Source organism: Spirochaetota bacterium (genome assembly GCA_026415295.1).
Lineage (GTDB): Bacteria > Spirochaetota > JAAYUW01 > JAAYUW01 > JAOAHJ01 > JAOAHJ01.
Genome location: JAOAHJ010000005.1, coordinates 1 through 49,506, shown reverse-complemented (window position 1 = coordinate 49,506; position 49,506 = coordinate 1). Strand labels below are relative to the sequence as shown.

Sequence of the window (49,506 nt, the reverse complement as noted above, 5' to 3'; positions counted from 1 at the left end):
ACCTAATTCTTTCCATTGATTAACCTGTTGTTCGATATTGATGTCCTTTAATATTTTTTCAATAACTCCAAAACCATTGTCTTTGCTGGCAATCCTATCGAATGTTATAACATAGTTACTATTCTTTACAAACTTTGGTTTATTCCAAATTTTCACAAGCTCATCTTCAAACTGAGAAACAAAATCAATTATTTTAAATGCAATATTTTTAAGAATTTGTAATTCATTTACTCTATCGGTTGTCCATTCATTAACCTCATCCCAAAAATATTGATAACTCCAAAGCTTAAACTGTTCTTGTAAAAAAGCTTTAGCGTTTTTGTTTATGAAAAAATCAACTTCACTTTGTTTTTCAAAAATCCTGAAAGCTCTTTCAAGGTCTTCTTCGGTAATTTGAATATGTTTTTTCTTGATTTCTTTGAGAATATCGTCGGTTTTTGTGACTCTACCTTTTTCGGAATAAATAACATTAAAAACAATTGTTTTGTCGTCTGTTATTTCTTTTAGTTCATAAATTAAACTTCGTTTTTCGTTTGCTTTTTTATTTTCTATAGTAGAAGCATCGAAGTCAAATTTTTTGCCATCAAACTCTACAGGCATACTGCGAAATATTCTGTCTGTCTTGACATAATAAAGCATTTGCGTTTTCCAAAACAACACAACATCTTTGTCGTTGGTATAAACTTTTTCGTAAATGTTGTTATGAAATGGGGTAGAGTTAAAATATATACTTCCACTTTCTGTAAAATAACGACTAAAAAAGTTGTATAGTTTGTCAAATAATTCTTCACGAAAATCAGGATATTTCTTTAACGCATCATCAACATCTTTTTTCAAAAGTTCTTCTATTTTTTCATAATATTTTGACTTAATACGCATCAGGTTAATAAAACCACCTGTACCCTCAATTTTTGCACCGATGAAAATATCTTGTAATGCTTTATAAAATTTTTGTTCTTTTGTCATAACTCAAAACCCTTTTCTTAGTAAAAAACAAATTTTTAAATTTTTCAAATTTTATTTATCTATATTTATCATAAATTGTATCAATGATAAAATAAAAAATATCTTATATCTTTTTTACTATAAAATTATAATAAATAAAAAAAATTTGAAAAATAAAATTTTTGCTCTTTAATATTCAAATTAATACAAATACTAATTTATTTAATCTATTCTTTTCTTGATTTTAATTAATTTTTAATTATTTTTTTCTTATGAAATATTTAATTTTTAACAATAGAGCTTTGATCTCTTCAAATTATAAAGACTCAATTGTTAAATATTTTCTAAAAAGAGATATAAAAAATTTGTATTTTACAAATTACTATAATTACAAAATTGCAATAAATTTTCTTAATATCAAAGATAAACTATCTCCTTATGAAAAGATTTACTATTTATTTGAAAATTTAAAAACAAAAGATTATCTTGATTATCCTGTATATCTCTTTTTTTATGGTGATGCACTTTATAATAAAGATTATCTTGCTAAATTGATTTTGAAAAATGAAGACCAATACTGCATAAATTTTATTAAGAATAAGATTCTACACTTTCTAAATTTAACTAAATTTTCCAAAATAAAAAAACCAATCTTAATAACTTTTGATAACTATCATGTTATACCTATAAATTCTCCAAGGATTGAATTAATTTATAAAAATCAAGTTGAGAATATTTATGGTCTTAAAGGTAAAATAATATGGCTTAATTTATCAAAAAATGATGAATTTAAATTTATTGATTTTTCAAGATTAAAAATTTATGGCAAAATATGGGACCCTTTTATGAATTGGAAACCAAACTTTTTAATAAACCATGATTTTGAAATAATTTAATTTATTAGGAGATAAAATGGAAATAATAAATCATGTTTTAAATAAACCTATTGATTTTAATAATAAAAATATCCTTGTAATGGGACTTGGATTAAATGGTGGAGGAGTTGGTGTTTGTAAATTTCTTTCTAGCTATAACTGCCAAATTACAGTAACTGATTTGAAAACTGAAGATGAGCTCAAAGATTCTATCAAAAAAATAGAAAATATTAAAAATATTAGGTTTGTTTTAGGAGAACATAGAGAAGAAGATTTTCTTAAAGCTGATATCATAATTAAAGCAGCTGGTATTAAATGGGACAACAAATATATAAAACTTGCAATAGAAAATGGTAAAAAAGTAGATACTGATATTGGAATATTTTTTGAATTAAGCAAAAACAAAAAGGTTGGAATAACAGGCTCAAAAGGTAAATCAACAACAACTACCCTCATACACAAAATATATAAAGATTACTATCCAAATACTAAAATTGGAGGCAATATTACTGTTTCTGTTCTTGAAGATTTTGATCCCCAAAATATTGACTCCATATATATCTTAGAACTTTCTTCATGGCAACTTGATGATATGAGCAAACATAAAGTTTCTCCACAAATTTCAGTTTTTTTAAATCTTTTACCTGATCACTTAAATTATTATGGCACAATGGAAAATTATCTTAATGATAAAAAGAAAATATATCTTTATCAAAAAGAAGAAGATTATATAATATTAAACATTGACAATCATTATATTTATAACTCAATATTAGAAGATAATATAAAATCAAATATTATATGTATTTCTTCAGATGAAAAAAGATTTAATCAATTATATGAAGATAATCAAAATAAGGGATTAAAAAATAATATTGTAGGACTTATGCTTATAAACAAAGATCAACCATTAAACTATATTTTAAAAACTAAAGAGAATAATTATTTTTATAATACCATCTCGGAAATAGAAGATTTTATATTCATAAAAAAAGGAAATAACATAGAATCTCTAATAAAAATCCCTCAAAATGAGAATTTGCAAGGTGAACACAACCAATATAATATTGCTTCATCTATTATTTCTGCTTTAATTTCAAAAATTCCAGTTAAATCTATAATTAATTCTATTAAAAACTTTGAAGGATTAAAATTCAGGAACCAGAAAATAAGAACATTCAAAGGTATAAACTTTATAAACGATACAACAGCTACAATACCAGCAGCTGTTGCTTCTACACTATCTGCATACAAAGAACAAACAGTAATTTTAATTGCAGGTGGGGTTGATAAAAAAGTTCCTTTAGAAGATATGGTTGAGGCAATTCACAAAAAATGTAAAGCTGTTATTCTACTTGAAGGTGATGGATCTCAAAAATTGTTATCCCAATTACTAGACTCTGGATTTAAAAATATCTTTTACTATTTTAATAATCTTAAAGATGCTATTTATAAAGCTATTGAAATTGCTAAAAAAGAGGACAATATTCTACTTTCTCCAGGATTTGCCTCTTTCAATCTTTTCAAAAATGAGTTTGAAAGAGGTGAAATATTCAACAAGATTGTTAATGAATTAGAGCTATAAAATTTATAATTATCAAATTCTATAATTATTTTATTTACAAATAAAAACATTAAAAATCTTCTTTTTTAATATTATCTTTGATATTTTTTATAAACATTTTTTCTATTAATTTAATCTTATTTTCTATTTAAGTTGATTTTTATCAATAATGAATTATTAATATTAAAAAATATCATTTTGGAGGAAAAATGATGAATAAAATTAAAATAATTTTTGTTTTAATCTTATCTTTTTTATTGTTTTTTTCTTGTACTCCTGTTAAAAATGAAGTAAAACAACAAACACCACCTCAACCTGCACAACCTGAATACCCAAAAATAACAGTGCTTGATACAATGCCAGGGCCTGTTCCTAATTTTATAAGCAAACCTCAATTGTATGTTGAAAAAGACACAAATACAAATGAAATGTTTCTTTATATATGGGTTAATTCAAGAGGACAAAGCCTTGATGGAACTAAAGCTGTTCTTAGAGCTCAAGCTTATCAGAGAATAGCTGAAGGAATAAAACTTTTAATTACATCTCAATTATCCTATGCTATGAGAGGAGATAAAAATGTTAGTGATGAATATGTAGAATCTGCTGTTGCTGCTGTTGCTAAAAATGTTAAAGTTACTGGTTTCATTCAAGTTATGGAATGGTGGAGATGGGTTGCTTATCAGGAAACTAAAGATTCAAGCATTCAAAAGTTTTTTGATGTTTATATGCTATTTAGAATGCCTTATGAAGAATACAAAAAAGCAAGAGATGAAGCACTAAAAGCTTTCTATCAGCAAAATAAACCAAAAGATCCAGCACTAGTTGATAAAGCACAATCATTATTACAGAAACTTGATGATGAAGCAACAATGATGGAGTGGAACAACAATTTTTAATTTATCATTACAATTAAATTAACTAATAAAATTAAATAAAAAAAAGAACTATTAAAACTATTTTATATATTAAAATTATAAAATAAAAGTAAAAAATCACCCTTATTTAAGGGTGATTTTTTTTAAAAAATTTTTATTAAATTCTCTTTACTTTTTTTTATTTAATAGTTAATTTTTTATTAATTTAGAAAATATTACTATTTTAGTGATTTATTAGTAAATTATTTTATTTTGAATAATACAGAATAAAGTAAGAGTATTTTAATTAATTGAAAAAATATATTTTAATTATATGTTATAAAAAAAATAATTTTTAAAAAAAAATACAAAAATAAACAGAGGTGGTCTATGAATAAAAAAACATTATTTTTTTTATTAATTATTATTTTACTATTTTCACTAATTACTTTAGGTCAATCTACTACTCCTTCTACTACTAAGAAAACTATTATTTATGCTCCAGCTACACCTTCATCAATACCATACATAATAGCTTCAACTTATTTAAAAGATACAGAACTTGTTATTTTTACAAATCATTCACAAGCTAATGCTTTATTTCTAAAAGATGATATTCAAATTTTAACTACTGGTTTATCTGTAGGAATTAACTTTTTTAATCAAAATATCCCTGTAAAAATCATTAATTCATATGTTGCTGGATTAACAAGTTTAGTTACATATGGGAAAAAAATTTCAAGTTTGAATGAACTCAAAGGTCAAAAAGTTGCAATACCTTTTGCTGGGTCTCCAATAGAAGAAATTTTTGAATTTTTCTGTAAAAAAGAAAATATAAAAATGAAAGAAGAAATTCAAATAATTTACCTCCCTTTTGCATCATCTGTAGAACTTCTTAAAAAAGGAGAAATATTTGCAGTAGCTCTACCAGAACCTGATGTTTCAAACATAAAAAATCTTCCAAATATCTTTGTATCTCTTTCTTTTTATGATTTATGGGTAAAGTACACAGGTATTACTACTGGTTATCCACAAGTTGGAACATTTGTTAAATCATCTTTTGCTTCTTCAAATTTAGAATATATAAAAAAATTAAATCAAGAAATAGAAAGAGCAATAGAGGTAATTAATAAAAACCCAAATTTAGCTATTACTATTTCTAAAACATATTTTCAAAATATTTCAGAACAAGTACTATTAGAAGCATTAAAAAATACAAAATTTTATTTTGAATATGGAAATAATTTAGAGAAATCTATTTTTAACTATTACAAAATTATAGAGAAACCACTTGATGAAAAGTTTAAAGAGTTTTTTTTCAAATATTAAAAATAATATTTTTGCATTTTTAATATTTATTTTTGTTTGGTTTATTTTATCCCTATTTTTTGAAGATTATATTATTCCATCCCCTTTTACTATTTTACAAAATTTCAACAAACTTTTAACTAAAGAAGTATTAATTAATATAAATGTTACAATTAAAAGAACTTTAATAGGTTTTTTTATAAGTATTATTAGTGGTGCATTTATTGGCATTTTTTCCTATCTTTTTAAAATTAATGAAATAGTAGGCACAACCTTGCTTATTTTTCAAGTTATCCCGGGAACTATATTAGGAATAATATTTTTATTGATTTTTGGAATAAGCGATAGTGCCCCAATCGCATTAATAGTAGTATTAACAACTCCAACTATTGCAATAAATACTTCAGCTTCACTCTTAAAAAGAAATCAACCACTTGAAAATCTTATAAAAACATATTCAGATAAAAAATATTTTTTAATAAAAGACTCCTTTCTTCCTTCATTGATCCCTACTTTTGCAGCAAATATACCTTTAGGATTTGGTCTTGCTTTTAAGGTAGTAATTTTAGGTGAATTTATTGCTACTCAAAATGGATTGGGGCATCTCTTAAATGTTGCTAGAATCTATTTTAATATGAAAGAAGTATTTTTTTATCTATTTATTTTTGTTTTATTTATAACCAGTTCACAAATTATTTTTAACCTTCTTTTTTTTACATTTTTTAAAAAATACCTAAATCCATCATAATTTTAATTTATTGGATCTTTTTATTTTTTGAAAATAAAAATTAATATTTTATAATGCAAAGTTAAAAATTAAAAAATTTAAATAAAAAATAAAATAATTAAAATAAAAATAAGCTAAATTAAAATAGATTAAATAGAAATTTATAAAAACAAAATGAATAATAATAATAATAAAATATTATCAATAAAAATTGAAGAAAAAAAATTTAATAATTTTAAAGTAATAGAGAACTTAGATATTGAATTATATAGAAATGATAAAATTTCTATTTTTGCACCTTCTGGGTCTGGTAAATCAACTCTTATAAAGATAATTAACAATATCGATAAAAATTATAAAGGGAAAATAGATAAATACTATTCTAACTCTTCTGTTTTATTGCAAGAAGCTCCACTTTTCTGGTATAAAAATGTTAAAGAAAATATTTTTTATCCTTATCAATTTTATAAGATAGATGAAAAATTAAAAGAAATTTTAACTATAAATTATAATGAGTGGATTGAAATAACAGAGTTAAAAAATTTTGAAAAATATTATCCTTTTGAACTTTCAGGTGGAATGAAACAAAAAGTCTCTTTGATAAGAACATTTTTATTTAATCCTGAAATAGTTTTTCTTGACGAACCATTCACTTTTCTTGATATTAAATCAAAAAGTAAAATAATGGAATATATAAAATATAAATATAAATCAATTACAATTTTTATGGTAAGTCATAATATTGATGAGTTACCTGATTTTCTTGATAAAATTTACTTATTTAAAGAAACAAAACTTTCAAATTATGAATTAATTAATATAAAAGATTACAAATCAAAAATTGATCTATTTAAAAAAATTTTAAACATAGAAAATTAACTTGAAATAAAAAATTATTTTTTTATACTTTGACCAAATGACTTTTTTTATTAATAATTTTTGGAGGAATTATGGCTGACTTCGTTAATATATCAGTTGATGGTATAAAAATTAAAGTTCCATCTAACATTACTATAATAAAAGCTGCTGCACAAGCAGGTGTTAATATACCAAAACTTTGTTATCATCAAGATCTTCCAGAAACAGGGAACTGTGGAATATGTGTTGTTGAAGTTAAAGGACAGAAAGGACTTAAGAGAGCTTGCGTAACTCCAGTTGCAGAAGGTATGGAAATTATTACATATTCTAAAGAGATAGATAATGCTAGAAAAACAGTTTTAGAGCTTATTCTTTCAAACCACCCAAATGATTGTCTCAATTGTATCAAAAATCAAAAATGTGAACTTCAAGAACTTGCAAATAAAATGAATGTTACAACCCCTATGTATGAAAAGATTATTAAAACTTATGAAAAAGATGAATCATCTTTTTCAGTTCATAGAGATCCTGATAAATGTATCCTATGTGGTAGATGTTTAAGTGTTTGTCAACAAGTGCAAACAGTTTATGCTATAGAAGTTACAAATAGAGGCTTTGAAAGCATCATAGAACCACCTTCAGGGAAAATGGCTGAATCTGTTTGTATTAATTGTGGACAATGTATAGCTTATTGCCCTGTAGGTGCTCTTTATGAAAGACAAGAAATTGATTATGTATGGGATGCATTGAACGATCCAGAAAAAGTTGTAATTGTTCAAGAAGCTCCAGCTATAAGAGTATCTTTAGCTGAAGAATTTGGACTTCCCGCCGGAACAAATCTTGTTGGCAAAATGTATTCTGCTTTAAAAATGCTTGGATTTGATTATATTTTTGATACAAATTTTACAGCTGATTTAACTATTATGGAAGAAGGATCGGAATTTTTAGATAGATTATCAAAAAATAAAAATCTTCCCCTTATCACTTCTTGTTCTCCAGGTTGGATAAAATTTATTGAAACATTTTATCCAGAATTATTAGAAAATGTTTCATCATGTAAATCTCCTCAGCAAATGTTTGGTGCTTTAGCAAAAACTTATTTTGCTAAAAAATATAACCTTGATCCAGCAAAAATTGTCTCCGTATCAATTATGCCATGTACAGCAAAAAAATTTGAAGCAAGAAGACCAGAAATGAGATCTTCAGGTTATCAAGATGTTGATTACGTTTTAACAACAAGAGAATTTGTAAGAATGTTAAATCAAGCTGGAATTGATATAAAAAGTCTACCAGATTCTGAACCTACGGACTTAATGGGTAAATATACCGGAGCTGCTACTATTTTTGGAGCTACTGGTGGTGTTATGGAAGCTGCTTTAAGAACAGCTTATGAACTTGCAACAGGAACTCCTCTTGAAAATGTTGACCTTGAGCCTTGTAGAGGTTTAGAAGGGGTTAAAGAGTTTTCAGTAAATGTAAAAGGAACTCAGATTAATACAGCTGTTGCTCATGGACTTGGAAATGCAAGAAAAGTACTTGATAGAGTTAAAGAAGCTAAATTAACAGGTAAACCAATGCCTTATCATTTCATAGAAATAATGGCATGTCCTGGTGGTTGTGTTGGAGGTGGTGGACAACCTTATGGGTCAACTTTACAAAGAAGACTTGAAAGAGCTTGCGGACTATATAATGAAGATAAAAATATGTCATTGAGAAAATCACACCAAAACCCAGCAATAGAAATTATATATAAAGAATTTCTTGAGAAACCTCTATCTCATAAATCTCACGAATTACTTCATACACATTATACAAAGAGGGATGCTTATTTATAATTAATAATTTTAATTATACAATTTATTTTAATTATAAAAAAGTTTTATATAGATTAATTCTCATAATTTAAGGAGAAAATTATGAATAACATTTTAAATATACTCCAAAAATATGAAAAAGATAAAGAGAATATACTTTTTGCATTACATGATATTCAAGATTCAAAAAAAGAAAAATATTTAAGTTTTGAAGATTTACAGGAAGTTGCAAAGTATTTTAACATTCCTCTTTCAAAAGTTAAAGGTGTTGTTACATTTTATTCTATGTTTTCCTTAGAAAAAAGAGGGAAATATATAATAAGAGTTTGTGAATCAGCACCTTGTCATGTAAGAGGAACAATAAATGTTTTAAAATCATTTAAAAAATATTTAGGTATTGACATTGGTGAAACAACATCAGATGGTTTATTCACTTTGGAGACTACCTCATGTTTAGGGGTATGTGGTGTTGCACCAGCTTGTATGATAAATGAAACTGTTTATGGAAATCTCGAAGATAATAAAATTAAAGAAATAATTGAAAATTATAAAAAGAATAAATAAAAATTTTTATTATATACAATTTTAGGGGGTTATTTTATGTATAGAATAAATGTATTAATTCCCATAGATGAGTATACTATAGAGGCTGGTGCTTATGAAATAAAAGAAACATTAGAAAAAAAAGTTAGAGATAATAAGCTTGATAAGGAGATCCATATTTCAGAAACTGGTTCAGTTAATTTAATAGGCAAAGGTGTTATTCTATTAATTTATCCAGACAATATAATTTATATAAATGTTAAAACTTCAGATATAGATACAATTGTTAATGAACATTTTCTTAAAGGAAGACCAGTAAAAAATTTAATTTTAACTGAAAAATTTGAAATGCCAAATATAATTTCAAAACCTAAAAAAGATACATTAAAATCACAGAGAAGAATAGTTTTAGAAAGAGCAGGTGTTATTAATCCAGAATCTATAGAAGAGTATATTGCTACGATGGGATATGAAGCTTTAGGTAAAGCTTTAACTTCTATGAGTCCAGAACAAGTTTTAAATGAAGTTAAGGAATCTGGTTTGAGAGGTAGAGGAGGTGCAGGTTTTCCAACAGGACTTAAATGGAGTTTTACAGCACCATTAAAAGGAGATAAATTTATTATTTGTAACGCAGATGAAGGAGAACCAGGAACTTTTAAAGATAGACTAATTTTAGAAGGAGATCCACATAAACTTATTGAAGGAATGGCTTTAGCTGGTTATGCTATTGGTGCAAATAAAGGTTATGTATATATAAGAGGAGAATATGATCTCTCTATAAAAAGATTGCAAAATGCAATAAATCAAGCAAGAGAATACGGACTTCTTGGAAATAATATCTTAGGTTCTAACTTCTCTTTTGATATTGAAATTAGAAAAGGTGCTGGTGCTTATGTATGTGGTGAAGAAACAGCTTTAATTGAATCAATGGAAGGCAAAAGAGGTCATCCAAGAAATAAACCTCCATTTCCCGGGCAAAAAGGATTTAGAAATTTACCAACTGTTGTAAACAATGTTGAAACACTTGCTAATGTACCAAATATCATTTTAAATGGTGCAAGTTGGTTCAAATCTTTCGGAACACCAAAATCTCCTGGTACTAAAGTTTACACAATTCTTGGAATGGTTAACCATCCAGGATTAATTGAAGTACCAATGGGAACAACTTTAAGAAATATTATAAATGATTTTGCAGGTGGGATGATCGAAGGGAAAAAATTTAAAGCTGCACAAATAGGGGGATCTGCCGGAGCTTTAATATCAGATAAAATGTTAGATACCCCATTAGACTATGAAAGTTTAGGAGAATATTCAGCAGTTTTAGGTTCAGGAGCCATATTAATTCTTGATGAATCAACAGAAATACCTGATTTTTTAAGATCTGTTTTAAAATTTTTCAAACATGAATCTTGTGGTAAATGCTCTCCATGTAGAATTGGAACAACATATTTATTTAATGCTGGTTTAAAATTATATAAAAGGCTTATAACAGAAAACGAATGGAATAAAATGTTAAATACTGCAAAAGTTATGCAATTGACATCTTTTTGTGCTTTAGGTCAATCTCTTATTTTACCATTAAAATCAGCAAATGACTTTTTCTATGAAGAAATAAGTTCCTATTTTAAGTAAAATTTATTGAATTTAATTTTTATAAAATATTTTGTTAATATTTTTAATAATATTAATAAAGTATTTTTATATTACCAATAAATTACTTAAAAAACAAAAAACCTCCCAAAAATTTGGGAGGTTTTATTTTATTTATTATTTTTATTATTTCTTTAATATTTTAAAAAAATTCTCAATAATTATATATTATGCAAATTCCAATAAAACAGAAATTGTTCTTGTAATAATATAAATTATCTTTTTGAAAACTGGAATTGTTTCCTTGCTTTTTTTCTACCATATTTCTTTCTTTCAACCATTCTAGGATCTCTTTTTAATAAACCATTAGATTTTAAAACTTTTTTGTATGCTTCTTCATCAAGTTTAACTAATGCTCTGGCAATAGAATGCCTAACAGCTTCCATCTGAGCATTTGGTCCACCACCTTTAACATTAATATAAATATCATACTTCCCAATTGTATTTGTCAATTTAAGCGGTTTTATTATTTCATACTGATATCTTTCTATTGGGAAATAATCTTTATAATCCTTTTCATTTATAATAATTTTTCCACTACCTTTTTGTACCAACCTTGCTCTAGCAATTGCTGTTTTTCTTGAACCTTTTGACCAAAAAATATTCATATTAAATTCCCCTTTTTATAATTAAAAATATTTGGTTATAAATTTTTATTTTTAATTTAAATATTTTTAATTCAAAATATTAAAATTTTTCTTATGTTATAAAAATCATCAATTTATATATATTTAGATAAATCAATAATTTCAGGATTTTGAGCTTTATGAGGATGATTTTCATCTGGATATATTCTTACATTTCTCATTAATTTTCTTCCAATTTTATTTTTTGGCAACATACCTTTTAATGTAATATATAATGGCCTTGTAGGATCTCTTTTTAAAAGATTTTCATAAGTAAATTCTTTTACACCACCAGGAAAATTTGTGTGCCATCTATATAACATATCTGTATATTTTTTACCAGTTAATTTAACAAACTTCGAATTAATAATAATAACATTATCACCATTATCCCAAAATGGGACATAGTCTGGTTTGTGTTTTCCTTGCAATATCTTTGAAACAATTGAACACAACCTACCTAGAGTTTGCCCTTTAGCATCAACAATTACCCATTTTTTTTTAGATAATTCTGGTTTTATATAAATAGTTTTCTGTATATTCATTTATATTCCCCTTCATTAACCAAATATTGTTAGTATTATTTACAAATTATATGTGCTTTTTTATTTATCTTAAATTTATTTTTTGTCAAGAGATTTTACAAATTCTTTCAATTTAATTGTAAACTCTTTTATATTTAATAAATCATTTTGAATATCATTTTCAAAATAATCGCAAATTTCCTCATATTCCCTATTTATTAATGATTTCTTTAATTTTTCAAGATCTTTTGTAAATTCTTCAACTAAACTAATTACCTCTAAATATAAAGAATCTTTCTCATTTAAATATTCTTTAGTAGATTTTAATATCAAATTTAAGTAAAATGTAGAAAACTCAACTATTTTTGTAATGGTATTCAGACCAATAGTTTCATTTGTATAGTTAATATCTTTCTGTTCATTACTATTTAAATCATTTAAACTTTCACTTTTTTCAATATTTTTTGCAAAATTTTCCCTCAATCTTGGTATAATAGCAATATAATCTTCTAATATTTTATTGTTATCTTCCAATAGAGTAACATATTGATTAATTTTCAATTTTTTATCAATCCCTTTCATCATTATAAAAACATATGTAACTACTTTAACAATAGTTTCTGAATAACTTATTAAAATCTGTAAAAAGTCATCCTTATATGATTCATCAAGTTGAATAGAATAAATATTATTTATATAATCATTTATCAAGTTGGTAATTGTTTTTAAATTTTTTCCACTACTATCTATAAAAAACTCATCAGATAACTTAAATAACTGTAAAATTCTATTTGTAGCATCAAGACACCATTTCAAACCTTCTACTACTTTCTCTATCTCTTCATCTTTGTATTCATTTTTACTCTTTAAATAATTTATTACAGAAGATACATATTTTACTATATTCTCAGAGGATTCAGATACAAGTTCATGCTTTAAAAGAGCTTTAACCTTTAGTTGTTTTATATCAGAAATGCTTATATTTTGAATTTGTTCAAATTGGGACAAAAAATATTCTTTGTCATCTATGACAAAAGATATCACATACATATCCTGTTTATCAAGAAAGTCAAATAAACTATTAAAAAATTCTTTCAATTTTTTTTCGTTTTCAAGTTTATAGTCAACCTTAACATCATTTATATATAATTCCATTATAACCTCTTTTGTTTTTATTAATTATATTTTATTAAATAAATCACAAATTTATGAAAAAGTAAAATCATATTTTTTCAATACTTAAAAATTTTTTATATAAAATTATTAATTTATCAATTTTATTATAAAAAAATATCGAAATTATTACTATTATTATAAATAAAAATTTATTTAAAAATATTTTTTCTTTAAAAAAAATACAAAACAATATATACGAAACAAATGGTTTAAAGTAAAAAATAAAGGAAGCATCAACAGCACTATTAAATTTCAAACCATAAAAAAATAATACATACGCTATTCCAGTTACAAATACACCTATATAAATTAAAATGAATATATCATTAATATTTATTTTCTTAATAAAATCAAAATTAAACTTTTTTAATAATAATGAAAGTAATATTAATATAATTAGTCCTCCTAAAAAAAGATAAAAGTTCAAAGCAAATTGATCATATTTTTCAAGAAATTTTTTATTTAATACAGTAAACAAACCAAACATTAAAGCAGCTAATATTCCAAAAACTATATTTAATATATTAGTTGTTTTTAAATCTGTTTTAAGAAAAAGATAGATTCCTAAAACTCCTAATAATAAAAAAATAAATTTCAATATTATATGCTTTTCTTCTTTTTTTTCAAACAAATAAGAAAATAATTTAACAAAAATAACATTTGTAGAAACTAAAATTGCACTAAAAGATGGATTTCCATAAAATACAGAGATTTGAAGAAAAAGCATAGAAAATATTAAAATATTTCCATTTATAAAAATAATAAATAAATCTATATAATTAAATTTATTTAAATTTTTAAATGAGAAAGGAAGCAAAATAAGCATACCAATAAAAAACCTTATAATTGTAATCATATAGAAATTAATATTCAAATTTTTTGTTATTACTTCTATAGAAGAAAAAAATAAAATTGTAAAAAATAAAAATATAAAAGAGATTAATTTTTCTTTTTTTAAATTAATAATCATATTTATTAAGAAAAATTATATTTTCTTATTATAATTTTAATTTTATTATAAATATTATAATTTTATTTTAACTATACGTTTATATAAATTTTTATTTCAACTCAATAATCTTTTTAATTCTCCTTATTAAATCTTCATAATCTACAGGTTTTAAAATAAAATCAGAAATTTCTTTAGAAAGCTTATTAGAAGAAAGATTCATTTTTTGTGAAACATTACCTGTAAAAATAACAACAGGTAAATTTTTTCTATAAGGAATCTCTCTAATTTTTTCTAATGTTTCCCAACCATTTAATCCTGGCATCATTAAATCCAACAATACTAAATCTATAGTCAAATCACTTCTTAATAAAATATTAATAGCTTTTTCCCCTGAATTGGAAGTAATAACATTAAAATTATCCATTTCGAGAACAATTTTAACAAAATCAAGAATAACTTCTTCATCATCTACACAAAGAATTGTTTTTTTATCCACTATACACCCTAAATAATAAAAATTTTTAATAAAAACAGAATAATAGTATTTTGCTATAAAAAATTTAAGTTAAAATTCAATTTTTTCAAAAATAAAAAACAAAATTATTTTTAATTGAAAAAATTCTAAATCTTGCTAAAATCAAATCACAAAAAAATTAATTGTCAATCAAATATGATTTCAATTCGGAGGTTTAATGTTAAAATTATCAGATAATGCTAAAGTAGTCCTTGAGAAAAGATATCTACTAAAAAATGAAAAAGGTGAATTGAAAGAAACCCCTGAAAAACTTTTTGAAAGAGTATCCCTTGATATTGCAAAAGCTGATATTTTATATGATAAAAATATTAATATTGAAAATATAGCTTCTGAATTTTATGATCTTATGACATCATTTGATTTTCTCCCAAATTCTCCAACTTTAATGAATGCTGGTACATTAGCAGGTCAACTTGCTGCTTGTTTCGTTTTACCAATAGAAGATTCTATTGAATCGATTTTTGACACTATAAAATATGCAGCTTTAATACATAAAACAGGTGGAGGAACAGGATTTTCTTTCTCAAGATTGAGACCAAGAAATGATATTGTAAAATCAACCTTTGGTGTTTCTTCTGGTCCTGTATCATTTATGGAAGTTTTTAATGCAGCTACAAATGCTATAAAACAAGGAGGAAAAAGAAGAGGGGCAAACATGGGTATTCTCAGGGTTGACCACCCTGATATTGAAGAATTTATTACTTGTAAAAATGATGTCAACAGACTTACAAATTTTAATATTTCTGTAGCTTTAACAGATAAATTCATGGAAGCTTATATAAATGATAGAGATTATGAATTGATAAACCCTAGAACTAAATCTGTAGTAAAAAAATTAAGTGCAAGAAAGATATTTGATTTAATTGTTGAAAATGCATGGAGAACAGGAGAACCAGGTATAATTTTTATAGATGAAATTAATAGACATAATCCGACACCTGATCTTGGAGAAATTGAAAGTACTAATCCATGTGGAGAACAACCTTTACTAGGATTTGAAGCTTGCAATTTAGGATCATTAAACCTTTCAAATATGTTAAAATTAGAAAATAAAAAATATGAAATTGATTGGAATAAATTTGAAAAAACTATTTATAAATCTATCCATTTTCTTGATAATGTTATAGATAGAAGTAGTTATCCTCTTGAAATGATAGATAAACTTGTAAAAGGAAATAGAAAAATAGGTCTTGGAGTCATGGGTTGGGCAGATATGCTCTTCAAATTAAGAATTCCTTACAATTCTGAAGAAGCCCTGAGTTTAGGAAAAAAAGTAATGAAATTTATTCAAGAAAAATCTTTTGAGGCTTCATGTGAACTTGCTCAAAAAAGAGGAGTTTTCCCTAATTGGGAAAAATCTATTTATAAAGATAAAAAAATTAAAATAAGAAATGCAACAAGAACAACAATAGCACCTACAGGTACTATCTCAATCATAGCAGGCACCTCTTCTGGAATAGAACCTGTATTTGCTTTAGCTTTCTACAGAACTGTTCTTGATAATAATAAACTTGTAGAATATCATCCATATTTTCTAGATTTTATAAAATCAACACCATTTTACAATAAAAAATTCGAAGATGATATAGCTGAACATGGTTGCTTAGCAAAAATAGATTATATTCCTCAAGAAATTAAAAATATATTCGTTACTGCTCATGAAATCTCTCCAAAGTGGCATGTTGAAATGCAATCAGTTTTCCAACAATTTACTGATAATGCAGTTTCAAAAACTATTAATTTCCCTTCAAATGCAACTATTGAAGATGTAAAAAATTCTTTTCTTCTGGCATATAACTTAAAATGTAAAGGAATAACAATTTATAGGGACAAATCAAGGGAGGGAGTATTACATCTTGGTATAAAATCATTAGAAAAACAAAAATCAGGTTCTTCTGAAATAAAAAAAAGAACAACACCAAGACCTAGACCTTCTGTCACAAAAGGTAAAACTATAAGAATGGAAACAGGTTGTGGGCATCTTTATGTTACAATAAATGAAGATGATAACGGTTTAGTTGAACTCTTTGCAACTATGGGGAAAGCCGGTGGTTGTGCTGCTTCACAAATAGAAGCTATTTCAAGACTTGTTTCTTTATCTTTGCGAGCAGATATAGATCCAGATTCCATAATTAAACAATTGAAAGGAATAAGATGTCCTAATCCATCGCCTTTACTTAAAGAAGGTAAAAGAAATTTTTCATGTGCTGATTCAATTGCTAAAGCACTAGAAATTTATCTTGAAGATAGAAACCAACTTTTTTCTTCAATAGATAACAATAAAAATATTGAAGAAATTAATTTTGATTATAAAAATGACGAAAATTATAAAGATAATTTTAACAAAGATATTGGTGGAGTTTGTCCTGAATGTGGGGGAACACTAATGCAAATTGAAGGGTGTTCAACTTGTTTAAATTGTGGATTTTCTAAATGTAGTTAAAGAGGCATTGGAAAATGAACATAAAAACTAAAATATTAGTTGTTACTTTTATTTTCATTATATTTTCCTTTATTTTATTCTTTATGTTTTTCTTTAATAAAGTAACTTCTAATTATGAAAATCTTATAAACTTTGTTTTACAAAAATTAAATAAAACTATATATACAGAAATAAGTTATAGTTATATTAAAGAATTATCTGATTTAAGAGATAATTTAACTAATATTTTTAGAACTTTTACAAGAAAATATTCAGATTTTAATTTTAATGATGATCTCTTTTTAGAATATATAAAAAATCAAGATTCTTTTGACAATAATTATTTTATCTATATCATGAATAATAACTATGAAATTTTAGCTTCAAACACTAATGAGTCTGATTTTTCTCAAATCCCAATTCCTGTAGATGCTGTAATTCAAGCTATTGAAAGAAGCAATCAATTTTCAGGGTTAGCTTTTTTTAATGATGATTACTATCCAATACAGATTACTACAATAAATGATCATAGAAACACTACAAAATTTTATGTATTTGTAATAATAAATAGACCATTTATAAATTATATAAAGGAAAAAATAAATTCTTTTGAATTACCTTCATTTAGTTACTTTTTAATTTATGAAAACAATATTGATTATAAAATAAACACAAAATATAAACCAGGGGATGTTATATTTTCTACAACTGATTTAAAATTTAATCTATCACCTATTAAAGATATTCAAGGGGGTTACATAAAATTATTTACAGAAAATAAAAATGATTATTTTTATTCATATTTTAGTTCTATAAACGAACTTGAGTTTAAAATTATTAATTTGATTCCTTCAAGTTATATTAATGCTACTTTAAAGCAAGTTCAGACATATGGAATAATATTAATTATCATCATTTTAGCTATTTTTACTTATCCTCTAATTATTCTCTATGAAAAAATTATTTTCTATCCTTTAAAAGAAATTGAATTTTTAAATAATGAAATTTCAAAAGGAAACCTTTCAATAAGTTTACCAAAAAATAAAAATGATGAATATTATTCTATAAGAGAATCAATACAAAATATGATAATAGATTTAAGAAATGTTATTCAATCTATATCTGTACTTTCCAATGATTTTATGGAAAAACTTTTTAGTTCAAATTATACATTTGAAGTTAGTGTCCAATATATTTATAATGAGACTCAAAAACTTATTAAATTAACAAATGAATTTTATCAATATAATAAGAAACTAGAAAATTTAAAAGAGATATCTAAAACATCATTACAATACTCCAATACATCTATAGAAAAAGCTCAAGAAAACTTTAAAGTTATTAAATTACTATATGAAAATCTCACAAGTTTAACAGAAATGTATTCAAAAATTGAGGAATTTTCAAAACAAATACAAAATATAGCAACTCAAACAAACTTGCTTTCTCTTAATGCATCAATTGAATCCTCAAAAGCAGGTGAAACAGGTAAGGGCTTTTCTGTTGTTGCATCAGAAATTAGAAAACTTGCTTCTCATACAAAATTATTTGCAGAAAACATTTCTGTATTAACAAGTGAAACTGGAGATACATTAAACAAAATTAAAGAATCTACCTCTAATGTTGAAGATATAATTAAATTTATTGTTGGTAATTTAAAAGGATTAAATGGATTAATTGATAAATTGCATGAAATGATAGATGATATTGAAACCCATTCTAATAGTTTAAATATATCGCTTAACCATATAACAAATGATATCTCCAAACACTTAAATGATCTTGGCCTTGTAGAACAAAGTCAAATAGATATATTTTCCGATTTTAACAAACTTCTTGACAAGTTTTCTTATTTTAAATTTATAAAATTATTGCCAGAAATAGAAGAAAAATATTATCATATTTTAAGAGAATCTTTAGAATATATAGAAGATCATATTTTGAAAAATCCTTATAATATGTCATCTGATGGAAAATTTGAATTAAATGGTCAATATGTTGATTCTCTAATTGTCAATAATTATCATATTTCTAAAGATGAAAGCATTCTTAATCTAATAAAGAAAAAATACCCAGATATTGAAATAACAATCTTTCAATATACTGATAAAAATGATCTAATTAGAGTTAATACAACTGCACGAGATGCATTGAACAATTCAGCAATTGGGACACTTATTGAGAAAGATTCTTATTTTTATAGGAGAATTTTACACGAATCTGAAATATTTGATATTCAGACATTTTATAATAAAATTTATTTTACAAATTTTATAAAATACTCTGATGATTCAAACAATCTCAAATATATTATATCTCTCGGTATAGAACTTTCTCAACAAGATTTAGCTTATATATTGGAAACAGAAGCTAAAAACAAAACTTTATTACCAACAATAGATAATATTTCAGAAGAAAATATAGATTCTAGTGAAATTAAAGATGTAAGTAATCCAAGTTAAAAATATTTATTCCTTTCTTTGCTCTTTTTAATTAAAAATTTAAGTTTACAAATTTCTATCTAAAATTCTTTTTTATCTTATCTATTCTAAATAATTATATAATAAACTCTTTGTACTTATATTTCTAAAATAAAATTGTACTATAGATTATAGATTATTTAATTAGTACTTATTAGTAAGCATAAAAATTATATTTATACTTTTCCCCACAAAATTAATTCAACTCGACTATATTAACTAAAAGAGTAAATATTAATGTTAAGAACAAATATTTATATTAGAATTTATACTAAAATTATAACTTTCTACTTTTATCTTTCTAGATAAAATTCTACTCTTCTATTCCTTCTTCTCCCATCTTCTGTATCATTAGTATCTATAGGATCATTGGGTCCTCTTCCTTCATAAGTTAATCTTTTTGGATCAATATCTTTTCTAACAAGATAATCATAAACACTCTTAGCTCTTCTTATAGATAACTGAATATTGTAATTATAATCTCCAATATTATCTGTGTATCCAATGATTCTTATTCTATAATCCTTAAACTTATTCAATTTCTCAACCAATTTATCAAGAATTGCAAATGAATTTCTATCAAGCTTATCGGAATTAAATGCAAAAGTAATAGAGTTTAATATAATTCTATACATTACTTTTCCATCTCTTTCAATCTTTTCAACAAGAATGTCAACTGTAAAATCTTGAGTTATTCTTATCTCATTTCCTGCAAAATCTTTAGCATAGAAAAATATTTTGTAATCTGCAGCAGAATCTACTTTATATTTCGGATCATCACCTATACCATCCCATTTTTCAATAATACTAAATTTATCGCTTGTTAAATTTTTATAAGTAAATGTTTTTATTGGATTTTTACTTATTGTTTTTTCATCATAGACTCTGAATATTTGAATAATACATTCACTTAATTTATAATTATCAGATGTATTAAATGTAACAAAAAGTTCATCATTAAATCCATCATTATCAGGAGAAAATAGATCAGGTTTAATAACTGTATCTATTTTTGGAGCTTCTAGATCAACTAAAATATCCTTTAACTCAAATATCCCATAAATTCCACTTTCATAAAAGGCTTCAATTACAAAATCATAATTTCCTGTTTCTAAAGTCTTTTTACCTTCAATAATTCCATCAAACTTAAAATTTTCTATTTTAGTATTAAAATCTTTAACAATAACTGATTCATTTTTAGAGTTTTTTATACTAATTCTAACATTTTTAAGCTTATCTTTTTTGATAATATTTGAATCGTCTATGTTAATATTAATATTAATAAAGTCTCTAAAATTGTCAAAATTTGGTGAGATTACAGGAATATCATTTGTAGAAGCATTTATTTTAGGGCTTTCTCTATTTATAAAAAAGGACTCTTCTTTTGAGGTTCTATTCCCAGCATTATCATAAAAAATAAAATTAATTAAATAGTCTCCATCAGAAAGATTCTTGCCATCTAAGATATATTTTTCACTAACATTTTCTATTTTATAAGTTCCAACAGTACTATTCCCTCTTTTAATAATTACATCATATTTTAATAATGGTTCATTAGATTTAAGATTGACAATTAGAACATCATTATTTCCATCATTATTTGGAGAAAAATATCTATTATCTAAGCTTATAGTAACTTCTGGTGAAACTAAATCAGTAATAAAATATTTTTTATCGTAAGATTTTGACTTAATACCACTATCATATTCTACTTCAATATAATAATAATATTGACCATTTTCCAATTTATCATTGAATTGAATATTTTCAGGTAATCCTTTAAATTCTTTCTTTATTTTTATTTGACCATCTGATCCAACAATATAAAATGTGGTTTTAACAATTCCATTTTTTTCTTTAGCATCAACCTTAAATATAATTAAATCATTAAAATTATCATTGTTAGGAGAATAATAAGCTAAATTTGAATCAACATATACTTCTTCTACAACTCTAACTAATTTAATCTCTTTAGAACTATATTTAGCAGAATTCCCAGCATTGTCTTCAGTATTTATTAATACTATATAATTTCCTTGAGGTATTTCCCTCCTCTCTAAATCATATCCATCAAGAACAATTTCGATTTTTTTATCAGAAATAATCTTTTTGTTAAGAGGAGTAATTAATAAATTTTGTTTATATGGATTAATAAATAATATATCTTTAATTACATTAATATTATCTTCATCTTTTACCTCAACAATTATTTTAAGAGTATCTTTATTTCCATCACCATCAGGAGAAAAAGCAAGATATTCTTCTGTAATAATAATAACTGGAGGTTTAGTATCTACAGTAAAATTTACTTCATTAGAAACTGGTTCATTACCACTTTTAAATTTTGCTTTAATGAAATAAATATATCTACCATCAGAAACAAGCTTTTTATTTTTATCTATTCCATCCCAAACAAACTTATCAGGAATATTTCCATCACCATTCTGTTTAAATACTTCATTATTATTTTTATCCTTTATTATTAATTCCCAAAATATTATATTTTCTGAAGAGGTTATATTGTTAATAAAAATAATTGTATCATTTTTCCCATTTCCTGTTGGAGCAAGATATTCTGAGGAAGCATAAGACTTTATTACCTCATAAGTTCTTACAAGAGTTACTTTTCTCTCATCAAGCTTTAAAATATTTCCAGCTTCATCTTCTGCTCTAAATACAATTTTATAAAAACCCTCTGGAGCAAGGGTATTTTTATTTGTCATTCCATCCCAAGAAAATAAAATAGTATTATTATTTATATAATTTTTATCTAATTTAAAAGAATTAATTAGATTATCATTTTCATCAAAAATTTGCACTAAAATCCATTCATCTTCATCCAATTTTGAAAATGCAATTTTAGCATTATAAGTTTCTTTTCTCCCATCACCATTTGGAGAAAACATATCAAATTCTGTTGTTTCTTTTACCTCAAATTTATTAATTTTTGTATCTATTAATACCTCAATAATCTCACTTCTGCCTTCATTATTATTTTCATCCCATGAAATTGCATAAATAAAATATTTCCCATCAGGTAAAACTTTTCCTTCATAATCTGTTCCATCCCATGAAATAAATTCTGGAATCTTAACCTGCTCTTTCTTTGCAAATAATCTATTAAATATTTTATCAAGAGTTACATACCTAACTTTTCTAACATCTTCTGCCTCAAATACTTTTACTATATTTCCCTTTTCATCCATTATAATTATTTTCCAACCAAAAATTATAGAATTATCTTCAAATTTTGGAAATATATTTACTTCATCTTTAACACCGTCATAATTTGGAGAAAATTTATTTTTATCAACTTTGATTTTTGTAATAGGTGCTTTTTTATCAATACCACCAAATGTGTAATTAAAATTTACTGTATGTATTGGATTATTGTTTGAATTATTAGAATATCCATAGGATATATAAATATTATTATCTTTGTTAATTGGAATATAAAATGAAATACCTAAATGATATGAAAAAACAGATAAATAATCTAAATAGGCAAGTTTAATTCCAAAATTTAAATCCAAAAATTTAAAAATATTTATATTTATGTTTGATCCATTACCAATAGAAAAAGGATAAAAATTTAGAAAAAGATTATCTATAAAAGTTACAACTAAATTGTTACTGATATTTAAAAAATCAAAAGATATCGATCCAATTAAACCAATTGGGGGATAATAATTACTATTAATTTTAGCAGGATAACCTATATTATTTAATACAATACCCCAAGCTAAATTTTTAAATCCAAATCCATTAAATGCTTCGTAAGGTGTTTTAGAAGAAATACCAAGATCAAAATTCATGCCAAAATTTGTAAATCCATCTGTTATAAAGTTCAATGCTACACCTACCCAAAAATCTTCATTTATAAGTTTTGCAAAATTAGTTCTAAAAAGAATATTATTATTAGGACTTACTCCATATTGGTTCATATAAGATAGAAAAAATGTTACATTTCCATAAACAGTATCAAATGAATAATAAGTATTTCCAATTATAAAATTTGAAAACCCAGAAATTAAAAAAGAGAAATCGTTATCAGCAAGTTTAGCACCATATGCAGGGTTTATAAGGAAAGAAAATGGATAATTTGAATATGGAGAAATAACAAAACCTGTTGCCATTCCATAACTATAAAAATCATAATAAGAATATCCTAACCCATAATTAGTATTATTTGTAGTTTGTGCATATATTAAGTTCACTGAAAAAATAAATAGTGCAAAGACAATTATAATTAATGAATAATTTTTTATATTTTTAATTTTTATATTAATCATACTTTTATTAACCTCCTAAATTTAATAATAATTTTATTAAATTAAAGAACATTACAAAAATTAAAAATTAATTTTTTTATTAAAAAATAAAAATTAATAATCAAAACTTTTATTTATTCTTCTCAAAAACTATAATAGATTATATTCAAAATTTGTCAACTACAAGTTAATCAATAACTTAATTTATAGTTAATTAACAATCTTAAATTATTATGTTGATTTTTTATATTTAAAAATTAAGTTTATATAAAATAAAAACAAAAATAGATTTGTTAATTATATTTCAGAGAAAAATATAAGGAGCTTAATATGAATAAATCAGTTATTATTCTATGTGGTGGAGGTCCTGCTCCAGGAGTTAATACAGTCATATCAACAATAGCAAAAGTATTTTTAAAAGAAGGATATACTGTTTTTGGTTTTCATAAAGGGTTTGAAACACTTTTCAAAGATAATCCAAATTATGTAATTTTTAATTTTGACTTTGCAGATAGAATTTTTGATAGAGGTGGCTCAGCTTTAATAATGAGCAGATATAAACCTAAAGAAGAAGAATTTAAAGTTGACTTTTTTGTTAAAAACAATGTTAAATTGCTTGTAACAATAGGTGGAGATGACACTGCTACATCTGCAAATAAAATAACTAAATTTCTTGAAACAAATAATTACAAAATCCAAAATATTCATGTTCCAAAAACAATCGATAATGATTTGCCTTTACCTGATAAAATACCAACTTTTGGTTATCAAAGTGCAAAAAATGAAGGAGTAAGAATTGCCTCAACAGTTTACGAAGACGCAAAAACATCTGGAAATTGGTTTGTAGTTTCATCAATGGGTAGAGAAGCTGGACATCTTGCCTTTGGTATAGGAACAGCTTGTCACTATCCTATGATAATAATTCCAGAAATGTTTAATAAAACTAAAATAACTCTTGATAAAATAGTCAAAATGATGATCTCATCAATTATAAAAAGAAAAATATATAATCTTAACTATGGAGCTGTTATAATATCTGAAGGAGTTTTTCATTTCCTTGATGAAGAAGAATTAAAAAATTCTGGTATCCAATTTACATATGATGCTCATGGACATCCAGAGCTTGGTCTTGTTAGTAAATCTCACATTTTTAATATACTTCTACAACAAAAACTAAAATCTTTAGGAATTAAAATAGGTTCAAGACCTGTTGAAATTGGATATGAGATAAGATGTACAAGCCCAATAGCCTATGATTTAAAATATTGTACATTACTTGGAATTGGTGTAAAAAAATTATTTGATGAAGGTAAAACAGGATGTATTGTTGTTGTTGATAATTTTGGAAATATAAAACCTCTTTATCTTAAAGATATATCTGATGAAAATGGGAAAATTATAACTCGAATGGTTGACATTAATCTTCCAGAATTTAAAATGGTATTCAATAATATGCATTATATTAAAGATGATGATTATGAGAAAGCTTTAAAATGGTTGCCAAATCCAGAAGAATATGATCTATTAAAAATATTAAATTGGACTAAAAAAGATATAGAATTTTAAACAAAAAACAATTAAATTAATATTTTAAAACTTTTTCTAAAAACTTTTTCAAATTATCAGAATATGGGTTTTCAAAAAATTCTTTTGATCTATTTAATTCTTCAATTTTTCCACTATTCAAAAATATCATATAATCTGATACTTTCTTTGCAAAACCAATTTCATGAGTAACTATTATGAACTTTTTATTTTCATTTTTTAATTCATTTATAAGATCAAGCACTTCAGAAGTATATTCCGGATCCAAAGCAGAGGTAGGCTCATCTAATATAATAAATTCAGGGTTTATAGCAATAGCTCTTATAATAGCAATCCTTTGTTGTTGACCTCCAGATAACATAATTGGTAATTTATCTTTATGTTGTAAAAGCCCAAATCTTTTGAACAAATTTTCTGTAATACTATAAGCTTCTTCATTATCAATATTATGAACTTTAATAAGAGGTAATAAAACATTTTTAAATGCTGTTAAATGAGGAAAAAGATTATAATTTTGAAAAACAAAACCAATTTTCTTTCTATAATTAATCAAATATTTTTCTTCCCAAATAACTAAACTATTATTAACATATATATTACCTGATGAAGGCTTTAAAAGACCACCAATAATTCTTATTAATGTTGATTTACCACTGCCAGAAGGACCAATAATTGCTATTGAATTAAAATTTAATAGTTCTAAATTTATATTTTCAAGAACAACTTTTCCATCAAAGCATTTTTTTAAATTTGATATCTTAAGTTGCATAAAATTAATTTAAAATAAAATTATAATAAATTTTTACTATTTTTATTATTTTTTATATTTTAATTTCTTTTAAATTGATATTTTTTTTATTGCAATTATTAATAATTATTTTTAATCTAATTTTTTATTTTTCTCTAATTTTTATTAAAATTTTTTCAATATTAATTATAACCTTATTTTATTTAATATATTTACCTTTAATGTTCAAAACTGTATTTTTTTTCAATAAATTTACCAAATATATTAATAATATAAGTTAAAATAAAATAACCAATAGCTAAAGGAATATAAGCTTCAAAAGTAGAAAAAGTAAAAGCATTAATTTCTTGAGCATTCAAAGTAAACTCTGAAATAGATATTATAGATAATAATGAAGAATCTTTAATAAGTGAAGCTAATTGGCCAATAAGAGCAGGGAGAATAATTTTAAAAATTTGTGGAATAATTATATATCTATATTTTTGGTATTCAGTAAAACCTAAAGCTTTCATAGTCTCTTTTTGTGAATTGCTAATAGAAATTATCCCGCCTCTAATTATCTCAGTAATATAGGCTCCCGAAAACATTGAAAGAATAATAACTCCTGCTACATATCTATTTTGAATACCAAAAGCATCTGCTATAATATAAAAAAAAACTAAAATTTGAACCAATAGAGGTGTTCCTCTTATTATTGTTACATATCCTTTTGAAATATATTTTATCATTGTGATATTCGATATTTGGGCTATAGCTGAAAAAAATCCTATTAATATTGACAATATCAAAGAAGAAAATGAAATAATTATAGTATTTGCAAAACCAATTATAAATTTATTTCTATATTTATATATGTTTTCCCAATTAAAACTAAATTTTAAATTTGAAAAAGAATAGTTAAAAATAAAAAAAATAATTAAAAAAATAATTGCAATATTAAAAACTTTTTTTATAAAATTTAACTTCTTATCTTTAATTTCGATATTATCTAAGAAAATTATTTTTAAAAAATTTATTATTTTAACTTTATTTAACATTTTAATTTATAAATAACATTTATAATTCTATTATTATTTAAATATTATTATATGCAATTAATCATTTACTTGAAGGTGAAAAAAAGAACTCCAAACCAAGGGCATCAAAATATTCCTTTTCTTCTTTTAAATATTTTTCAGCAAGTCTTTCAAACCCATTCTCTTTTTTAAACCATATTAAAAAATCATTAATTTTTTGAAGAAGCTCTTTATTACCCTTTTTTACTACTATCCCCCAATATTCAAAATCTTTTTGGAAAGGCTTCAAGATTGGTATAGTTGTTTCTTTATTATTTAACCAGTTTCTAAAAATACTCAATTGATCATATATAAAACCATCTGCTTTACCCTGAACAACTTCAATAACAGCAGAACTTTCTTTATCAAATACATTTATTGTAGCATTTGTTAAATATTTTTGAGCATAGAGATGTCCAGTAGTTCCTTTTTTTACTGCAACTACTTTCCCTTTTTTATTTAAATCTTCAATTGAATTTATATTTGAATTTTTATTAGCAAGAATAGCAAGATAAGCTTTTGAATATGGGATCGAGAAATCAACAACTTTAGCTCTTTCTTCTGTTATTGTCATAGAAGAAATAATAAGATCAATTTTACCTGTTTGTAAAGAAGGAATTAAACCATCAAAAGGTATATTTTGAATTTTTATTTTTTTCTTTATATATTTTCCAAATTCATTTGCAAGATCGACAGAAATTCCAGTAGGATTCCCATTTTCATCAGTCATCTCAAATGGCGGATAAGATAACTCCATTCCTACAATTAATGTATCTTTATTTTTTGAGCAAGAAAATAAAACTAAATTGAAAATCAAAATTATTAAAAATATTATTTTAATAAATTTGTTTAACCATAATTTTTTCATGATACCCCCTTTATTAAATATCTTTATTATTTGATATTTATATTTTAATTTTAATTAAAAAAATTTATAATTATTTAAGAGATTTTTCTAAATTTAAATAAATTATCTATTTTATTGTAATTTAAAATATTTTTAATTCAATAATCTTTCAAAAAGAACTTAAAAAAATGCATAGTATATATATAAACATTACTACAAAAAAAAATTTAATTTTAAAATATTTAAGAAAATAGAATTTAAATTTTATAAAAATTCTATCTTTTGATATTTTTATTATAAAATATTAAAATTTTTTATATGACTTTTTAGAATTTTTCTTGATAAATTGGGCCCTCCAGGACTTGAACCTAGAACCCACTGATTATGAGTCAGTTGCTCTAACCGATTGAGCTAAGGGCCCTATAAAAAAATTTTATCGGGAGTGACGGGAATCGAACCCGCGATCTCAGGTGTGACAGACCTGCGCGATAACCATCTTCGCTACACCCCCATAACAGTCAAATATTTACCACTAAATTTTTTTTTGTCAATATGTTTATTTTAATTAATTATAATTTTTTAACTTTACCATCAATTATTAATAATTCTGGTCTCAATAAATCAAAATAAATTACAAATAAAAAATCAATAAAATCATCAAAAGAATCAATATTATATTTGAATTTATCAATTATCATAAAATCTGCATAATAATAATCCTCAATTTTACCAAATTTTTCCAAAGTAAAAAGAGAAGCAACTTTTGACAAAACAAAAAGTTGATTTTTTATAAAGTAAATTATTTCAGAATTTTCAGAATATTTTATAATATTTGAAAAACTTTTATACAGATTATAAACCCCATTTCCTAAAAACAATATAAAATTATAATCTAATTCTTTTTTTACAGTAGATATTACATATTCACTTACTTTTTTTTCTTTTAACCATTCCTCTTCAATAACAATAAATTGGTTCCACTTTTTTTCCCACAAAAAAATGTCATTATAGTCTTCAAATTGAATTATAAAATATGAATTTTCATTTAAATTATCAACTAGTTTCTTTGCTAAATTTAAAAATCCTTTTTTAATATAAAAATGATTTAAATGCTCAGTAGAAATCTTTTCCTCTTTTATTTTATCATCTATAATAAAAGCTCTATGATATTTTCTAAAATATTCCTTCCTTGATCTTACATAATCTTCAAAATCTTTGTTTTCTTTTTCTGATAAAATCTCCTGTTCAGGCTCAAAATTATTAATAAAATAAGAAAGAGAGGATTTAATTTTTTCTTCATTATATAAAAAACTCGATATTGTTAAAAGAGAATTCTTGACCATTTGATAAGCTACATGTGAATAAATAAGCATATTTGAGCCTGAATATATAATCTTCTTTGCAATTGCTTCTGAAGTTATTTCGATAATATTAAATGGGAATTTTTCAAAGTTTTCTTTACTTGTAAAATTTTTTAAATCAACTCTATTTAAATATTTATAAGAAAAAACATCTAAAATGGTTGTTTTGAAAATTGGTAAACATGGAAAAGCTATTTTATTTTCACAATTAATAATATTAAAATTCTTTTTGTCGGAAATATCATCAACTATTTTAAGTCTATTTTCATTTATAATAATATTTTTTCTCTTTTTTACTTCTTCAGGATTAACTATTATAATATCTTCAAGTAAAATATTTTTCATAAATTCCCCAGCTTCAAAATTATTGAAATAATTAGATTATTTCCTTTAATAAATTATCCTCTAATTTTGTATACTGATCAAGACCTTTAATTAATATTTCCATAGCTTCTTTTAAATCTTCTTCTTTCAATACATAAGCTATTCTAATTTCATCCACCCCTTTACCTTCAGTAATATAAAATCCAGAAGCTGGAGCAACCATTGTTGTTTTATTATTAATTTGAAAATCAGATAACAACCATCTTGCAAAAAGATCACAATTCTTTATAGGAAGTTTTGCTATTAAATAAAAAGCTCCTTCTGGTTGTTGTAAAATTATATTTTTATTGCTCTTAAGTATATTATAACAGATATCTCTTCTTCTCTGATATTCCTTTTTTATAGGTTCAAAATAATCTGAAGGTAAATTATAAGCTGCTTCAGCAGCAACTTCTTCAATTGTTGGTGGACAAAGTCTTGCCATTGCAAATTTTAAAACATACGACATTAATTCTTTATTTTTTGAAATTAATGCCCCAATTCTTGCACCACATGCCGAAAATCTCTTTGAAATAGAATCTATTACTATTACTCTATTTTGATCAGGAAGTTCTAAAGCAGAAAAATGTGGTTTATCAATATATATAAATTCTTTATATACTTCATCAGAAATAATATATAAATCAAACTCTTTAGCTATTTCATATATTTCTAAGATCTCCTCTTTTGTTAATACTGTCCCTGTGGGATTATTTGGAGACCCAATTAAAATAGCTTTAGTTTTAGGGGAAATTTTTTCTTTAATTTTATTAAAATCATCAATATGAAAACCATTCTCAGCTTTTAAAGTTACAGGCACTAATTTAATCTCAGACATTGCAGCATAACCTGCGTAATTAGCATAAAATGGTTCAAAAACAATAACCTCATCATTTATATCACAAACTACATTTAGTGCAAAAAGTATTGCTTCAGAACCACCAGTAGTTATACATATATCATCGGGGGTTAGATTTATATTATACCTTGAAAAATAATTAACCATAGCTTTTCTTAAGCTTAAAAATCCTTGTGATGGGCCATATTCTAAAACTTTTTCTTTAAAATTATGAATAGCATCAAATATAACCTTTGGTGTTTCTATATCTGGTTGTCCTATATTTAAATGATATATTTTAATCCCCTTCTCTTTAGCTTTATCTGCATAGGGAACTAATTTTCTAATTGGAGAAGGGGGCATTAAATGTGCTCTCTTTGAGTAGTTCATTTTTTTCTCCAATTATTTTTTATTAAATTAAATATATTAAATTAATTTTCAATGTCAAGAATATTAGCTAAAATATAAAATTAAAATAAATTACAAATATAAACTAATTTTAATAATAAAAATTAAATTATCTATATCTTTTATATTTTTTATATATTAATATAAACTAATTTAATTAATTTTTTTATTAATTTTTATAATTAAATTTTTTATAAAGTAAAAATTTATTTATTTTATTTTAACATAATTTTAATTTTAAATAAATATTTTTATATAAATTAGAAATTAATAAAAACATAAGGAGTTTTTATGAAAACTATTTTTTTAAGAAACAGAAAAAAGTTTACCTTTATTTTTGGTCTTCTTTTTATTTTATCTCTCTTCTTGTTATCATCTAATTCTACCCCTGCTGTTAAAAATATTATTATTCTAATTCCAGATGGGTTTTCTGTTAGTAATAATACTTTTGTGAGACTTTATTTAAATGGTCAAAACCTATCATGGGATGAATATATTTGTGGACTTGTAAAAACATATTCAGCAGATGCACCAATTGCAGATTCTGCTCCAGCTGGCACTGCTTATGCTACAGGTTTTAAATCAACAACAGGTTATATCTCTGTCTTACCAGATGTTGCTAATATGCCAGGAGAAACACCTATAAAAGATAATGAAAAAAAGGCTCCAATTGCAACTATTCTCGAAGCAGCAAAAATAATTGGCAAATCAACAGGTCTTGTAGCTACTAGTAACATTCAACATGCAACTCCTGCTGTATTTGCAGCTCATTATCCAGATAGAGGGAAATATGAAATTTTAGGAGAGCAGATGCTCTATAACAATGTTGATGTTATGCTTGGAGGAGGATATAAATACTTCATAAATAGAAAGGATAAAGAAAACCTTATTGAAGAAGCTTTCAAATTAGGATACAAAATCGTTAAAACTAAAAATGAACTTTTAAATGCCAAAGAAAATAAAATATTGGGGCTTTTTGCAGATGACGCTTTAGCATATGATTTTGATAGAAATGCAGAAGTTGAACCATCTTTAGCAGAAATGACAAAAAAAGCAATTGAAATTTTATCAAAAAATAAAAATGGATTTTTCTTAATGGTAGAAGGTAGTAAAATTGACTGGGCAAATCATGCTAATGATCCAATTGGAGTTATTTCGGATGTTTTAGCTTTCAATGAAGCAGTAAAAGTTGCAATAGAATATGCAAAGAAAAACAAAGATACTGTAGTTATAGTTGTTTCTGATCATTCAACTGGTGGTTTTTCTATAGGTAACAAAGACACAAGCGGTAATTATGATAAGAAAACAGTTGAAGATTTTTTAAATATTATAAAAAATGCAAAATTAACAGGGGAAGGTCTTGAAAAAATTTTAAATGCAGATATGACAGAACAACAAATAAGAGAAATCATTGCTAATAATTATGGAATAAAAGATCTTACACAATCAGAAATAGAAACAATTATTAAATATTTAAAAGATAAAAAAGAAGACCCCAAAAAAGGTGGAAGATTTAACTATATAATTGGACCTATGATAAGTAATAGAGCTTTTATTGGTTGGACTACAAATGGTCATGTCGGTGAAGATGTATTTTTAGCAATTTATCATCCTACAAATATTAGACTTACTGGGGTAGTTCAAAACAAAGATATAGGGAACTATATGGCAAAAATATTCAATGTGAATCTTGTAAATTTAACAATTGAACATTTTCAAGATGCAGAAAAAGTTTTTACAGAGAATAAATTAAATTATTCAGTAGATAAAACTGATTCAGAAAATCCAGTTGCTATTGTTTCTGATGGAAAAAATACATTAAAAATACCAGCTAATAAAAATTATGCTATTTTCAATGATAAAGTTATAACTGTTAAACTTATAAATGTTTGGAACAGTGAAAAATTTTATATTTCCAAAGATTTAATAAGATTATTTATAAAAAATTATAAATAATATATAACTATCTTCAAAATTCAAATTATTAAAGGGGGGTTAAAATTTCAAATAGTTTAACCCCCCCTCTTTTTATTTAGCTCGATAAATAATAATAAAATCAAAAAAAGATAAAAGTAAAATTTAAATAAATAAATTTATATTGCTTTCTGATGCTTTCTCCATATAAGTTGCTACACCTCCTATTTCAACATCATCTAGCAACTCTTCTTTGCTAATTCCCATAACATCCATTGACATCTGGCAAGCAACAATATTTACTCCATTTTCCAAAGCTTCTTTCATCATATTATCTATAAAATCAACATTTTTCTGCTTCATTCTTATTTTCATAAACAAAGGACCTAATCCAAATAAATTCATTTTAGAAAGCTTCAACTTATTTAAATTAGAAGGAAGCTTTTTTGCAAACATTTTTGACATAAAATCTTTTTTAGTTTTTATTTTATTTTTTTTCCTAATTACTGTAAGCCCCCAGAAAGTAAAAAACATTGTAACTTTTTTACCTGCTGAAATAGCACCTAAAGCTAAAACAAAGGAAGCAAGTACTTTATCCATATCATTTGAAAATACAATAATTGTTGCAGAATCATTTTTAATAACTATATTTTCTTCTATAACTTTATTTTTATTTTCAATTTTTTTAAAATCATTAGAATTGTCAACATTTGAATAATCTATATTGCTCTCTTTATCTTTTTTAATAGATTTATAATTACCTTTCATTATTTTTGCATAAATTACACCTTTATTTTCCTTAATATCTAAAATAGTATTTCCAGAAAGTTTTGCCCAAGCAAAAATATCTTTTTTAAAACCTGGATCGGTAGCTTTTATTAAAACAACTCCATTATTCTCAATTTTACTAAATTCCTTTTTTAATTTTAGAATGGGTCCAGGACAATTTAACCCACAAGCATCAATCTCAGCAATAACATTAAATTCATCTTTATTTATATTAAAACTTTCATTTTTTTCATCATAAATAGGATAATTTTTTAAATCTTTTAAAAATTTACTTTTATCCAATTGATATATATTATCATCAATACCTATAAAATCATTTTCAAAGATATCTTCATTTGATTGTTTTTGAATAAAATATTGATAAGTTTTATAACCACCCATAAGATTAAAAACCTCACTATAACCATGCTTGATTAGTATCCTGTATGCAATATAACCTCTTAATCCAACCCCACAAAAAAGTATAATTTTTTTGTCCTTGGGAACTTGATTTAAACAATTTCTTAAATCATCCACAGGAATATTAATAGCCCCCTCGATAGTTCCTATGTCAAATTCTTCTTTTGTTCTAACATCAATTAAAAAAATTTCTTTCCTATCAAGCTTTATAAAATCTTCTATATATATCATTTTTAAATTATTATTAAAAATATTTTCAGCAATATAACCAGCAATATTTATCGGATCTTTTGCTGAAGAATAAGGAGGTGCATAAGCATGTTCAAATTCAACAAGATCAAATATAGTTCCTTCTTTTTGAATCATCGCAGAAATTACATCTATTCTTTTATCAACTCCATCGTAACCAACAAGCTGGGCACCTAATATTTTTCCATTTTCTTTCTTAAATATTAATTTTAGTGTTAAAGGTAAAGCTCCTGGATAATAGCCTGCATGAGAAGAAGAATGAATTAAGACTTTTTCATAAGATATATTTTCTGTTTTACATATTTTTTCTGTCAATCCTGCAGTAGCAACTGTTAAATCAAATACTTTTGCTATAGAAACTCCTATTGAACCTTTATATTTTCTATTATTGCCATAAAGCATATTTTCTGCAGCTATTCTTGCTTGTTTATTTGCAGGCCCAGCTAATGGTATAACTGTATTCTTTTCTAGCAAATAATTGTAACCTTCAATAACATCCCCAACAGCATAAATGTCAGGATCCGATGTTTGTAAAAATTCATTAACAAGAATTCCTCCTTTTTTTCCTAAAGCTAAAGATGCATCTTTTGCAAGTTTATTTTCTGGTTTAACACCTATTGATAAAACTACCATATCGGAATATATTTTTCTACCACTTAATAATTTAGCTCCTATAATTGATTCTTTAGATTCAAAACCAATCACTTGATCATTTAAATAAAATTCTACTCCTTTACTTTTTAAATGTTGATGTAATTCTATTGCTACATCAAAATCTATTGCTGGCATTACTTGTGGAGAAAGTTCTACAATTGATACTTTAATGCCTAAATTGTACAAATTTTCTGCAACTTCTAAACCTATAAAACCAGCTCCAACAATCAGAGCCTTTTTAACATTTTTACTTTTAATAAAGTTTTTTATTGATAATGTATCTAAAGGATTTCTTAAAGTAAAAATATTTTTATTTTCAATACCAGGAATATTTGGTTTTAATGGTTCTGCACCAGGCGAAAGTAAAAGTTTATCATATCTCAAATCAAATATCTTATTATTTTTTAAATCTTTTACTTTAATAATTTTATTTTCCCTATCAATAAACATTGCTTCATGATTAATTTTAACATCAATATTAAACCTTTTTCCAAATGACTCTTTATTTTGTACAAACAAATTATCCCATTCTTTTATAGTTTCCCCTATATAGTAAGGAAGTCCACAATTAGCATAAGATATATAATTTTCTCTTTCTATTATTATAATATTTATAGTCTCATCAAGTCTTCTTAATCTCGCAGCAGCCGTAGCTCCACCAGCTACACCTCCAACAATAACAAATGTTTTCATATTCCTCCCCAAAAATTATTTTTATTTTATTATCAACTTTTTTATTGGTTTATATTGTCAACCTAAATATAAAAAAATTTTTAATAAAAATCAAGAAAATTATTTAATTTTATTTTATATTATTTTAAATTAAAAAATATTAAACTAATAATATTAAAACTTTGATCAGGGGAAATAATGAAAAATATTAAATACAATATAAAAGAGAATAGAATTCAAAAAAAATTTGAGTCCTTTTTTGATACTATCATCCCAATATTAGAAAAAAAATTAAATAAATATGAAATGCCTTCTGTTAGTACAATTAAAGAAAAATTAAACACTCCATTTCACATATTAATTTCTACAATTCTATCAGCAAGAACAAAAGATGAAACAACTCTCAAAGTCTCAGAAAAACTTTTTAATACTATTAAAACTTTCAATGATATTTTGAATTATAAAAAAAATCCTGAGGAATTGGAAAAATTAATTTATCCGGTAGGATTCTATAAAGTTAAAGCTAAAAATTTAATTAGTTTAAGTGAAATAATTATAAATAATTATAAAGGAAATGTACCAAATAATCTTGAAGACCTTTTATCTTTACCAGGTGTAGGAAGAAAAACTGCAAACCTTGTTTTAGCTTTAGCTTTTGGTAAAGATGGTTTATGTGTTGATACACATGTACATAGAATATCTAACAGGCTCGGAATAATAAAGACTAAAAATCCAACAGAAACAGAAATGAAATTAAGAAAAATTTTACCGTTAAAATATTACGAAGTATACAATAGATTGCTTGTTACATTTGGCAAAATTATTTGTACTCCAATATCCCCAAAGTGTTCTATATGCCCTATTATAAAATACTGCAAAAAAGTTAATGTTAAAAAAAATAGATAAAAAGTTTACAAATATTTTAAACTAAATAATTAATATTAAAAAATTAAGAAAGAAATATTAACTTTTATGAATTAATTAATAATCAAAAAAATTACATTATTTTTTTATTAATAATTTTGAAGAACCATTCTTTGAATTGAAAAAATATCATCTAAAGAATTTAATGCCAAATCAAGCATTTTATCAAATTTATCTCTGCTAAAAGAATATCCTTCACCTGAAGCTTCAATATCAATAATTTCTTTTTTATCATTTGCAACAACATTAATATCACACATTGCACTTGAATCTTCATTGAAATCTAAATCAACAAGAATTTCATTATTAACAATTCCAACAGAAACAGCTGCTACATAAGCTTTTATTGGGAATTCATTTACCAAGTTATTCTTTAATGCTTTTTTTAATGCGATAAATGAAGCAATAAAACCACCAGTTATAGAAGCACATCTTGTACCACCATCAGCATTTATAACATCTGCATCTATAAACAATGTATAACCTGGAAATTTAGTTAAATCAACTACTCCTCTTAGAGCTCTCCCTATAAATCTTTGAATTTCAATTGATCTTGAATCAATTTTGTTATATTCTCTTGCTTTCCTAATCAAAGTCGAACCAGGAATCATAGCATAACTACAGGTTAACCAACCCATATTTTTATTTTTAGCAAAATCTGGAACATTATTTTCAAACATTGCTGTTACAATGACTTTAGTATCTCCATAAGATACAAGGCAAGATCCAAAAGAATTCTTAATATAATCAGGAACAATCTCAATCTTTCTTAATTCATCATAATTTCTTTTTGATAATCTCATAAACTTTATCTCCTAATCTTCATATGCTTCTGGAATATAATATTCCTGTTTCTTCTCTATACTTTTATACATTTCAAGTATTCTTCTTTCTTCACTAGATAAAGCTTTAGGAACTTTAATCATCACCTTAACAAAAAGATCACCTCTTCTTCCTTCGTGAATATCATAAATCCCTTCACCTTTTACTCTTAAAGTTGTACCATCTGTTGTAAAGGGAGGAATCTTTAATCTAATATGCTTTTTATCTATAGTTTCAAGCATTATTTCATCTCCAAATATCGCTTGAGTATAAGATATAAAGAGTTTACAAATCAAATCAGCCCCTTTTCTTGTAAATCTTTTATTTTTTCTAATAAAAATAACGATATATAAGTCCCCAGGAATTCCACCTCCTACTGGATATTCTCCTTCTCCAGATATTTTTAACTTAGTCTCATTATCTATTCCTGCAGGTATTTTTACTTTAACTTTTTTAGGTTTCTTAATAACACCATTCCCACGGCATCTTTGGCACGGATGAGTATTAATTTTACCTGTTCCTTTACACCTTGCACATGTAGTTGAAATACTAAAAAATCCTTGTCTTGTAATAAATTCTCCACTACCATTACACTGAGGACATGTTGACATAGAATATCCTCTTTCAACACCAGACCCATTACATTCTGGGCAAACATCATTTTTATAAATCTCAATTTCTACATCTTTACCATTTACTACATCTTCAAGATCAATTTCATATTTATAAAAAATATCTTCTCCCTTTACCTGTCTCTTTCTTCTTCCTCTACTTGAAGAACCTCCAAAAAATGAATCAAATATATCTGAAAAATCTGAAAAAATATCCTCAAAAGCATCAGAACTAAATCCTCCTTGACTAAAAGGGTTAAATCCTGCGGAACTTAAACCTTCAACTCCATATCTATCATAAATTTGTCTTTTTTCATCATTTGATAGTACCTCATAAGCTTGTGTAATTTCTTTAAACTTTTCCTCAGCTTCTTTATTGCCTGGATTCCTATCTGGATGGTATTGCATTGCAAGTTTTTTATATGCTTTTTTTATTTCTTCTTTAGTAGCATTTCTTGGGACACCTAATATTTCATAATAATCTTTACTTCCTGCCATATATTTCCCTTAAGAATTAAAAATTTCGATCTATTTTTTTATATATTAAAAACATAAAAAAATTTCCTCTTAAATAAAGATTAAAAAGAATTTTAATAAAAATATAATAAGAAAATAAAGGTTTAAGGTTATACTCCCTTAAACCTTTACTTTTTAAATTATTAAAAATTAATTAAATAAGACTAAAATTATTTATTATTACTATTTTTTTAAGGTTAGAAATTTTTGTTTTAACACTATTTATTTTTTTCATCATCAACTACTTCATAATCAGCATCAACAACATCTTCTTTCTTATTTGATTCATTTTTATTACTATTACTACTAGAACTAGAATAGTATTGGTTCTGACTTGATGAAGCTCTGGAAGCTGCTTCTTTATAAATTCTTTCCGAAAAACTATAGCTTGCTTCTTTTAATTTTTCTATTCCATTCCTAATTGCATTTACATCATCCTTATTCATCACATCTCTTAAATAATTTATAGCATTTTCAATTTTAGCTTTTTCATCTGGATTTACTTTATCTGCATTTTCTCTTAACATTTTTTGAATGGAATAGATCATTGAATCAGCTTCATTTCTAGCTTCAACAATTTGTTGTTTTTTCTTATCTTCTTCTCTAAATCTTTCTGCTTCTTTTACCATTCTTTCTATTTCTTGTTCTGTCAATCCAGATTTAGCCTCAATTCTGATCTTTTGTTCTTTACCAGTTGCTAAATCTTTTGCAGATACATGTAGTATACCATTAGCATCTATGTCAAATGTAACTTCTATCTGAGGAACTCCTCTTGGAGCAGGAGGTATACCTATAAGATCAAATTGCCCTAAGAATTTATTATCTCTTGCCATTGGTCTTTCACCCTGGAAAACCCTTATAGAAACAGCAGTTTGGTTATCTTCAGCTGTTGAAAAAATCTGAGATTTTTTTGTTGGAATAGTAGTATTTCTCTCTATTAATTTTGTAAAAACACCACCTAAAGTTTCTATTCCAAGAGAAAGAGGTGTTACATCTAGCAATAAAATATCTTTAACTTCTCCTGCTAATACTCCACCCTGTATAGCAGCTCCAATAGCTACAACTTCATCTGGATTTATTCCTTTATGTGGTTCTTTACCAAATATCTTTCTAACCATATCTTGTACTTTAGGAATTCTTGTGGAACCTCCAACAAGTATTACTTCATCTATTTGACTTGCTGTTAATCCAGCATCCCTTAAAGCATTTTCACAAGGAATTCTTGTTCTTTCAATTAAATCATCAACTAAAGATTCAAATTTAGCTCTTGTAAGTTTTTTATTTAAATGTTTTGGACCACTTTGATCTGCAGTAATATATGGCAAATTAATATCTGTTTCCATTGTTGATGATAATTCTTTTTTAGCTTTTTCAGCAGCTTCTTTTAATCTCTGCAAAGCCATTTTATCTTTAGAAAGATCAATTCCTGTTTCTTTTTTGAATTCATCAATCAACCAATCCATTATTCTTTGGTCAAAATCATCACCTCCAAGATGTGTATCTCCATTTGTTGCTTTAACTTCAAAAACACCATCACCTATTTCAAGAATAGAAATATCAAAAGTACCACCACCGAGGTCATAAACTGCTATTACTTCATTGTTTTTCTTATCTAGACCATATGCTAAAGCTGCTGCTGTTGGTTCATTAATAATTCTTTCTACATTTAACCCTGCAATTTTACCAGCATCTTTTGTAGCTTGTCTCTGAGAGTCATTAAAATATGCTGGAACAGTAATAACTGCTCTATCAACTGTTTCTCCTAAATAAGCCTCAGCTATTTTTTTCATCTTCATTAATATTTGTGCTGAAATTTCTGGTGGAGAATAAAGCTTTCCTTTAATACTTACTCTTACATCCCCATTTGGACCTTCTGTTACTTTATATGGAACAGTTTTAATTTCTGATGTAACTTCCCCAAATTTTCTACCCATAAACCTCTTAATTGAGTAAACAGTGTTTTCTGGATTTGTTATCATTTGATTTTTTGCAGGTTGTCCAACAAGAATTTCTCCATTGTCCATAAAACCAACTACAGAAGGAGTAGTTCTCATACCTTGTTCATTAATAATAACTACTGGCTCTCCACCTTCCATTACAGCTACACAAGAGTTTGTTGTACCTAAATCAATCCCTATAATTTTTCCAGCCATATATACTCCTTAATATTTTTTTTATTACTTATTTATACTTTTAATTTTATTTTTAATTAATTTTAATTTATTCTTCTTGTATTATAAACTATTATTTATTTATTTTTTATCCTTATAATACTTACATTTTTATTTCTAGTCTTTTTTGCATAAATTGAACTTTTAAACTAGCTTTTCTTTTGTTCTTTTTTCTTCTCTTTGACAACTAAAACTTTAGCTGTTCTAATAATTTTATCTTCCATTTTATAACCTTTTTGGTAAACTTCCTTTATCAAAAATCCATTAACATTTTCATCTTCAATTATTGATATAGCTTCATGTAAAGTTGGATCAAATAGATCTCCTGGGTCACCAAAACTTACACAGTTATATTTTTTGCTCAAAAGTTCTTCAATAGATTTCTCTATCATAAGAATACCTTGAAAAAAAGGATCATCTTTTTCACCATTAAAAGAATTAATAGCCCTCTGAAAATTATCAATTATTGGTAAAAAATCTTCAATGATCTTAATTATATAATATTTTATAAAATCATCTTTTTCTTTATTCAATCTTTTTCTAAAATTATCAAAATCTGCTTTCATTCTCATTAAAGAATCTTTATAATTATCAATTTCATTCTTCAAATTTTCAATTATCTCATCTTTTTCCTCTAAAGATTGTTTCAATAATACAATCTCTTCAATACCAGAATCATTAATGGAACTTTTGAGTTCATCTCTTATCTCCTTTTCATTTTTATTATCTTTTTCTTTTTTTTCTTTTCTAGCTTTTTTATTATTATCATCCAAAAGTTCTTCTTTGATATCATCAATTTGAACATTAGAATTATCTTCAGATAAAACATTTTCTATTTTTTCTTTTTTTAATTCCTCTTTAGAAAACATTTAACACCTCTTTTAAGTTTTAAATTTTTATTATATTTAAAAATTTCTTATTTTTAATGTTTCAATATAAATATAAAAAAATAAGGAGCAAAAAGGCAAGTTAATTTTTATATTTTTTCATCATAAAAGTGAGGTTTTATATCGTTTAAATTAATACTTTTTTTCAATGAATTCATTTTATTTTTTAAATCAGAAAGATAAGATTCAAATAGAAACTCTTTCTGTTTTATTAAATTAACAAGCTCACTTATATCATTTATAATATCTTTATTAACTTTATCAAAAACTTCTTCTCCACTATTTTTTATTATTAAATTATCTAAACTTTTTAATTCATTAAACAGATTATTCAAAAGTAAGTTATATTCTTTTATTTTTTCGGGTTCGGTCTTATCATCTAGTAGATTGAGGATTTTTATAAGTTTATGAATTAAACTTTTCTTTTCTTCACAATAATTAATAAAATCTATTTTAGTAAAACTATTAAAATTATATTTTTCTTTTTCCAGATAATTCTCCTTACATAATTAATTTAATATTATTATTTAATTTGATTCAATTATTTAAATAATCAATTAATAAAATAAAATTTTTTTATCTTTCCATATTTTTATACTTAACTTTTTTATTTAATTTTTTATTAACAACTTTAATTATTTAAAAATAATTATCTAACAAATATTTTATATAATTAAAGTAGATATCCGCTAATATTGAATCTTGAAAAACAAACATCAAATCATCATTATATTTTTTAGATGATATTTTATTAGTTCTGTCAGCAATAGCATAAGAACCTGTTAATAAATTATTATCTAAAACAATAAATTTATGATGCATAATTCCTTCATTTTTATCTTTGAAAATATTCATATTTTGTTCTTCAAATAGGCTATATGTGGAATATTTTGACCCACTATTCAAAGACTCAATAATACCAAAAAACAAAATCTTTTGATTTTTTACTCTTTCAATTATTAAATTAGCAATATCAAAATTTGTAAAAGTAGAATAAATAAATCCAATCCTATTTGACACATTTTGCAAATATTCTTTAATAACATCATTGACTTCATAAAAATTGTTATTTTTATCTTTATATATAAATTTAGTAAAAAATATTCTTAATTTTTTTCTATTTATTGAGAATTCTTTCTCATATTGAAATAAATTATTTTTAAGAGTTTCAATATTCTGAAATAAATCAAAATACCAAATAAAATAATCAATAATTTTTTTAATCTCTAATTTTAAATTGTTTTCATTTAAATTCCTATCATAATTAATTTTATAATTTCTATCTTTTTTTACTTTTTCAATATATTGTTTCAAAAAAGTAAGTTTTTCTTTGGAAAAAATAATTAAGTCATTATTATTAAAATATAGACAATTAATTGTAAAATTAGCTGATCCTGTTATAAGATAAACATCATCTATTATAATAATTTTATGATGCATGTATTTAGAATTTTTATATGGAATTATAAAATTTTTTTGAATAAGAATATCTTTAATTGTTTCAGGTGTGTTTTTTTCATCAATTACCATTTTTATCTCAATATTTTCACTTTTTTTATTTAAAAGATTTTTTATTATTTTAGAACTATCGATATCAAATATCATAATTCTTATGCTCTTTTTAGCTCTAGAAATTAACTGATTAATAACAATTTCTGAAAGTGACTCACCAAAAGGATATTTATATGGTTCAGTAAACAATAACATCAAATAATCATTGTAAAGGAAATAAATACTTTTAAAATTTTTGTTTTCATAAGAAAAGAGATTAATATTTAAGAATATGAAAATTAAAGTAAATAAAAATATAATTTTAATTTTAATTTTCATGTTATAATCAAATTTTTTTATTTATACATTATAATTTTTTTTATATTAAAACATATAATATATATTCAATAAATTTTTATTTTTTCAAATAATTTTTGTAAAATTTAAAATTCTATATATATTGAATTTAATTTTTTTTATTTTATAGTTATATCAAAATTAGGTATAATTCTAGGGGGATTCAATGAAAAGTTTAATAATAAATCCTGGTTCAACTTCAACCAAAATAGCTATCTACAATGATAAAAATTTACTTTTTCAAGAAAATGTTAAACATGATCCTGAAGAGTTAAAATTATGTAAAAATTTCTCTGAAGAAGTACCAATTAGAAAAAGTGCAATCTTGAAAAGTATAGAAACAAAAGGTTATAAACTTTCTGATATTGATATTATCTCAAGCAGAGGAGGTCCATTAAAACCATTAAAAGCAGGGATATATGAAATAAATGAAGATATGGTAAATGATATAAAAAATGGAAACTATCAAACTGCCCACGCATCATTAGTAGGAGCTCTTATAGCTTACGATTTCTCTAAAGAGATTAATAAAAAAGCTATTATTGTTGATCCTATATCAACTGATGAAATGTGGGATTTTGCTAAAATAACAGGTCATCCAGAAATAAAACTTCAAGCTTTAACTCATACACTAAATTCAAGAGCTTGTGGAAGAAAAATAGCAGAAAAATTAGCAAAACCTTTTTTTGAATGCTCTTTTATAGTTGCACACTTAGGGGGCGGAATATCTATTAATGCAATCAAAAAAGGAATAATAGTAGATGTTTCTGAATCAAGACAAACTGGTCCATTTTCACCTACATCTTGTGGAGATCTTCCAATAAAACAATTCATAAAATGGTTAAAGAAATCAAATTACCCACTAGAAAAAGTTGATGATCTTTTTAATAAAAATGGTGGGCTACTATTATATTTTAATACTGATGATGTTAAATACTTAATAGATAATATTGAAAAAGATCCACAAATATATATTGTTATAAAAGCAATGATTTACAGAATAGTAAAAAACATCTGTAGTGTTTTACCTGCAGTTGATATGGCTCCAGATGCTATAATTATTACAGGAGGACTTGCACATTCTGAATATATAATTAATGAAATTAGAAATTGGTTAAAAGATAAATATAGGATTGAAATAGTTGCAGGAGAATATGAATTAGAAGCTCTTGCATTTGGTGCTTACAGGGCTTTTTATGGTGAGGAAAAAATATTAAATTACTCTGAATTTTAAAATTTATTATGCATATATTAAAATTTAGTTGTAAAAATTATAATTTATATTAATTTATATAAAAAGCTTATTAATTACTATTTTTATGAATTCTTAGAGAGGGAGAAAATGTACTATATAGACAAAGAATGTTTGAGATGTAATGCATGTGTTGTTGTTTGTCCTGAAAATGCTATAGAAGAAGGTGATCCAATATATAAAATAATTGAATCTAAATGTAATTCATGTGCTAAATGTGTGCCCGTTTGTCCTGTAAAAGCTATAAAACAAAAGTAAATTAAAAAATATTTTCTTTTATTATATTTCTTAATTTATCTAAAATTTTATTTTTTAATGACACATAAATTATTTTAAGGAGAATTAATGAGATCAGTAATTGAACAATATTGTAAAGATTTAACATCTGGAAGATTAACATATGGTTATGATCACTGTTCTAGAGTTTATTTTTACGCAAAAAAATTAGCTGATTTTTATGATGATATGATTTTGCATGCCGCTAGTTTTTTATATAAAATAATATTGGGGCAAAGTTCTAAACAAGATTCTGCATTAAGAGCTGAAGCAATCCTATCAGAAGTTGGATATCCTGTTGAAAAGATATTAATTATTAAAGATATTATTTTAAACACTGACCCTGAAGATAGACCATCATCTATAGAAGGTAAAATGATTCATGATGCTATTATTATAGACTCTCTTGGAGCTATTGGATTTGCAAGATTTTCTGTAGGATCCTTTTTCTGGCATAAAGCACAAAAAATTCAAACAATTTATGAAGAATATTTAAATTATTATAACAATGCTAAAAACAATATTATTCTTGATTCTACTAAAAAATTAATAGCAGAAAGAATAAATACTACTGAGTTTATACTTAAAAAAATATATGAGGAATTGAACGAAGAATAAATAAGTTAATTAATATTAGATATAAAATTATATATAATTAATTTCATTTTTTTCACCGATAATATTATTAAAATTATTTTACTCTATTTTCTAACTTTCATATTTTCAGAAGAGGAGGATTTCATTGCCAGAAAATAGAAACATAAAAAATTATCTTGAAATGAAAATAAAAACAGCATCACCAATCCAACTTATAGTTATGCTTTACGAAAAAGCAATATCTTCTCTTGAACATGCTATTAGCATTCTAGAAAAAGGTGAAAAAAAGTACGATGTCGTTAATAATAATATTATAAAAGCTCAAGAAATTATTTCTGAACTAATGCTTTCTTTAGATTTTGATAAAGGAAAAGAAATTGCAACAAATTTATATAGACTCTATGATTATAGTATCAAGCAATGTATAGAAGGAAACATAAAAAAAGATCCAAAAATTTTAAAAAATGTAGTAAAAATATTATCCCAACTTAAAGAAGCATGGGAAACAATTGCTAATAAACCGGAATTAAATAAAGATTTAAATAAAAATAATGAAAATTCATCATTTAATGTTTCTTTATAAAATATTCTATTATATAATTTCCCCTATTTTTATTATATAATTGTTTTATGCTATTTGCTTAATTAAAGTAATTATTTTTTATATTAAATTTTTTTACTCTTTTAAAATTTATTATTTTAATTAATTTAAACTAATTTTTAGCAAAATAAATCATAAAAAAAATTATATTTTTTTATCAGAAGCACCTGGTTTTATTAAAGGTATACCTTTTTTACAGAGAGGGCAATCTTCTGGTTTATAAATTTCTATTTTGATTTTTTTAATAGCTTCTGGCCTAATATTATCAATTATTACATCATCAGATCTATCAACAATACAATAAATTCCAACAACAGTTCCCCCTAATTTTTCAACACAATCTTTCACCTCTTTTACTGAACCGCCAGTTGTAATAATATCCTCTATAATATAAACTTTTTTACCTGATAAATTACCAAATCCGCTCCTTATTGTCATTATATCATCTTTTCTTTGTGCAAAAACAAAATCTTTTTTTAAATATAAAGCAACCATAAATCCAAGAGCTATTGCACCATAAGCAGGAGAAACAATAGTATCAAATTCTTTTATTCTTTTTTTCAAACTTTTCGATATTATTTTCGCAATCTGGTTTAAATAAATAGGATTTTTAACAAGCCTAATTTTCTCAATGTAGTATTCAGAGTGATTTCCAGAAGTAAGCAAAAAATGTCCTTTTAATATAGAAGAAGTCTTATCAAGTATTTTTTCAAAAATCATATCAAACTCCAAAAAATATATTTAAATAAAATAATCATATATATTTTTCATTGTCAAGAAATTAGAAATATATTTATAATTTTTTTATTTTTTTAATTATAATTTTTTGAATATGTCGATAATTAAATTGAAAATAAAATAATAATTTGGGAGGAGGAAAAGGAGAGGAATATTTACAAGGAGGTAATCTTATGACAACAAATATAATAAATAATATAGAATATAAACCAGCTACTATACTAAATTCAACCGTTTTTTTTCTCAAAAAAATGTTAGACACCGTTAGAGTTCAAAATGAAATAGCAAAACAATCTTTAGCTAATGAACCACCTATTAATGAATTTGACAAAGATTTAGGTAAAAATATAAATTTAAAAATATAAATAAAAATGTAAAATTAAAATATTAATTAAACTTAAGTTATTATTAAAGAAAATTAAGTGTTTTTAAATCATTATTTTATTATTATTATAAAATTGATTAAAGCTACCCTATATAAAATATAAGGGTAGCTTTATTTTTTTATTTTTTTCTGTATATTTTTTTTATGATAATATGTGGGATAGAAACAAGTTGTGATGATACTTCAATTTCATTTGTAAAAGATGGAAAAATTATTCTTTCAAATATAACTTTTTCGCAATACCAATCACACAATTTATTCAGTGGAGTTGTTCCTGAAATTGCATCAAGAGAACATCTTAATAACATTGATAAAACTTATAAAATTGCATTAAACGAAGCTAAAATAGAAGAAAAAGATATAGATCTGATTTCTGTATCTGCTTTTCCTGGTTTAATAGGTTCTTTAGTTGTTGGTGTCAATTTTGCTAAAGGTCTTGCTTTTAGATTAAAAAAACCTCTAATTGGAGTCAATCATCTACTTGCTCATATTTATGCAGTAAATTTTTCAAAAAAAATAGATTTTCCTATTTTAGCATTATTAATTTCTGGGGGCCATACTGCAATATTAAAAATGGATAATTTTCTAGAATTCGAGATAATTGGAAAAACTTACGATGATTCTGTGGGGGAAGCTTTTGACAAAATAGCCAAGCATTTTGAGCTCGGTTATCCAGGTGGACCTATTATTGATAAATTATCAATATATGGCAATCCCACAAGCTATGTTTTCCCAATAACTTCTCATGAAGAGAAACATAAGTTAAATTTTTCATTTTCTGGATTAAAAACAGCTGTTATTTATTTTAGAGAAAAATATATATCAGCCAATATTAATAATAATCTTAATTTTGAATTTAAAAATTATAGCAAAGACAATAAACCAAATTTAGATTTAAATAAACCAAAAGAACTTTTAAAAACCTTTAATAAAGACTATTTTGTTCATCAAGAATATTTAAAGAAAAAAAATATTTTAAAAATAAATGAAAATTTATTTGATATTTTAAGCTCTTTTCAATATACTATTGCAAAAATAATCAGTTTTAAATTAAATCAAGCTTTATCTTTATATTCTTCGAAATATAAAAGTATTGTTGTAGCAGGTGGTGCTTCAGCAAATTCCCAAATTAGGAAAGAACTTTATAACCTTTCTAAATTAAATAATATTAATATTATTTTCCCTGAATTATCTTTATGTACTGATAATGGTGCTATGATAGCAGGATTAGCTTTAGAATATTATAAAAACAATATTTTATCAGATCTATATTTGAGTCCAAATGCAAGATTTCAGCCTTTAAAAAGAGGTTGTTAATTTTAACATCTTAATTTAATTAATTTTTTTAAATTATTAACTATATTTTGTTACTATAAAAATACTTTCAATATATTTGAAATTGCAAGTATTTTTAACTTTAATTTTTTTTATTAACCATTCTTATGTTTTTTATCTAAATTATTAAATATTTTTTATAAATAATTTAATATATATAATTTAATATTTTTAATTTTTTTTATATAACTTCCTATAGCAAAATTATTAAAAATTTATTTTAAAAAATAAAGGACTCCTTTATAGGAGTCCGGGAGGGTGGTAATTATCGACAAAACGATAACTCATTTTTATTATCGTTTTTCTTTAAAAAACTTAAGTTTTAATACTATTTTTTTTTAATTTTTTTTAATAATCTTTTTTAATTTTTTTATTTATTACATTATTTAACATTTTTTTTTAAACTTAATTTTATTTTTTTATCATAATTTGTTTCTTTTTATTTTTTTCGAATATTTAAATTTTTTATTATTGTATTCTTTTTATTTTATAACTATTTTTTTATTTTTATTCATCTATTTTTTTTATTTTTTTTAACATATTTTTTATTATTTAATTTTTAACTATTTAAATTTTT

Annotated in this window: 40 protein-coding genes and 2 tRNA genes; 20 read left to right on the top strand and 22 right to left on the bottom strand. The window is 24.2% G+C overall.

The features are described 5' to 3' along the window. Window positions 1–966 (bottom strand): site-specific DNA-methyltransferase (locus N3A58_01610; protein ID MCX8058095.1); only part of this gene is annotated, 966 nt, incomplete at its 3' end. Between the two features lie 251 nt (window positions 967–1,217). Here N3A58_01610 and N3A58_01605 point away from each other — a divergent pair. The 9 genes from N3A58_01605 (at window position 1,218) to nuoF (ending at window position 11,120) form a co-directional block, all read left to right on the top strand. Further along, window positions 1,218–1,841, top strand: a complete 624-nt coding sequence (locus N3A58_01605; protein ID MCX8058094.1) for a hypothetical protein — start codon at window positions 1,218–1,220, stop codon at window positions 1,839–1,841. A 16-nt stretch (window positions 1,842–1,857) separates the two neighbouring features. After that, window positions 1,858–3,405 (top strand): UDP-N-acetylmuramoyl-L-alanine--D-glutamate ligase, encoded by a 1,548-nt coding sequence (gene murD / locus N3A58_01600; GenBank protein MCX8058093.1) that lies wholly within the window; start codon window positions 1,858–1,860, stop codon window positions 3,403–3,405. 188 nt (window positions 3,406–3,593) lie between these two features. Then, entirely contained in the window at window positions 3,594–4,280 is a 687-nt protein-coding gene (locus tag N3A58_01595; protein MCX8058092.1) for a hypothetical protein, read from the top strand. A 348-nt stretch (window positions 4,281–4,628) separates the two neighbouring features. Then, window positions 4,629–5,567, top strand: a complete 939-nt coding sequence (locus tag N3A58_01590) for a hypothetical protein (GenBank protein MCX8058091.1) — start codon at window positions 4,629–4,631, stop codon at window positions 5,565–5,567. After that, window positions 5,533–6,294: an ABC transporter permease subunit gene (locus N3A58_01585; protein MCX8058090.1), complete on the top strand. Its 762-nt coding sequence runs from the start codon at window positions 5,533–5,535 to the stop codon at window positions 6,292–6,294. Before N3A58_01590 ends, N3A58_01585 begins: the two co-directional genes overlap by 35 nt. Before the next feature lie 153 nt (window positions 6,295–6,447). Further along, complete coding sequence (locus tag N3A58_01580; protein ID MCX8058089.1) at window positions 6,448–7,152, top strand: ATP-binding cassette domain-containing protein; 705 nt, start codon at window positions 6,448–6,450, stop codon at window positions 7,150–7,152. A 71-nt stretch (window positions 7,153–7,223) separates the two neighbouring features. Next, window positions 7,224–8,966: an NADH-dependent [FeFe] hydrogenase, group A6 gene (locus N3A58_01575; protein ID MCX8058088.1), complete on the top strand. Its 1,743-nt coding sequence runs from the start codon at window positions 7,224–7,226 to the stop codon at window positions 8,964–8,966. An 81-nt stretch (window positions 8,967–9,047) separates the two neighbouring features. Continuing rightward, window positions 9,048–9,509, top strand: a complete 462-nt coding sequence (locus N3A58_01570; GenBank protein ID MCX8058087.1) for an NAD(P)H-dependent oxidoreductase subunit E — start codon at window positions 9,048–9,050, stop codon at window positions 9,507–9,509. Window positions 9,510–9,545: 36 nt separating this feature from the next. Further along, on the top strand, window positions 9,546–11,120 hold the full coding sequence (gene nuoF, locus N3A58_01565) for an NADH-quinone oxidoreductase subunit NuoF (protein MCX8058086.1): 1,575 nt from the start codon (window positions 9,546–9,548) through the stop codon (window positions 11,118–11,120). A gap of 233 nt (window positions 11,121–11,353) precedes the next feature. On the opposite strand, the gene rpsI is transcribed toward nuoF, so the two are convergent. From rpsI to N3A58_01540, 5 genes are all read right to left on the bottom strand, one after another. Continuing rightward, window positions 11,354–11,746, bottom strand: coding sequence for a 30S ribosomal protein S9 (gene rpsI / locus N3A58_01560; GenBank protein ID MCX8058085.1), 393 nt, complete (start codon window positions 11,744–11,746; stop codon window positions 11,354–11,356). Between the two features lie 113 nt (window positions 11,747–11,859). Further along, window positions 11,860–12,309: a 50S ribosomal protein L13 gene (gene rplM, locus N3A58_01555; GenBank protein ID MCX8058084.1), complete on the bottom strand. Its 450-nt coding sequence runs from the start codon at window positions 12,307–12,309 to the stop codon at window positions 11,860–11,862. A 75-nt stretch (window positions 12,310–12,384) separates the two neighbouring features. After that, the gene (locus tag N3A58_01550; protein MCX8058083.1) at window positions 12,385–13,443 is read right to left on the bottom strand and encodes a hypothetical protein; all 1,059 of its coding nucleotides are present in this window, start codon (window positions 13,441–13,443) and stop codon (window positions 12,385–12,387) included. A 67-nt stretch (window positions 13,444–13,510) separates the two neighbouring features. Next, on the bottom strand, window positions 13,511–14,320 hold the full coding sequence (locus N3A58_01545; protein MCX8058082.1) for a DMT family transporter: 810 nt from the start codon (window positions 14,318–14,320) through the stop codon (window positions 13,511–13,513). A 205-nt stretch (window positions 14,321–14,525) separates the two neighbouring features. Beyond that, entirely contained in the window at window positions 14,526–14,912 is a 387-nt protein-coding gene (locus tag N3A58_01540) for a response regulator (GenBank protein MCX8058081.1), read from the bottom strand. A 196-nt stretch (window positions 14,913–15,108) separates the two neighbouring features. Between N3A58_01540 and N3A58_01535 the strand changes: the two genes are divergently transcribed. Together N3A58_01535 and N3A58_01530 are read left to right on the top strand one after the other, a co-directional pair. Continuing rightward, window positions 15,109–17,394, top strand: a complete 2,286-nt coding sequence (locus N3A58_01535; protein MCX8058080.1) for a vitamin B12-dependent ribonucleotide reductase — start codon at window positions 15,109–15,111, stop codon at window positions 17,392–17,394. Between the two features lie 14 nt (window positions 17,395–17,408). Further along, window positions 17,409–19,835: a methyl-accepting chemotaxis protein gene (locus tag N3A58_01530; GenBank protein ID MCX8058079.1), complete on the top strand. Its 2,427-nt coding sequence runs from the start codon at window positions 17,409–17,411 to the stop codon at window positions 19,833–19,835. 311 nt (window positions 19,836–20,146) lie between these two features. Here the strand turns inward: N3A58_01530 and N3A58_01525 are convergent, their stop codons facing one another. Continuing rightward, complete coding sequence (locus N3A58_01525; GenBank protein ID MCX8058078.1) at window positions 20,147–24,145, bottom strand: OmpA family protein; 3,999 nt, start codon at window positions 24,143–24,145, stop codon at window positions 20,147–20,149. A 309-nt stretch (window positions 24,146–24,454) separates the two neighbouring features. On the opposite strand from N3A58_01525, the gene N3A58_01520 reads away from it, so the two are divergent. After that, on the top strand, window positions 24,455–25,690 hold the full coding sequence (locus tag N3A58_01520) for a 6-phosphofructokinase (protein MCX8058077.1): 1,236 nt from the start codon (window positions 24,455–24,457) through the stop codon (window positions 25,688–25,690). Window positions 25,691–25,706: 16 nt separating this feature from the next. On the opposite strand, the gene N3A58_01515 is transcribed toward N3A58_01520, so the two are convergent. From N3A58_01515 to N3A58_01485, 7 genes are all read right to left on the bottom strand, one after another. Beyond that, on the bottom strand, window positions 25,707–26,438 hold the full coding sequence (locus tag N3A58_01515; protein MCX8058076.1) for an ATP-binding cassette domain-containing protein: 732 nt from the start codon (window positions 26,436–26,438) through the stop codon (window positions 25,707–25,709). A 197-nt stretch (window positions 26,439–26,635) separates the two neighbouring features. Further along, window positions 26,636–27,454 (bottom strand): ABC transporter permease subunit, encoded by an 819-nt coding sequence (locus N3A58_01510; protein MCX8058075.1) that lies wholly within the window; start codon window positions 27,452–27,454, stop codon window positions 26,636–26,638. Window positions 27,455–27,515: 61 nt separating this feature from the next. Then, window positions 27,516–28,304, bottom strand: a complete 789-nt coding sequence (locus tag N3A58_01505) for a transporter substrate-binding domain-containing protein (GenBank protein MCX8058074.1) — start codon at window positions 28,302–28,304, stop codon at window positions 27,516–27,518. Between the two features lie 362 nt (window positions 28,305–28,666). Further along, window positions 28,667–28,740 (bottom strand) — tRNA-Ile (locus N3A58_01500). A 16-nt stretch (window positions 28,741–28,756) separates the two neighbouring features. Next, a tRNA-Asp gene (locus N3A58_01495) sits at window positions 28,757–28,830 on the bottom strand. A gap of 58 nt (window positions 28,831–28,888) precedes the next feature. Continuing rightward, window positions 28,889–30,025, bottom strand: a complete 1,137-nt coding sequence (locus N3A58_01490) for a hypothetical protein (GenBank protein MCX8058073.1) — start codon at window positions 30,023–30,025, stop codon at window positions 28,889–28,891. Window positions 30,026–30,056: 31 nt separating this feature from the next. After that, window positions 30,057–31,271: a pyridoxal phosphate-dependent aminotransferase gene (locus N3A58_01485; protein ID MCX8058072.1), complete on the bottom strand. Its 1,215-nt coding sequence runs from the start codon at window positions 31,269–31,271 to the stop codon at window positions 30,057–30,059. A gap of 309 nt (window positions 31,272–31,580) precedes the next feature. Between N3A58_01485 and N3A58_01480 the strand changes: the two genes are divergently transcribed. Beyond that, window positions 31,581–33,245 (top strand): alkaline phosphatase, encoded by a 1,665-nt coding sequence (locus N3A58_01480; GenBank protein ID MCX8058071.1) that lies wholly within the window; start codon window positions 31,581–31,583, stop codon window positions 33,243–33,245. A gap of 123 nt (window positions 33,246–33,368) precedes the next feature. Here N3A58_01480 and N3A58_01475 read toward each other — a convergent pair whose 3' ends face one another. Beyond that, window positions 33,369–35,987 carry an FAD-dependent oxidoreductase gene (locus tag N3A58_01475; GenBank protein MCX8058070.1) on the bottom strand — a complete coding sequence of 873 codons (2,619 nt, stop codon included), beginning with the start codon at window positions 35,985–35,987 and terminating at the stop codon, window positions 33,369–33,371. Window positions 35,988–36,164: 177 nt separating this feature from the next. Here N3A58_01475 and N3A58_01470 point away from each other — a divergent pair, with 177 nt between their 5' ends. Next, entirely contained in the window at window positions 36,165–36,872 is a 708-nt protein-coding gene (locus N3A58_01470) for an endonuclease III (GenBank protein ID MCX8058069.1), read from the top strand. Between the two features lie 107 nt (window positions 36,873–36,979). Here the strand turns inward: N3A58_01470 and rph are convergent, their stop codons facing one another. The 6 genes from rph to N3A58_01440 all read right to left on the bottom strand — a co-directional run bounded on the left by rph (window position 36,980) and on the right by N3A58_01440 (window position 43,604). Next, the gene (gene rph / locus N3A58_01465) at window positions 36,980–37,693 is read right to left on the bottom strand and encodes a ribonuclease PH (GenBank protein MCX8058068.1); all 714 of its coding nucleotides are present in this window, start codon (window positions 37,691–37,693) and stop codon (window positions 36,980–36,982) included. Between the two features lie 12 nt (window positions 37,694–37,705). Then, the gene (gene dnaJ / locus N3A58_01460) at window positions 37,706–38,821 is read right to left on the bottom strand and encodes a molecular chaperone DnaJ (GenBank protein ID MCX8058067.1); all 1,116 of its coding nucleotides are present in this window, start codon (window positions 38,819–38,821) and stop codon (window positions 37,706–37,708) included. Window positions 38,822–39,057: 236 nt separating this feature from the next. After that, complete coding sequence (gene dnaK / locus N3A58_01455) at window positions 39,058–40,992, bottom strand: molecular chaperone DnaK (protein MCX8058066.1); 1,935 nt, start codon at window positions 40,990–40,992, stop codon at window positions 39,058–39,060. A gap of 167 nt (window positions 40,993–41,159) precedes the next feature. Next, window positions 41,160–41,879: a nucleotide exchange factor GrpE gene (locus tag N3A58_01450; protein MCX8058065.1), complete on the bottom strand. Its 720-nt coding sequence runs from the start codon at window positions 41,877–41,879 to the stop codon at window positions 41,160–41,162. Window positions 41,880–41,986: 107 nt separating this feature from the next. Continuing rightward, the gene (locus N3A58_01445) at window positions 41,987–42,232 is read right to left on the bottom strand and encodes a hypothetical protein (GenBank protein ID MCX8058064.1); all 246 of its coding nucleotides are present in this window, start codon (window positions 42,230–42,232) and stop codon (window positions 41,987–41,989) included. A gap of 304 nt (window positions 42,233–42,536) precedes the next feature. Next, complete coding sequence (locus N3A58_01440) at window positions 42,537–43,604, bottom strand: phospholipase D-like domain-containing protein (protein ID MCX8058063.1); 1,068 nt, start codon at window positions 43,602–43,604, stop codon at window positions 42,537–42,539. Window positions 43,605–43,911: 307 nt separating this feature from the next. Here N3A58_01440 and buk point away from each other — a divergent pair, with 307 nt between their 5' ends. The 4 genes from buk to fliS all read left to right on the top strand — a co-directional run bounded on the left by buk (window position 43,912) and on the right by fliS (window position 46,453). Continuing rightward, the gene (gene buk, locus N3A58_01435) at window positions 43,912–44,979 is read left to right on the top strand and encodes a butyrate kinase (protein MCX8058062.1); all 1,068 of its coding nucleotides are present in this window, start codon (window positions 43,912–43,914) and stop codon (window positions 44,977–44,979) included. A 108-nt stretch (window positions 44,980–45,087) separates the two neighbouring features. Further along, a complete protein-coding gene (locus N3A58_01430; GenBank protein ID MCX8058061.1) occupies window positions 45,088–45,255 on the top strand; it encodes a 4Fe-4S binding protein in 168 nt (55 codons plus the stop codon). A gap of 87 nt (window positions 45,256–45,342) precedes the next feature. Continuing rightward, the gene (locus tag N3A58_01425) at window positions 45,343–45,891 is read left to right on the top strand and encodes a hypothetical protein (protein MCX8058060.1); all 549 of its coding nucleotides are present in this window, start codon (window positions 45,343–45,345) and stop codon (window positions 45,889–45,891) included. 124 nt (window positions 45,892–46,015) lie between these two features. Beyond that, window positions 46,016–46,453, top strand: coding sequence for a flagellar export chaperone FliS (gene fliS / locus N3A58_01420; protein ID MCX8058059.1), 438 nt, complete (start codon window positions 46,016–46,018; stop codon window positions 46,451–46,453). A gap of 162 nt (window positions 46,454–46,615) precedes the next feature. Here fliS and pyrE read toward each other — a convergent pair whose 3' ends face one another. Beyond that, complete coding sequence (gene pyrE / locus N3A58_01415; protein ID MCX8058058.1) at window positions 46,616–47,191, bottom strand: orotate phosphoribosyltransferase; 576 nt, start codon at window positions 47,189–47,191, stop codon at window positions 46,616–46,618. A gap of 191 nt (window positions 47,192–47,382) precedes the next feature. On the opposite strand from pyrE, the gene N3A58_01410 reads away from it, so the two are divergent. Next, window positions 47,383–47,574 (top strand): hypothetical protein, encoded by a 192-nt coding sequence (locus tag N3A58_01410; GenBank protein ID MCX8058057.1) that lies wholly within the window; start codon window positions 47,383–47,385, stop codon window positions 47,572–47,574. 164 nt (window positions 47,575–47,738) lie between these two features. Further along, the gene (locus N3A58_01405; GenBank protein ID MCX8058056.1) at window positions 47,739–48,911 is read left to right on the top strand and encodes a tRNA (adenosine(37)-N6)-threonylcarbamoyltransferase complex transferase subunit TsaD; all 1,173 of its coding nucleotides are present in this window, start codon (window positions 47,739–47,741) and stop codon (window positions 48,909–48,911) included. The last annotated feature ends 595 nt before the right edge of the window (window positions 48,912–49,506 follow it).

What these genes read in the sequence shown, in the direction of transcription:
- rpsI (MCX8058085.1), bottom strand. Translation starts at nt 11,746, where the DNA reads ATGAATATTTTTTGGTCAAAAGGTTCAAGAAAAACAGCAATTGCTAGA.
- N3A58_01515 (MCX8058076.1), bottom strand. Translation starts at nt 26,438, where the DNA reads ATGCAACTTAAGATATCAAATTTAAAAAAATGCTTTGATGGAAAAGTT.
- rplM (MCX8058084.1), bottom strand. Translation starts at nt 12,309, where the DNA reads ATGAATATACAGAAAACTATTTATATAAAACCAGAATTATCTAAAAAA.
- N3A58_01480 (MCX8058071.1), top strand. Translation starts at nt 31,581, where the DNA reads ATGAAAACTATTTTTTTAAGAAACAGAAAAAAGTTTACCTTTATTTTT.
- buk (MCX8058062.1), top strand. Translation starts at nt 43,912, where the DNA reads ATGAAAAGTTTAATAATAAATCCTGGTTCAACTTCAACCAAAATAGCT.
- N3A58_01550 (MCX8058083.1), bottom strand. Translation starts at nt 13,443, where the DNA reads ATGGAATTATATATAAATGATGTTAAGGTTGACTATAAACTTGAAAAC.
- N3A58_01440 (MCX8058063.1), bottom strand. Translation starts at nt 43,604, where the DNA reads ATGTTATTGTTTACTGAACCATATAAATATCCTTTTGGTGAGTCACTT.
- N3A58_01580 (MCX8058089.1), top strand. Translation starts at nt 6,448, where the DNA reads ATGAATAATAATAATAATAAAATATTATCAATAAAAATTGAAGAAAAA.
- N3A58_01520 (MCX8058077.1), top strand. Translation starts at nt 24,455, where the DNA reads ATGAATAAATCAGTTATTATTCTATGTGGTGGAGGTCCTGCTCCAGGA.
- N3A58_01530 (MCX8058079.1), top strand. Translation starts at nt 17,409, where the DNA reads ATGAACATAAAAACTAAAATATTAGTTGTTACTTTTATTTTCATTATA.
- pyrE (MCX8058058.1), bottom strand. Translation starts at nt 47,191, where the DNA reads ATGATTTTTGAAAAAATACTTGATAAGACTTCTTCTATATTAAAAGGA.
- dnaJ (MCX8058067.1), bottom strand. Translation starts at nt 38,821, where the DNA reads ATGGCAGGAAGTAAAGATTATTATGAAATATTAGGTGTCCCAAGAAAT.
- murD (MCX8058093.1), top strand. Translation starts at nt 1,858, where the DNA reads ATGGAAATAATAAATCATGTTTTAAATAAACCTATTGATTTTAATAAT.
- N3A58_01570 (MCX8058087.1), top strand. Translation starts at nt 9,048, where the DNA reads ATGAATAACATTTTAAATATACTCCAAAAATATGAAAAAGATAAAGAG.
- N3A58_01510 (MCX8058075.1), bottom strand. Translation starts at nt 27,454, where the DNA reads ATGTTAAATAAAGTTAAAATAATAAATTTTTTAAAAATAATTTTCTTA.
- N3A58_01470 (MCX8058069.1), top strand. Translation starts at nt 36,165, where the DNA reads ATGAAAAATATTAAATACAATATAAAAGAGAATAGAATTCAAAAAAAA.
- N3A58_01475 (MCX8058070.1), bottom strand. Translation starts at nt 35,987, where the DNA reads ATGAAAACATTTGTTATTGTTGGAGGTGTAGCTGGTGGAGCTACGGCT.
- N3A58_01545 (MCX8058082.1), bottom strand. Translation starts at nt 14,320, where the DNA reads ATGATTACAATTATAAGGTTTTTTATTGGTATGCTTATTTTGCTTCCT.
- N3A58_01605 (MCX8058094.1), top strand. Translation starts at nt 1,218, where the DNA reads ATGAAATATTTAATTTTTAACAATAGAGCTTTGATCTCTTCAAATTAT.
- N3A58_01490 (MCX8058073.1), bottom strand. Translation starts at nt 30,025, where the DNA reads ATGAAAAATATTTTACTTGAAGATATTATAATAGTTAATCCTGAAGAA.
- N3A58_01535 (MCX8058080.1), top strand. Translation starts at nt 15,109, where the DNA reads ATGTTAAAATTATCAGATAATGCTAAAGTAGTCCTTGAGAAAAGATAT.
- N3A58_01405 (MCX8058056.1), top strand. Translation starts at nt 47,739, where the DNA reads ATGATAATATGTGGGATAGAAACAAGTTGTGATGATACTTCAATTTCA.
- nuoF (MCX8058086.1), top strand. Translation starts at nt 9,546, where the DNA reads ATGTATAGAATAAATGTATTAATTCCCATAGATGAGTATACTATAGAG.
- N3A58_01525 (MCX8058078.1), bottom strand. Translation starts at nt 24,145, where the DNA reads ATGATTAATATAAAAATTAAAAATATAAAAAATTATTCATTAATTATA.
- N3A58_01595 (MCX8058092.1), top strand. Translation starts at nt 3,594, where the DNA reads ATGATGAATAAAATTAAAATAATTTTTGTTTTAATCTTATCTTTTTTA.
- N3A58_01575 (MCX8058088.1), top strand. Translation starts at nt 7,224, where the DNA reads ATGGCTGACTTCGTTAATATATCAGTTGATGGTATAAAAATTAAAGTT.
- N3A58_01410 (MCX8058057.1), top strand. Translation starts at nt 47,383, where the DNA reads ATGACAACAAATATAATAAATAATATAGAATATAAACCAGCTACTATA.
- rph (MCX8058068.1), bottom strand. Translation starts at nt 37,693, where the DNA reads ATGAGATTATCAAAAAGAAATTATGATGAATTAAGAAAGATTGAGATT.
- N3A58_01430 (MCX8058061.1), top strand. Translation starts at nt 45,088, where the DNA reads ATGTACTATATAGACAAAGAATGTTTGAGATGTAATGCATGTGTTGTT.
- dnaK (MCX8058066.1), bottom strand. Translation starts at nt 40,992, where the DNA reads ATGGCTGGAAAAATTATAGGGATTGATTTAGGTACAACAAACTCTTGT.
- N3A58_01485 (MCX8058072.1), bottom strand. Translation starts at nt 31,271, where the DNA reads ATGAACTACTCAAAGAGAGCACATTTAATGCCCCCTTCTCCAATTAGA.
- N3A58_01590 (MCX8058091.1), top strand. Translation starts at nt 4,629, where the DNA reads ATGAATAAAAAAACATTATTTTTTTTATTAATTATTATTTTACTATTT.
- N3A58_01450 (MCX8058065.1), bottom strand. Translation starts at nt 41,879, where the DNA reads ATGTTTTCTAAAGAGGAATTAAAAAAAGAAAAAATAGAAAATGTTTTA.
- N3A58_01585 (MCX8058090.1), top strand. Translation starts at nt 5,533, where the DNA reads ATGAAAAGTTTAAAGAGTTTTTTTTCAAATATTAAAAATAATATTTTT.
- N3A58_01425 (MCX8058060.1), top strand. Translation starts at nt 45,343, where the DNA reads ATGAGATCAGTAATTGAACAATATTGTAAAGATTTAACATCTGGAAGA.